Source organism: Pseudomonas sp. GW821-FHT04C07 (genome assembly GCF_059420325.1).
Genome location: NZ_JBWKTM010000005.1, coordinates 259,283 through 315,389, shown reverse-complemented (window position 1 = coordinate 315,389; position 56,107 = coordinate 259,283). Strand labels below are relative to the sequence as shown.

Here is a 56,107-nt window from a genome sequence, read left to right as displayed (position 1 = left end):
AACCCGCCGTGCTCGTCGTACAGCAGCACGAACAACGTCTTGTTCCACAGGTCTGTGTTGGCCGACAACGCGTTGAACACATCACCGACAAACTGATCGCCGAAGCGCAGATCTTCCGGTGGATGATGCGACACGTTGGGGCCGAGCTTGCCGTTGAGCAGGCCATAGCTCGGCTCGATCCAGGACAGTTCGGGGAGTTTGTTAGCGGCGATATCCGATTTGAAGTCGTCGATGCCCAGATGCTGCAAACCACCCTTGACCAATGCCGCCAGCGGGATCGCGCCGTCGGAGTAGATGCGCACATCGTGGCCCTTGTCCCGCAGCAACGAAAAAATACTGTCACCACCAAATTGCGCTATCAGGCTTTTGATACCGGCCAGCACCGTGCCCGTGGACGGCATCAGCACGCGGCCGTTGCTACTGCCAAGCATGGCGAAAAAACGGTTCGGCCAGGTCGGGCCCGGCACCGACGCAAACCAACGGTCGCACACCGTAAAATGACGCGCCAGTCCCTGGATCGCTGGCAGCGGATCGGCCGCCGGCGTGGCACCGAACGGGATGTAGTTCATCGCCCGCTGAGCCATGGATTGGGACCAGGTTTTGTAAATTTTAAGGTCGGTGCGGGCCTTGTCATAGGCGTCCTGCGCAAAGCCATTGAGCTTGGGTGCGCTCAGGCTGGTCTTGAGTGACACATCCAGTTGCTTCACTACATCGACGAACTCATGGCCAAGGTCGAAACCTTCGCTGTCTTTCGCAGGCGTTGCCGGTGGTGAAGGCGCGGGCGGTGCCCACAGGCTGAAGTAATCCGGCAATTCCGGCGTTTGAGTGATCACGATCGAACTGCCACTGGCCAACGTCAGCGGGTTGGTGCTTGGGGCGTTGCGGTCGATGCCATCGCACGCAGGATTGATGCTTTTGTAATCACCCAGTAAATGATCGAAGGAACGGTTTTCCATCATCAGCACGACGACGTGCTCAATCTCGGCGGGCCAGTTGTTCGGCATGTTGCGCTCCCTGAAATGAAGTCCCTGATTTCGATGTCTCTGGTTTCAAAGCGCTCAAGGCTTGGGCTGCGGATCGGCTTTGCTAGCTGATCGAGCGTAGCTGGCGAGTTGTCTTTCACGAGATTGCTGGCCATCTGCATGCCCGCTGCACGCAAGGTGTCATTGCGCACCAGGCCTTAGCATCCCGAGAATCGCGCCCAGCACGACCGATCCAGACACCCCCGACCTCCTTGTTGGCACGGCTAACGACGGGCAGTGCGCAACTACACACCTCATGACAAGGAAGGGAGCGCGGGCACCCGTGCACAACGCTAGTTAAGGTATTGGCCCTTGTCCATTGGCGAGTTCATCCCACTCGGCACTGGCAACGAACGTGAAAGAGTTGGTGCACCCCACAGCCCCACCCGCTATTAATAGGCCATCCCCTCTCAGGATCAGCAAGCGAATGAAATTCGACAAAGCCTACTGCCTCAGCCTCGATGAAAAGCTGTCGATCTATGACGTGCGGGATTTGAATTTCGACGAGACGATGGCATTCGATTCGGCCAGGGAAAGCTTTCAATGCCCTAACGATGCATGCCGGGCGGCGTTCGATGCACAGAATGTGTTGGGTACGTTCAATGCGAAGAACGTCAACTATATAAGGACGCCGCATTTCAAGAATGTGCCCAGCACCCGACACATTGAAGGCTGCCCTTACCTCAGTCCTAAAGCTTTGGCCTCGGGGCTGGATGCCGAGGGCGATAACGATCGGGAGGAGCATTTCCCGTCGGAGTTGCTGCTCACCCGTCGCCAATATGTGCGCAAGCCATCCAGTCCGGCGACAGATGTTGCCTCTCCACAGGATGAGCTGAAGACGCCGTCTGCGAACACCACCACGGAGCACGCGCCCCGTGAAACAGCGCCGGACAAGACCAGCGTATTTGCCCATCCGGTGGAATGCTTTGTGTCGAACATCGATGACAAGGAGCGGCTCAAAAGTATGCCGCTCAAGATCGGTGAACAGACAGCGTCCTACTGGTCGTTCTTCAAGAAGATTGAATACCTGCAAGACAACAAAGGGCTGATTTACTGGGGCAAGATCAAGGAGATCAAAGACTACAAAACCAGCTTCCGGATCGATTTCGAGAAGAAGGTCTGGGTCGAGAAGAAGCCTTACTCAGTGAACGTTTACCTGAGCAAACACCTGATTGAGAACTACCGCAAACGCAAAGCCTTCCTGGAGGAGATCAAGAACGCCATAGGCAGCGAGCGGGACCTGTATTGCTTCTTCTATGGCGTGACGCCGGAGTTGAAGCAAGTACCGAGCAAGAAAAACCCCGAGCAGACCTTCGGGGTGTTCAGTGGTGATATCGAGAACCTCGACCATTTCATCATTCGTGAGGCGCCGGGGTTGGAGGCCAAGTAGAGCCATCCAATCCCCTGCACGGGCTTTAGATGTGCACCTCAGCTCTGCGAAAGCGCCCATTCCTGATCAGAACGTTCTCTGTTCAACTGTCTACTTAGCTCTCGGGCCTCTTGGGCTCTGACCTCACTTACGCCACAGAACTTCTGTAGCCAGTGGATGAGCATTTCCTCGTCAGGGTAGAAATAGTCTTTAAGCCCTGCTCTGCTCCGAAGAAAGTGGTTGGTTCTTGTGTCATAAAAGGACGCGGCCGCTTCATCCGGTGGCAGACACCCAGCATCGGCGACATCCCCTTTGAAAATCCAGACTATTTCGTTGAGATGCCCCTGAGCACTCCGGTCGCTGCGCCGATAAAAGCTGAATTCACGATTGAAATCCGTGAAGCGCTCAAGCATGGATGGGTACTCGACCCACTCCAGCACACCACTTTGCATCGCATGATCCAGCATGTTGTTCATCCAACGCTGGGTGAAGGCTTGCACAAAGCCGTCTACATCGGCTTTTTTCATGTCGGCGAAGATCATGCAATAACGTGTTTGCAGGTGAATCGCCAACAGTACATGTTTGCGCTGGACGGTGATGGCATGCACCAGCCATTGCGAAAGCTCTGACTTAGAGTCGCCCGCGTGATCATCTACGATAGTGGCCGAAGGCGGACGTTGGACGGGCGTGATTTTTTTGCCCTTGTGAACACGACTGAAAAAATCGCTGGCTGCCTCAGTGCAGTTGAAGACCAACATCCCCTTTCCTTTTTGATAAAAGCACAGGTCTATTCTTGCGGCAATTGTTGCTTCATTCCACCCCGATGTTTTCTGATCACGTTGTAAGGCAATACCATCCAGCCCACCCCGCCGCATGGCGGGTGGCAACGAGTGGTTTGGTGATGTGCAAACACGGCTCAGATGGAAAGCTAAAAAAAAGAGAAGTCACTGCCTCCAATGCCAGTCAGTTAACGGAAATCTTTAGTCAGGTGGGCATTTGTGGCGAGGGGGCTTGCCCTAATGCCGGTAAGTTAAGCCGTTACGCGAACCGTAGCAGCTGCCGAAGGCTGCGTTCGGCTCGGTCCGCGTTCGGGCGAAGCGGTCGCAAATGGGTGATATGCGGTCTTCCTGAAAGGACGAAGTTTGCCATTTTGCGAGCGCTACGCACTCGAACGCAGCCTTCGGCAGCTGCTACGGGGAAATGCGTTGAACCAGAAATTCTTTAACTTACCGGCATTAGGGCTTGCCCCCTCGCCACAGGTCTTGTGTCTGACGCACCTTCATTCTTACAGCAGCTCAAAACTCTGCTCTTTCACATCCTGAGAATCCAGACCGATTTGCACCCGGAACTCGCCCGGCTCGGCGGCGTATTTCAACTGTGTGTTGAAGAACTTCAGATCGCTTTCATCAATGGTGAAGTGGACAGTTTTCTCCTCCCCGGCCTTCAGCATGATTTTTTGAAAGTTTTTAAGTTCTTTGACCGGACGACTGACGGATGCAACGACCTCTCGGATATACAGTTGAACGACCGTTTCGCCGTCGCGCTTGCCGATGTTTCGCACCGTGATGCTGGCATCGACGTTGTCATTGCTCTTGAGTGTTGGCGCCGACAGGGTTACTTCGGACAGGCTGAAATCGGTATAGCTCAGTCCATAGCCGAAGGGATAAAGCGGACCATAGGATTGATCGAAATATTGAGAAGTGTAGTTGCGAGGCCCACCCGGTATGTAGGGGCGACCGGTGTTCAAGTGGCTGTAGTAACTCGGGATCTGCCCCACGGAACGCGGAAAGGTGATGGGTAGCTTGCCGGACGGGTTGTAGTCACCGAACACTACATCGGCAATCGCGTTACCCCCCTCAGAGCCGCTGTACCAGGTTTCCAGAACCGCATCGGCCTGTTCCTGCTCCTTGCCGATGGACAGTGGACGGCCGTTCATCAATACCAGTATCAGCGGTTTGCCGGTAGTTTTCAGGGCGGCGATCAATTCACTCTGGCGCCCTGGCAGATCCAGGCTGGTTCGGCTTGCCGCTTCATGAGACATACTACGAGGCTCACCCACCACGGCAATCACAACATCGGCTCGCTGTGCGGCCTTGACTGCTTCATCAATCATTTCTGCTGCCGGACGAGAGTCGTTCTCGACTTCGGACACTCCCAGGTATTTAACAACCTCCTGATCCTCCGTGAGATTGGCTCCTCGGGCATAGATCAGCGAGCCCTTGTTCATCGCGCTTTTCAGCCCGTCGTAGATCGTCACGGATTGCGAGGCCATGCCGCTTGCAGACCAACTGCCCATGATGTCGACGGTACTTTTTGCCAGCGGGCCAATAAGAGCGATCGTTCCCTCTTTTTTTAGCGGCAAGAGCCCATTTTCATTCTTCAGCAGCACCAACGTCTTGCGTGCCACTTCACGGGCTTGCGTTCTGTGCAGACGGTTTTCGGCGTTGATATCAACGGGGTCGTCACTGGCAACGCCGATGCGCCGGTAAGGGTCTTCGAACAGCCCCATGTCGTACTTGGCCCCCAGGACTTCCCGCACTGCGTTATCAATATCGCTCTGAGAAATAGCGCCAGACCTAAGCAGTCCTGGTAGCTCCTGACCATAGGAGGAATCGTTCATGCTCATATCAATGCCAGCCCTGATTGCGAGCCTGGCAGCGTCGCGGTCATCCTTCGCAACACCATGCTGAACCAACTCGGTTATCGCACTATGGTCGCTGATGACCAGGCCCTTGAAACCCCAGGCTTTGCGAAGCAGGTCTTGCATCAACCATGTATTGGAAGCTGCTGGCACACCATTTATCGAGTTAAGCGCCACCATGACCGCTCCCGCGCCACCATCAATCGCCGAACGATAAGGTGGCAGGTAGTCCTGGTACATCCTGGCCAGGCCCATGTCGACGCTGTTGTAGTCGCGTCCCCCTTCGACAGCACCATACAACGCAAAATGTTTAGCGCTGGCCATGATGCTGTCGGGTGCATTCGGGCTTTTGCCCTGATAGGCCTGAACCATCACTTTGGCAATGCGGGAAACCAGATAGGTGTCTTCACCAAAGCCTTCGGATGTGCGCCCCCAACGAGGATCACGGGCGATATCTATCGTCGGTGCAAAGGTCAAATCGACACCGTCCGCACTGGCTTCTTTCGCCGCCGTGCGACCGCTCAACTCGATAGCGTCCATATCCCAGCTGGAGGCCAATGCCAGGCCAATGGGAAAAATGGTTCGATGACCGTGTATCACGTCCCAGCCGAAAAATACTGGTATTTTCAGGCGGCTACGTTGAGCCGCGTCCTGCATGGGGCGGTTTTTGTAACGGGTCACAGAACCGAACATACCACCGACTCGCCCGGCGGTGATCTCTTGGCGCATCCTTTCGGGAGTCATGATGTCATCAATAGCGATCAGCCGTAGTTGGCCGACCTTTTCTTCCAGGGTCATCTGCTCTATCAGGTTAGCCACGAAGGCATCCTTGTTTGACGATGCCATATCGGCCAGAACCGGCAAACTGATAAAACCGATCAGGGTACACAGCAGACGTAATCTCTTCATGATGCCATTCCCTGGAAAAAACGTTGTGGTGCACACCGCCTGCTTGCCTTTAAAACGCAACCTTTGCGCGTATTGAAATCAGGAAGCTGACGTCCAATTGTTGCTTTTATTGTTAAACGTCAATTGAGCTTTTAGGGTCTTACATAAAATATCGTAGTCGACTGTCAGCTCTTACGACGAGGCAGCGCTGAAAATTGGCGAAGCAGATGTAACCGGGCGAATTTTCCGACCTCAGATGCCCAATCAAACTCACTTCACCCACAGACCGACCATCACCACCAGCAAACCGATGTAAACCCTGCCTGAGCGAGAAAAATAGAATCGATCAAAAAATGAGTTTGATCCGGGCATAAAACAACTGTACAAAAACACAGTATTTTATTGAATCGCCACTCTCGAACCCCGGAGAAAACCATGGCCTCTCTTGCGATGAAAATCACCCTCGAACGTATCGCCCTTCATCAATTCACCCCCGAACACTGCGCACAGGCCCGCGAGCTATTGGGCTGGAGCCTGGAGCAGTTATCTCAGGAATCAGGGGTTTCAATAGCCGCCATCCAGCGGTTTGAAGCCCAAGGGGAGTTGCTGGACGTCACTCGTCTGGCCCTGGCCTATCGGCTGGAAGCGCAAGGCCTGGTGTTTTTCCCGGGCTTTGCACCGGGCAGAGGCATGAACATCAAAGGCACGACACCTGATCCGGTCGGGCGGGCTGATTACGCGATGATTGAGTGAACACCGATACGAACAGAAGCCGGCTCCTCGGTTGGCGGCAGGCTTCGATCGACGAACTATTGCTGCCTGAAGGCCGGGGCCTGCCATGCCAGAGAGGCTTGCTCATAGCTATAGGCAAGTGCCAGGAGCCTGGCGTCGCTCCAGTGCTCACCATAAAAGAAAACCGAGGTTGGCAAACCGTCAGCGTCTATGCCTGAGGGCCCCGTGATGCCCGGGTAACCGGACAAGGGCGCGACGAAAATCGCAGGTGATGCAACATCAGCAATCAATGCGTCCAGGTAACGCATTTAGCGCAGTCATCCGGATGAGTGCGGTGAAGTGATATTTCAGAGTTCCATTCATGAATAGACGTCCCGTAAATACTGAAGGATGAGTGATTATTTCACTCTCTCGGTCAGCCTAGGGCAGGGCTCGGGATAGCCCCCCCGAGCCCCTTTCCTCTTCACGTGTATGACTATTCAACCAGACGCGCAGCCTGTCAGGTCAGCGCGTTGTGCTCCGAGCACGGCACACTCTCCACCTCAAGCCACCACGCCCGTCCACGCTGGGGTTGTGTCAGGTTGAACGCTTCACCCATTTGCGGTGTGGTGATGGAGATATTTCGCTCCCAGGCCAGGGCCAGGATGCGGTCGAAGGGTTCATGCCAGGCGTGCATCGACAGATCGAACGTGCCGTTGTGGATCGGCAGTAACCAGCGACCTTTGAGGTCGATATGCGCCTGGAGGGTTTGCTCTGGCTGCATATGAATATGCGGCCATTCGACGTTGTAGGCGCCGGTTTCCATCAGCGTCAAATCAAACGGGCCGTACTGCTCGCCGATGCGTTTTAAGCCATCGAAATAGCCGGTGTCGCCGCTGAAGAAGATCCGTGTGTCGCCATCGATCATGACCCAGGACGCCCACAGCGTGCTGTTGCCATCGAACAGGCCGCGTCCGGAAAAATGCTGGGATGGTGTGGCGATGAAGCGAATGCCATCCACTTCAGTGCCCTGCCACCAATCCAGTTGGCGCACCTTGCTGGCGTCGATCCCCCATTTGATCAAGGTATCGCCCACACCCAGCGGCGCGAGGAAGTATCTGGTTTTGTCGGCCAGTTTGAGAATGGACTGATGATCGAGGTGGTCGTAATGATCGTGGGACAGGATCACCGCCTCAATCGGTGGCAGTTCTTCCAGGCTGATGGGTGGCTGATGGAAGCGCCGTGGGCCGGCCCACTGCACCGGCGATGCGCGCTCGGCGAAGACCGGGTCGGTCAGCCAGAATTTGTCGTGCAATTTGAGCAGTACGGTCGAATGGCCGAGACGGAACACGCTGTGATTTGGCGCAGCCAACAGTGCTTCGCGGGTCAAGGCTTGTACAGGGATAACCCCGGCCGGGCGAGTGTTGCGCGGTTTGTGGAACAGCATGTTCCAGAAAATCCGCAAGGTTTTGCGAAAGCCTTCGCGCGGCACTGCTACAGGGTTGCGGTAATGACCTTCGTCCCGCAAAGAGCCTTTGAGGCTGGGGGCGCTGTCAGCGCGAGATGAGAGAGTGGCCATGATTGAGGTGACTCCAAGGAAACCGGTGAGGTTCCGGTGCTCCGTTGTTGGACGATAACTGGCCAATGCATGCACGCATTAGCCGCAAACTCTATTTTTTACCGCGCAATTACACTGCACAGTGTAGTTTCAAGATTGCAACAAACGAGAGAATAAGTAAACTGCGAAGTGTAATTTTCATTTCACCCGCCGAAGCCTATTTATGACAGCTGCACTGCGCCTCACCGACCGAAAACGCGAAGCCATCGTCCAGGCGGCCATTGTCGAATTCCGGACCAACGGTTTCGACATCACCAGCATGGACAAGATAGCCGCCACGGCCGGCGTTTCGAAGCGCACGGTGTACAACCACTTCCCCAGCAAGGAAGAGCTGTTCGCCGAGATCCTGAATAAATTATGGACCAGCATCAGCACCCAGCAGGACACGATCTACCGCAGTGATCTGCCGCTACGCGAGCAGCTGGAAGTGTTGTTGCGGGCCAAACTGCACATGCTGGCGGACAACAACCTCCTCGACCTCGCACGTGTGGCAATTGCCGCCACGATCCACTCCCCCGAACGGGCCCAGGATATGGTCGCCAGGCTGGGAGAGCGTGAAGAGAGCCTCACCGTGTGGATTCGCGCGGCCCAGGCCGACGGCAGGTTGAAACCCGTCGACCCGTGTTTCGCCGCGCAGCAGGTGCAGGGGCTGATCAAGGCATTCGCCTTCTGGCCACAAATCTCCATGAACCAGCCAGTGCTGTCACCCGAGATGCAGACCACCGTTGTAGCGTCTGCAATGGATATGTTCCTGGCCTGCTATCAGCTGTAGTCCCGTCCACTCGGGGAGGATTCCCTAGGGCCCTTCCTCGCCTGCTCTGCTGGGGGCGGCCTTCGCCCACCAGTACGCTTCAGGTCTATCTGACGCTCTACCCGCTGGCGGTAGGCACGGTGTGTTACCAGCTGGCAATCAAGTCAGTTAAGCGAACGCTGCCCCTTGTAGGAGCGAGCTTGCTCGCGATGACGTTAACGATAACGCGTGTTTGCTGGATAAACGCGTCGCCCTCAGGTCCATCGTCGGAGCGCCGCCCGGAGCAATCGAGCGTCGACCGGCTGCTCCTACATTTTGCCGGACATGCCTCTGGAGCAAGCCAGGGAGTTCATGGAACGCTTGCGTGAAGTCTTCAGCAACTGCCGCAGCCAGGAGATCCCTGAGCTTGAGGTGAGCTTGAGCATTGGTCTTGCCGCTTACCAGTTACAGTTCGAGGATGCCGCGATATGGCTCAACGAGGCGGACAAAGCGCTGTACGCCGCGAAAAACACCGAGCGCAACAAAATCAACGTTGCCACGAGCGACCCGGTCAGAGAACCCGCGATTGCCCGTCTGACACAAGCCCACTGGATGCCCTTAGAGGATTTCCTCAATCGTGGGTACTCGGGGCTATAGTAGACCCCAGTCCCACGGCATTGCAGAGAGCACTATGAACTCAGTCAAACCCGAAGCAGAGCCTGGCTCTGAAGTCGATCACCTGCGCTTTCACCGCCCTCACGCCCATCTGGCGCCGACCTTCGGCACTGACAGTTTTGCCTTGAAGGCTGAAGCCTTTGCCCGTTTTTTCGGGACGCCGACCTTCCTCGGTGCGCAAACACTGATTGTCGCACTCTGGATTGGCGTCAACCTGGCTGGACTGACGAATTTCGATGTCTATCCGTTCATCCTGCTGAACCTGGCTTTCAGCCTCCAGGCAGCCTATGCCGCGCCGCTGATTCTGCTCGCTCAAACTCGCCAGGCGGCACGGGACAAAGCCCATTCCGATGCGGATGCCCTGCACCGTGAAACCCTTGCCCTTGCCAACGCCGAACGGCAGGTACAAGCCGCCCAGACCACAGCACAACTACTGGAATTACTTGAGCAAAACACCCGTTTGACCGAGATGACCAAGACCCTGACAGAGCGCATCGAAAACCTGACCTCCGAAATGCATCAGCATTTTGTGCGCAAGGATGAGCCCAAGGTTTGAACCCATCGCGCCGGAGGAACAGAACTAAGGCAAACGGACGCTGCGCGCCAGTTCATCGAACAGCGTCACCACCGAGCGCAAGGTACGGCAGTCCGGGCGGGTCAGCAGCCATAGACTGGTGTCGTAACCGTGCAGGGGCTCACTCAAGGCTTGCAGTCCCGATTCACCGATCAGGAAGTCCGGCAGCGCCGCGACGCCCAACCCGGCACGCACCAGTTCGGTGACCGACAGCATGCTGTTGCAGCGGTAATTGGGCAGCACGCCGGGCAACTGCTGACGACGCCAGGCCACGGTTGGATGATCCGGCAGGAAGTCATCCGGGGCGATCCAGGCAAGCCTGGCCAGGTCACTGGGGTCGACCGATTGCAGGTAAGCCGCACTGGCGCAAACCCGGTACGACACCGAGCCCAGGCACCGCCCGACCAGATGCTGCGGCGGTGTGCAGGTCAAGCGCAAAGCGATGTCGGCGTCGCGGCGACTGAGGTTGGCAAAATCGTTGGATGTACTCAATTCGATGGTCAAGGCCGGATATGCCGGCATGAACTGCGCCAGTGCCGGCAAAAGCAAACCTTGCAGGACCGAATCGGTGCAGGTCAGGCGGACCGTGCCACTGATAACTTCCCCACCTTGCTCCACACCAATGCGCGCCGCTTCCAGCGCTTGCTCGGCACGCTCAGCCTGTTCGGCCAAGGCTTGCGCCATGCTGCTCGGTAGATAGCCTGCGCGGCTTTTCTCGAACAACTCCTGACCCAAGGCGGCTTCCAGTCTGCGCACCGCACGAAATACCGTCGACACATCGACCTTCAACAGCGCTGCTGCACGGGCCAGAGAGCCGCCACGCACCAGCGCCAGGATCAGCGACAGGTCCGGGTAATCGAGTTGATAGTGCGTTGATGCATTGAGCATTTGGGTAAACGCCAATATTGATTGCGTGAGCGCCAATCTATAGTGGGCTCCAGGAATCAACAAGCCTTGGCCGCACCAGGAGAACCACATGCAAACCCCTTCAGATAAGCCCCTCATCCAGATCGCTCTGATCGGTGACTACAACCGCGATGTCATCGCTCACCAGGCGATCCCGCTGGCGCTGACCATGGCGGCCGAGAAGGCCGACATGAAGGTGCAGTTTGAGTGGCTGCCCACCGATAGCATCACATCGGCCACCCAGCTGAATGGCTTCGACGGTTTCTGGTGTGTGCCGGCCAGCCCTTACCGCGATGTGGACGGCGCACTCCTGGCCATCCGTTATGCCCGCGAACAACAACGACCCTTTCTGGGGACCTGCGGCGGTTTTCAACACGCAGTGCTTGAGTACGCGCGCAACGTGCTCGGCTGGGCCGATGCCGAGCATGGCGAGACCTCACCGGACGCCGCCCGCGCCCTGCTCACGCCGTTGAGTTGCTCGTTGGTCGAGGCCGTGGACGGTATCCGCCTGGTCGAAGGTTCGTTGATCGCCAACGCCTATGGCGCACTGCAAATCCGCGAAGGTTATCACTGCCGGTACGGCGTCAATCCCGAGTTCGAAACGCAGCTGCTGACACAAAGCCTGCACGCCACCGGACACGACTCGGCGGGTGATCTAAGGAGCGTCGAGCTGCATTGTCATCCGTTCTTCGTCGCCACGTTATTTCAGCCCGAACGCGCCGCACTGGCCGGCACGCCCCCGCCGCTGGTCAGCGCATTTCTCAACGCCTGCGCGGGGAACCCGGCATGATCGCCAAGACACCAGCGACGCCCTACTACGCGGTGATTTTCACGTCCCTGCGAACCGAGGGGGATCAAGGCTATGAGCAAGCCGCCGGGCGCATGCTCGAGCTGGCCCGCGAGCAACCGGGATTTCTCGGTGTTGAGTCAGCCCGCGGTGAAGACGGGCTCGGCATCACTGTTTCCTATTGGGCCAGTGAGGCCGCAATCCTCGCCTGGAAACATCACGCCGAACACACCGAGGTCCGCGAGCAGGGGCGCTCGACCTGGTATGAGGCTTGTCATACACGGGTGTGCAAGGTTGAGCGCGCTTATCGGTTTGAGAAATAGTCGAGCGTCGGGGGGCGTTAACTGCCGGGCCGACGAGTACTGCACAGAGCCGCACAAAAGCACTGAAATACCGGCTCTGACACACGTAATGTCGGTATGGCGATAGCACAAGTGGCGTTCAGTTGTTAAAAGGTAATCCTTGGACATCGCTCTCTACGAAAGGACTTCGAATATGCCCGTCACCTTCCGCAAAAGTGCCCTGTTGCTGAGCCTGATGCTCGGCCTTGGCCAGGCACAGGCCACCAGCCAGCCGAGCCCGACCGCTCTGACCAGCGCCATAGGTGTTCCACACCCGGCGGTCATTGCCCACCGTGGCGCATCCTTCGATGCACCGGAATCCACCGCGGCCTCCTACAAACTGGCGCGTGACCTGGGTGCCGACTATCTGGAAATGGACCTGCAACGCAGCAAAGACGGTGTGCTGTTTGCTCTGCATGACAACAACCTGCAACGCACCACTGACGTTGCCAGTAAATTTCCCGAGCGCAAGGACAGTCCCGCCAACGAGTTCACCCTGGCCGAACTGAAAACCCTGGATGCCGGCAGTTGGTTCAACAAGGCGTACCCGGACCGTGCGCGCCCCTCGTATGTGGGCCTGAAGATCCTGACCCTCGACGAAATCATCGATATCGCGCAAGGCAACCCGCAGCACAAACCCGGGCTGTACATCGAAACCAAAGAGCCAAAGCAGTTTCCGGGTATCGAACGTGACCTGAAAGATAAATTGCAGGACCGTGGCTGGCTGAGCCCGACTGGCTCGAAACTGGCGAAAAGCGATTTGGCGGTCGGCCAGGGCAAAGGCAAGGTCGTGCTGCAAACCTTCGAGAAGAGCAGCCTGGAACTGCTGCAAAAGGAAATGCCGCAGGTACCGAAAATCCTTCTGCTGTGGGTCGGTGAAGGCAGTATCGAACCCAAATCCAATGTCAGCTTCGCCGCCAGCGGTGAAAAGGACAAGGCCGCCTGGTACGCCAGACAGGAACCCAGGGACAAAGCCGAATTCGAGAAATGGGTCAACTACGCCAAGGCTCAAGGCGCCATCGGTACAGGACCTTCGGCAGCCCTGACCACAGGTGGCGATCAAAGCTATTCGGACCTGGTGCAGCCGTGGATGAACACCTTCACTCACGACAAAGGTCTGTTGGTGCATGCCTACACCATCGACGAACCGGTGGATTACAAGAAGGTGATGGACGCCGGCGTTGATGGCATCTTCACCAACCGCGCCAGCGAGCTGCTCAAGTACTTCAAACGCCCGGCGCCGGCCAGCGTCGCGCAGTTGCTTGAGGCTAACGGCTATTAAATGATCAATCGGCCGTGAGCCGGGGCGTATAGCGCCCCATGCAGGAATGGTCGAACGGAACCGTCAGCGCTGAGGTGCAATTAAGGGTGAATTAAGTTCGGCGGACTACGCTGGTCCCACTTAAACAGTTCACCCCAAGGAAAGAACTCATGAAAACGTTGACTGCCCTGTTCGCCGTTGCTGCCTTGACCCTGACCGCCGGGCTGGCCCGGGCTGACGTGCGCCCGGATCTGATTCCGGGTCTGCTCAAAGACGGCAGCATCATGGACCTGGAAAAACTCAACCAGGCCGCCCTCGCCCAGCATCCAGGAGCTACGGCAGCCAACATCACCGACACCGGGCTTGAGAAAAAAGACGCGGATTACGTCTATCAGGTCGAAATACGCGACGCCAAAGGTGTTGAGTGGGACGTGCACCTGGACGCCAGGACCGGTCAGGTGCTGAGCAACAAACAAGACAAGTAACGGGAACACTGTAAAAGCCGCGCGACCTTTGGGTCGCGTGGTTTTTTTTGCGTTTTAGCGCAGAACACAAAGCCCGCGTTCGCGCTCGATCACCGCAGGCTCCCGACATTATGCCGAGGTACTGACCAACGAGCCCGAGGTGCTGCTGCTCGAGCTCTGCAAGGCTTGCAACAGCGCGGCAGTAGCGGTCTGCAAGGAGCCTGAGGTGGTCGCGATCTGCGATTGCGCGGCGGCCACTTCGGCGGCTTTTGCGTCTGCACTTTTCTGACTCGCTTGAGCCGCTTGCAGTTGCTTGTGTTGTTCCTGCAATTGCTTTTGCAGTTCAGCAATCTGCTTGCGCAGGGCTTTCACCGCATCCGACTCGCTACTGCTGCTCGTACTGCTGCCGCTGGACGCCGGTGCACCGCCTGCTGCGACCTTCGAAGTGTCGGTTGCGGCTGAGATGGCTGAGCTACCTGCTGCCGTTGACGAGGTGCTGTCGGTCTTGCTGGTGTCGGCACTGTCAGTGATCGTGGTTTTGCTGGACGTTGTAGAAAGGCTCTGATTGATCGAAACGGAAGTGATGCTGACCATGGGTGGTTGATCCATGTGAGTCTAGGGATATCCTCCTCATCGACGTAAGCGGTACAAGCTTGAGATTTATCGTGTACCGGCCCGGATACCGAGCCGATACACAATCACGCCTGGAGGTGCCCGGTCATGCACTCAGACGTGCAGTCACCTCGTTCAGTTGCCCCGACAACCCGTGCAGATTCTGGCTCGCGGCTTCGGTGCGCTGCACGTTATCCAGGTTGGTACTGGCGATGCAGGTGATCTCGGTGAGGTTGCGCGAAATATCTTCGGCGACCGAGGTCTGCTGTTCGGCGGCGGTGGCGATTTGGCGGTTCATGTCGCGAATCGCTTCCACCGCCACAGTGATGCGCTCCAGCATCGCACCGGCCTGAGTGACCTGCTCGACGCTTTCTTCACTGCGCGACTGGCCACTCTCTATCGCCTGGGCCGCATCCACTGCGCCGGTTTGAACGGTCTGGATGATTTGATTGATCTCGATGATCGACGCCGCAGTGCGCTGAGCCAGGCTGCGCACTTCATCCGCGACCACGGCAAACCCACGCCCGGCCTCACCGGCACGGGCCGCTTCGATGGCCGCGTTGAGCGCCAGCAGGTTGGTCTGTTCGGCGATCCCGCGAATCACTTCCAGCACCTTGCCGATGCGCCCGCTGTCGGCCTCCAGACGCCGGATAACCGTAGCGGTATTGGCGATTTCACCGCGCATTTGAGTGATGGTGTGAATCGTCCCCTGCATGACCTTTTCGCCCTGCCGAGCAGAGTGATCGGCATCATCGGCAGCCCGCGCCGCGTCGGCGGCGTGGCGGGCGACTTCCTGAGCGGTGGCGGACATTTCGTTCATCGCCGTGGCGACTTGATCGGTGCGGTTGAATTGCTCGTTGGTGCCGTGGGTCATGAGGCTTGCAATGGAATTCAGCTCACCGCTGGCACTGTCCAGATCCGAGGCACTGCGCTGCAAATGGCTGAAGGTTTCTGCGAGAAAATCCCTTAGTGTATTGGCGGCAACGGCCAGCTTGCCCAACTCATCCTGACGATTGCTCGCCACCCGCTCGGCAAAGCGACCCTGACTGAGTTGCGCCACATACTCGATCAGCTTGCGGATCGGCTCCACCAGATGGCGGTTGACCAGCCACAGGCTGAACAGACCGATCAACAGGCCCGAAGCAAGCATCACCACAATTCCCAGCAGCACAGTGTGATCGGCGCTGGCGCTGATCAATGTCGATTGCTCGGTGCCTTGCTTGCGTAACTCGTTGACCAGCTCGCTCATTTGTTCACTGGCGGCGCGGTCCACGCCTTTGACCGCAGCGTCTCCGGCTGTTGGATCAGCACCTGCCGCCAGATAAGCGTCGCGGCCCTTCTGATAGGCCGTACCCAAGACCCGGTGCTCCTCACGCAGTCGCTCGATGCGTGTCTTGAGCTGTGCATCGATTCCCGGTTGGCTGGCCAGTTGGCCAAGAATGTCCTGAACATCGCGTTGGCGATCTTCAAACTGCTTCCAGTACTTGTCCAGATCAGCCGGCTGCTTGCCACGCAGCAGGACGTTTTTCCATTCCTGTACCTGAACTTTGAATTGCAGGTTGGCCTCATCGATCAGTTGTGAAGTATGCAGCGGGCCATCGATCAGGTTGTGATAGCTCTGAACACCGCTGGAGAGAAAGTGAAAGCACGCCAGAGCAATCAACAGCATCGCAATCAAGCTGCCGCTCAGCATTGCCAGAATTTGAGCTCTCAGGGATTTTTGCAAAAACATCGAGTGGGATCTCATGACAGGGATAAAGCAGGCCATCTAGGGGCATGCATGACGTCTAGACATCCCTGTCACCAACAACCAGGCCTATGGCCAAAACACGAAAGATTACGTGAGCGTGATCGGCGCGCTGTTCGCATTCTTTAAAGGGTTCCGACCACTGGTCGTCGCTCACTCGCCCGCGTCGCCAAACTGTCACAAAACCGTCAAACAGCCTTGCCATGATGCGGTTCAAGTGAGCCTGTGAAACGTCCTACAGGCACCTCCCGCCAGCGAGACTCCATGAACCACAGTATCGACCAACGCCATCGCGACTCTGATCTGTTCGGCCTGCTCTACGGTTTCAGTTTTCGCCCCGGCGAACGCGGCCGTGAAATCGATTCGGCCAAGGCTCTGGAATGCTTGAAACAACCCGCTGACACAGACGAGTTTCTCTGGTTGCACCTCAACCTGGCCCACGCCGCCTGCGAGCGCTGGATGAAAACCCATCTGGATTTGCCAGAAGAATTCTTCGAAGCGCTGCATGAAGGTTCACGTTCTACACGCATCGAACACGTCGATACGGCGCTGCTGGCAGTGGTCAACGATGTGGTGTTCAACCTGAGCAGCATGGTGTCTTCGGACATCTCGACCCTGTGGGTCTGCGCCCGCAGCCGCCTGATCATCAGCGCCCGCCTGCAACCCTTGCACTCAGTGGACAAGCTGCGTTCCTCGGTCAAGGCCGGTGAACGCTTTCGCTCGCCACTGGAACTGCTGGTACATCTGCTGCGTGATCAGGGCGAAGTGCTGACCCAGATCGTGCGCAAAACCAGCATCAGCGTCGACCAGATCGAAGACCAGCTATTGTCCTCGCGCCTGTCCACCAACCGCGCCGAACTGGGTACTAACCGCCGGGTGCTGGTGCGCCTGCAACGCTTGTTGGCGCTTGAACCGGGGTCGTTGCTGCGGCTGCTCAACCGCCCACCGCAGTGGCTACAGAAGGAGGACGTCAAGGAGCTGCGCAAGTCCACGGAGGAGTTTGCGCTGATCATCAACGACCTCACGGCCCTGGGCGAACGCATCAAACTGCTGCAAGAAGAAATCGCCGCCAACCTCAACGAACAAAGCAACCGCACCCTGTTCACCCTGACCGTGGTCACTGTGCTGGCGCTGCCGATCAACATCATTGCCGGCTTCTTTGGCATGAACGTCGGTGGCATCCCGCTCTCGGGCGACCCCGAGGGCTTCTGGATTCTGGTGGCACTGGTGGCGACCTTTACCGTGCTGGCCGGGCGTTGGGCATTTCGCAAGCGCCAGGATTATTGAGTCAAGCGGGCTTGCACAATCCCTGTAGCAGCTGCCGCCAGGCTGCGTTCGGTCTGGACTGCATTCGGACGAAGCGGTCGTAAATCCTGCCTCCACGGTTAACCTGAAAAACCGCGGTGCCTGACTTTACGACCACTCTGTCCGAATGCGGCCCAGACCGAACGCAGCCTCGCTCAGCTCGTCAGCTGCTACGGATCGCGTTGCGGCTGGGGCTATTGGGCAGTTTGTATTGGCTGTTTACGCAGTTGTTCCAAGCCTCGCTCAACAACTGAAAAAATCCCGGACGGGGTAATCGGTTCGGGATTTTTTTATCCAGCGAATCAGACTCAGGCAAGCGCAACACGCATTTCGTCGAAAAATCAGCGTATTAACGAGCTTTTGCTCCAGCATCCGCTGGATTGCACTTCAGTTTGTTACCTTTGTGCCGACTCTTTAGAGACCCAACGTATTCAGGAGGGGGAAACCGTGAATTTGTATATTAATCAGCTTCAGAACAAAGCTGACTTCAAAAGCGCCATCTACGCTGGCGATATCTTCCTGAACACCCAGCTCAACGCAGCCAAAGAACTGTGCGCATTCGCCCGGCAAAGCATCACCGCGGCGTTTGACGGCGAGACTGATCACCAGTCCCTGCACACGCTGATGCCGGTCGAAGAATTCGTCATCCAGGTAACCCGGCTCAAGGGCCAGTTCACCAACAGTCTGCAGGTCAAGGAGCTGATTCGCGCCTTCACCCTGGAAATTGGCGCCGACCCCAAGGACTACATTTTCGATGTGCCGCGCATCCGCGTGGTGCCGAACTACGACTACCTGCACGCCGGCATCAGTTATGCCTACAAACCGCACCGGGACACCTGGTACGGCGGCGTGGACTGCCAGATCAACACCTGGATGCCGGTTTACACCATCGCCCCGGACCAGACCATGATGATCAATCCGGGCTACTTCGATGTGCCGGTGAAGAACACCTCGGCGCAGTGGAGTTTGTCCGACTGGATCAACGTACAGCGTGAGCGAGCCAAGGACAACGTCAAAGAAGAAGTCCGCGTTCACCCGGTGCCGCTGGAAGAGATCAACACCTCATCGGAAATCCGCGTCGCCGGTAACACTGCCGAGATGCTGATTTTCTCTGGCTCGCACCTGCATGGCACCGTCCCCAACTACACCGAACAGACCCGCTTCAGCGTGGACTTCCGGCTGATGCACCTCGATGACCTCAAGCACAAACGCGGCGCAATCAATGTCGACAGCGCGTGCCCGGATGTCGGGGCCGGCTTCAAAGACTATTTGCACGTCCACGATTTCTCGAATTTCCTAGGAGCCAAATAATGACCAAGCGTCGCCTTACGCCTGCCGAGACCGAATACAACGAAACCCGTGCCAACGTCCTGAAACGGGTCGACGCCGAGTATGTGGCCGATGCGCCATACGTGTTCGCCAACCGCATTGGCGTGACCGCAGCATTGTCGCGCATGGAGTTGTTCAAGAAAGTCGCCGAGATACCGGGCGCGATCATTGAGTGCGGCGTGTACAAGGGCAACTCGCTGATGCTCTACATGCACTTGTCGATGATTCTGGAACCCTACGCGATCAACCGTTCGATCGTCGGTTTCGACACCTTTGAAGGTTTCACCAGCATCAACAAGGACGAAGACCCGACGGACATCAACGAGAACATGTTCTCCGACACCGACCAGTCGCTGATCCAGGACATGATCGACGCCAACGACTTGCTGCGTCCGGTCAACCGCATCCCGCGTTGCGAGCTGGTCAAGGGTGACATCTGCAAAACCGCGCCGGAGTACGTCAAGTCCCGGCCGGACCTGGTCGTGGCCATGCTGATCCTCGACACCGACCTTTACGAACCGACCAAAGTCGCGCTGGAAACCTTCCTGCCGTACATGCCAAAAGGCGCCATCGTGGTGCTGGACGAAGTCGCCTATCGCAACTTCCCGGGCGAAACCAAAGCCCTGCGTGAAGTGTTCGACATGAACAAGATCGAACTCAAACGCCTGCCGTTCGATTCCTGCGTGGGTTACTTCCACATCTGATCGCCCTTTTCTGGCTCGGCACAACCCCTGTAGCAGCTGGCGCAGGCTGCTACGGATCGCGTAGCGGCTTGACTGACTCGCCGCGAAGGCGTCATCCGCGAGATGGCTCTCGGCGTAACATCACCCTCTCGCGCACCACGTCATACGCCCAGTGGTAGACGTAGGTGTACGGCAGGAAAAACAGCAACACGCCGATGTCCAGAATCAGTGCCTGCAACAGGCTGATGCTCAGCCACCAGGCCACCAGCGGCACGCTGACGACCACCAGACCGCCCTCGAACAGTAACGCATGCAACATGCGGGTCCAGCCATTCTGGACCATGGCGAAACGCTCGCGCATGCGGTCGAACATGCCATTGAAGAGCACATTCCAGCCCAGCGCGATAAAGCAGTTGGCGACGGTCACCACGCCCATGTCGAACAATGGCTTATCCATCAACCAGGCGAACAGTGGGGTGCACATCAGCACCGCGAAGACTTCAAAGCCAATGGCCTGGAAAACCCGTTCAGTCAGGGATTTTTGGGTACTCATGATCAGACTCTCTGGGTAACGATGGTTGCCATCATTGCCCACCAGCCCGATACTTCATAACCAATAACCATCGATCAAGGCGATAGTTCATGGCATCTCATGAAGTGCTGCTGGCCTTTGTCCAGGCCGCGACCCAAGGCTCGTTCTCTGCGGCCGCACGCAAACTGGGCAAGAGCCAGTCGACCATCAGCGCGGCCGTCGCCAGCCTGGAAATCGACCTGGACGTGATTCTGTTCGATCGCAGCAGCCGCAAACCCGGCCTGACACCCGCCGGGCATGTGATGCTGCAACGTGCCGAAGACATCCTGGCTGCGACCAGTCGGCTGGAAATGGCCGCCAGCCAGCTGTCACAAGGCTTCGAACCGAAGCTGACCGTGGCCATTTCCGACACCTGGCAGTCCGACCGTTTCGAGGCGTGCTTGAGCGAGTTCGAGCAGCGTTACCCGGACCTGGAACTCGAATGCCTGATCGCCGAATGCGACGATCTGGTGGCGCTGGTCCAGCGTGGCCGGGCGCAGATTGCCTTCGCCGAGATGCAGCCGAGCTACCCGGCGGACCTTGCCAGTTCGACAGTCGACGAACGCACGGAAATCGCCTTGTTTGTCTCTCGTGAGCATCCACTGGCCGCGCTGCAAAGAGTCGACAAGGACACCTTGCAACAACACCGCGAGTTGCGTCTGGCGACCATCGTCAACCCGTATGAAACCCGCGCACAAGGCCGGGTCTGGTCGGCACCGAGTTATTTGATGCTGCTGGAAATGGCTCAAGGCGGTTTTGGCTGGGCACCGTTACCGCGCTGGCTGGTGGGCCGCTTTGGCGCAGGCTCGCTCCATGAACTCACCGTGCGCGGCTGGCCACGGCCGGTGGCGGTGGATGCACTGTGGTCACGCCTGCATCCGCCGGGGCCTGCAGGGAGTTGGTTGCTGGGGAAAATGCTGGAGTGAAACCGTTCGTAGAACCTGTTGTGGTCGCGCAGAGAACACCTGTAGGAGCACGACTTGCCGGCGATGGCGTCCTTGAGATCACCCGTAGGAGCACGGCTTGCCGGCGATGGCGTCCTTGAGATCACCCGTAGGAGCACGGCTTGCCGGCGATGGCGTCCTTGAGATCACCCGTAGGAGCACGGCTTGCCGGCGACGGCGTCCTTGAGATCACCCGTAGGAGCACGGCTTGCCGGCGATGGCGTCCTTGAGATCACCATCGCGAGCAAACGGAGCACCGCCCGGCTGGTTCCTACAAAAAGCCATTTATTTCATTCAATGCGCTATTTTTAGTTCTAGTAAAAGAACGGTTTCAGCGCTTCAAGCCGCCGCTCGATAAACCGCCGCTCCGGTACTTGCCGAGTCAACTCCAGGGCGCGCTGATAAGCCTCTCTGGCCTGCTCGACGCGCCCGAGCTGCCGGCAGAACTCCGCCCGGGCCGAATGTGCCAGGTGGTAATCGAGCAGCTCGCCTCGCGCCAGAATCCCCTCGATCAACTCCAGCCCCGCCAGCGGTCCATCACGCTTGGCCAGGGCCGCCGCGCGATTGAGCTCGATCACCGGCGAAGGCACCGCCCGCAGCAATACGTCATAAAGCCCGACGATCTGTACCCAGTCGGTTTCCTCCGCGGTCGGCGCTTCGGCATGTACCGCGGCGATCGCGGCTTGCAGGCAGTATGGGCCGAAGCGACGGGTGCTCAGCGCCTGCTCCACCAGAGCGCAGCCTTCGGCGATCAGCCCGGCATTCCACAGCGAGCGGTCCTGTTCATCCAGCACAATCAGTTCACCCGAGGCCGAAGTCCGGGCCGGGCGTCGCGACTCGTGCAGCAGCATCAGCGCCAGCAGCCCCATGACCTCGGGCTCCGGCAGCAACTCCATCAGCAAACGAGCAAGGCGTATGGCCTCGGCGGTCAAATCTTCACGCGTCACCTGCTCGCCCATCGAGGCCGAATAACCTTCGTTGAACACCAGATAAATCACCCGCAACACGCTGTCCAGACGCTCGGGCAGTTCGGCCATGGACGGCACTTGATAGGGGATCTTCGCGTCACGAATCTTCGCTTTGGCGCGCACGATGCGCTGGGCAATGGTGGCCGGTGCTGTGAGAAAGGCCCGAGCGATTTCCTCGGTCGTCAGGTCGCAGATTTCCCGAAGCGTCAACGGCACCTGAGCATCCGCCGCCAAGGCCGGGTGGCAGCAGGTGAAGATCAATCGCAGGCGATCGTCTTCCACGTCTTCCTCGCTCCAGTCGGTCTCTTCGAGCTCTTGCACCTGGCTGACCAACGCCGCCCGGGATGCACTGAAACGCGCCCGCCGGCGCAACCCGTCAATGGCCTTGAAGCGCCCGGTAGACACCAGCCAGGCGCGCGGATTAGCCGGCACGCCATCACGCTGCCAACGCTCGACCGCGACGAAGAAAGCTTCATGTAATGCCTCTTCGGCGAGGTCGAAATCGCCGAGCAAGCGAATCAGGGTCGCGAGTATCCGCCGTGACTCGGCGCGATAAACCGTCTCCAGCTGTGCCTTGAGCGCCCCGCTCGCCTCGCCCGGCATCAGTCAGTCATGCCTTCGGTCACCAGCCTCACCAACCGGTCCAGGCTTTGTCCCCAGCCTTCATGAAAACCCATCGCCTCATGGGCCTGGCGATCCTCTTCAGTCCAGTGCATGGCGCGCGCGGTGTAGAGGGTTTTGCCATCGACTTCCTCAAGAGTCACCTCAGCACTCATGAAGGGTTTGCCCGAAGGAATCCAGCCCGGTTTGAAGGCATCGGTGAAGACAATCCGCTGTGGCGCGACGATCTCCAGGTACACCCCCTGGGTCGGATATTCCTTGCCATCCGGCGCGCGCATCAAGGTGCGAAACAGACCACCGACCCGCAGGTCTATTTCACATTCCGGCGTGGTCATGCCATGGGGCCCCCACCACTGCACAAGCAACTGCGGTTCGGTCCAGGCACGGAAAATCCTGCTGCGGGGCGCATCAATCAAACGGCTGATGGATAACTCGAATTCAGCAGGTTGTGGTTGAGCCAATTGAGCGTTCATCAGGGTCTCCTGCTTATTATTGTTATGAGGGATTCAATTCACGTACGGGGCGCACTTCGACACTGCCGACCCGGGCCGCCGGAATGTTGCCGGCGACCTGGATAGCCTCGTTGAGGTCCTTGGCATCGATCAGATAGAAGCCGGCCAATTGCTCTTTGGTTTCAGCGAATGGCCCGTCGGTGATCGACAGCTTGCCGTTGCGCATGCGCACGGTTGTGGCGGTCTGCACTGACTCCAGCGCCTCGGCGGCGAGCATCCGGCCACTGCCCTGAACGGACTCGGCGTAGGCCATGCACTCAGCGTCTTTCGGGCTGTCGGGCAGGCTGTGCAACAGATGCTCGTCGCTGTAGACCAGGCATAGGTATTTCATGAAATTCTCCGTCATCAAGCTGATCAACTATGGCTGCTGATTCGAGGTTTGGCGAAAATCCCGACGATCAGGGTTGCAGATCGAACAAAGCCGTACCACTCATCATGTCGAACGGTGCCGACCAGTGCTCATGCACCACCAACCATTGGCCATTGATGCGTTGATAACCGGCGGTGACCCGCATCCAGCAGGCTTTGGTTTCACCTTTTTCGTCCGTCCCGCCGCAATGGGCCAGCCAATGGGCAAAAGCGATGTCGGCGGCCGGCACGACGTGCAACTGGTGAAACTCGAAAATGCCGGGACCGGGGCAGACTTTCATGCACTCTTGCCAGTGCGCACGGTAGGCCGCTTTGCCCTTGAATTGCAGCGCGGTCACGGCGTCGAACGAAGTGATGTCGTCGGAGTAATAGCTGACGATTTTGTCGATATCCTTGGCGATGACGGCTTGCTGCCAGGTCTCGATCAAGGCGCGGATTTCAATTTCGGTGTTGTGAGTGTTCACGAGGGTTCTCCTTGCGATTGGTTTGCACAGGCTCATCGGGCGGCCTGATTAGTGGCACTTAAATCGTGAAGACACCCCTAGTCGTATGGCGCACACCGAAATCGACAAGTTCGACGTGTTGCCACAAAAAATATTTTTGCCCGCCGCAAACTCGTTAGAATCCCGGGTCTCACATTTGTCGGTACCGCTCGTGACTACTCAGCTTGTGCCCTACGACAGCCTGACCCCGGTTCAGCGCCAACAAGTCGAAGCCATCGAAATCCTCCCACAGCAAAAGGAATTCTCCGGCGATATCGACGGCGCCTTGCACGCCCTGCGGTCCAACGCCAACCCCGGCGTCAAAGGCTTTGCCCTGCTTTCGCAAGAGGTTCCGGTGGCCTTCCTGCTGCTCAAACGCCCGCCGTGCCTTCCCCATTGGGCCGATGAAGACACCGCCACACTGCACGCCCTGCAAGTCGACCACCGCGCCCAGGGCAAAGGCTTCGCAAAAGCCTGCCTGCAAGCCCTGCCGCAAGTCGCTCGCCAGACCTGGCCGCACATCAATGGGTTGATGCTCTCGGTGGACACCCACAATGAAGCGGCGCTCAACCTGTACCTCAAGCAAGGTTGGGTCGATACCGGCGAAGCGTACAAGGGCCGGATCGGTTATGAACGCAGGCTGTCGCTGGCCTTCTGAACATGCGACATGTTTGATCGTTGTTTGATCGTTGTTTGATCGTTGTTTGATCGTTGTTTGATCGTTCCCACGCTCTGCGTGGGAATGCAGCCCGTGACGCTCTGCGTCACATCCAAAGCGGACGCGGAGCGTCCGGTGAGGCATTCCCACGCAGAGCGTGGGAACGATCAAATCATGCATTCACATCACAGTTTCAACACCATTTCATGCCAGGCCATCCCGCCGTGGTCAGAGGCTGAAGCCTTGAGGTAGGCGAAGCCGAAGCTGGCATAAAGCGCAATATGCCGCTCCTTGCACATCAGGTTGATGCTCGCCTTGTGCATTGCGCGCATGCGCTCGATGAATTCGCTCATCAAACGTTTCGCCAAGCCCTGCCCTTGATAATCCGGGTGCACCACCACCGACATGATCACCACATGCGGGCCGTCCGGGTCATGGCCGATCAGCTCCTTGAAGGCTTCATCGGCCATTTCCACCTGGTAGGCGGCGCCGGAGTTGATGAAGCCTGCGACCAGGCCATCGACTTCAGCCACGATAAACCCCTGCGGCCAGGTGGCAATGCGCGTGGCGATTTTCTCGCGGGTGGCCGCTTCGTCGCCTTCGTAGGCAATCGATTCGATGGCGAAACAGCGGTCCAGGTCAGCGGGCGTGACCAGGCGAACAACAGTGTTTGACGATTTCATAGGAGACAACAGCTACCTTGTAAGGTGACGACGACAGGCGCAACGGCAGGCGATTCTAACAACAGCCTTCGCTTGTGACATTGATCAGTCGGACTTGAGCGGCAGCCAGATCTCCAGAACACCTTCCCCCGTTTGCGGATTGAAGTCCGCGCTGTAACGTTCGAACTCCGGCGCATCTGCGGCTTCACTACCGGACTGCGGCAGCCAGGTATTCCAGATGTATCGAAAGGTCTGGGGCAAGGTAGCCAGTGAGCCTTTATGCTCGAACACCGCATAGTGTTGTGGTTGTACTTCGATCCAGCGGTATTGCTCAGGCAAGTCATCGAGCTTGCTGATTTCAACTCCGGCGATGTATTCAAAACCGCCCTTGCCATCCGGGTTGCAACAAATGCCGTAGGTCGCATCGTTTTTTTGGCCCGGGATTTTGCCGATATGCGGAATGAATTTTTCCCAAAGCTGTGGGATGCCTTGGGTGGTTTTGGCAGTAAACCGCCCGCCCAGTCCCGCAATCAGTAGGAAATGTCCATGTTCAAAGCGCGGTTGCGCAAGATCGGAAATTTTTTGTTCGTCCATGAAAGCGACCTCAATAGTGAAAGATGGGTTCGGCTGGGAGTATAGAAGCCAAACCCAGTCACAGGCCCGGAAGCTCAGCCACGCCCGCCGAACCGACAAACTCCCAATAGCCAGATACAATCACGTAGACCGCGAAATAGCAGAAGATCGCTGCAGATGCCATGTATGAATAGCGCAACAGTTTGTCGCCCAACAACTTGCCGCCCTGGGTTGCGGCCAGGCACAAGCCGCCACACCAGAGCAGCCCGGCAAAGAAGAATCCCGCCAGAAACAACCCTGAGCTGAGCAGGCTCCCGCCACCGGAACGGGCAATGAGCGTACCGCCCACCGCAGCGAACCAGAGGATGGCGCTCGGCGAGGACATGGCGAGGAAAATGCCGCGAAAAAACTCCCGTCGATGGGAGCCGTTGCTGACTTCGACCGCCTCGGCCAGGGTCGCCTGATGGTAGATCGCCGAATGAATCATCTTCGCCGCGAAGTACAGTAGCAGCGCCGAACCGCCGACCCACAGCACCCAGCGCACGCTCGAATACTGCAACAGCACACTCATGCCGGCCAACGCCAGCACTGCGTAGATCAAATCACCCACGCAGGTCCCGAGCCCAAGGGCAAAACCCTGAAAATAACCGCGTTGCATGGCAAGGGTGATCATCGCGATATTCGCCACGCCGATATCCAGACACAGCGAAAGGCTCAGCAAGAAGCCACTGGTAAATTCCATGTTCATTCCATCGAAAGCGCTAAGTGGTGGGCAGATATTGAACGCAGCTTTTCAACCGTTTTTTAACTCGGTTTTTCAGCCAAAAAACAGCCCGCTGTTGTATCGCAGAAAATGCCTGCGCCGCAAATGGGCCGAATGTCGCCACGAACGACCATCGAAATATTTGACTGCGCGCGCTGGACAATCCGCTGTCACTGCCCTTATCTTCCGCCACAGGCCACCGCAGTGGCCAACGTCGCTCGGACGGTTCCGGGCGCTCACGTTACCCGAGGCAACAATGGCAGACCAAGGTTCGCCGCGCCGCTTTGCGCGCATTGATCGACTCCCCCCTTACGTATTCAACATCACTGCCGAATTGAAGATGGCCGCCCGTCGTCGTGGCGAAGACATCATCGATTTGAGCATGGGCAACCCCGACGGCCCGACACCGCCGCACATTGTCGAAAAACTGGTCACCGTCGCCCAGCGCGAAGACACTCACGGTTACTCCACGTCCAAGGGCATTCCACGCCTGCGGCGGGCGATTTCCCGTTGGTACAAAGATCGCTACGAGGTCGACATCGATCCGGAAAGCGAAGCCATCGTCACTATCGGTTCCAAGGAAGGCCTCGCGCACTTGATGCTCGCCACCCTCGACCAGGGCGATACGGTGCTGGTGCCCAATCCCAGCTATCCGATCCACATCTACGGCGCGGTGATTGCCGGCGCCCAGGTGCGGTCAGTGCCGCTGGTGCCTGGCGTGGACTTCTTCGCTGAACTGGAACGGGCGATTCGCGGCTCGATCCCCAAACCGAAGATGATGATTCTCGGCTTCCCGTCCAACCCGACCGCGCAGTGCGTGGAGCTGGATTTCTTCGAGCGGGTTATCGCTCTGGCCAAGCAATACGATGTGCTGGTGGTCCACGACCTGGCCTACGCCGACATCGTCTACGACGGTTGGAAAGCCCCGTCGATCATGCAAGTGCCGGGCGCCAAGGACATCGCGGTGGAATTTTTCACCTTGTCCAAGAGCTACAACATGGCTGGTTGGCGCATTGGTTTCATGGTCGGCAACGCAGAATTGGTCAACGCCCTGGCGCGGATCAAGAGTTACCACGACTACGGCACCTTCACTCCGCTGCAAGTCGCGGCCATCGCCGCGCTGGAAGGTGATCAGCAGTGCGTCAAAGATATCGCCGAGCAATACCGGCAGCGCCGCAACGTGCTGGTCAAAGGCCTGCATGAGTTGGGCTGGATGGTCGAGAATCCGAAGGCATCGATGTACGTCTGGGCCAAGATCCCCGACGCCTATGCGCACCTTGGCTCGCTGGAATTCGCCAAGAAAATGCTGGCTGAAGCCAAGGTCTGTGTATCGCCGGGGGTTGGTTTCGGTGAATACGGTGATGACCATGTGCGCTTTGCACTGATCGAGAACCAGGATCGGATTCGCCAGGCCGTGCGCGGAATTCGCGGGATGTTCAGGGCCGATGGGCTGGTGCAGAAGACCAGCAACAGTTAAGCCGAAACACACCCGTAGGAGCTGCCGCAGGCTGCGATCTTTTAGCGATCCTGAAATCGCGAAGATCAAAAGATCGCAGCCTGCGATGGCGTTTTTGGGTCTTACAGCAGACTGATCGGGTAGCTGACGATCACTCGGTTCTCGTCGAACTCGTTGTTACTGAAATCGCGACGGATGGTCGAGTTGCGCCATTTGAGGTTAAGGCTTTTCAGGGCTCCACTTTGCACGGTATAGCCCAGTTCGGTCTCGCGACCCCATTCCTTGCCATCGGTGATGGTCCCGGTATGCACATTGTCGCCGCTGATGTAGCGGTTCATCAGGGTCAGGCCGGGCACGCCGAGGGCGGCGAAGTTGTAGTCGTGGCGCAGCTGCCAGGACTTTTCCTTGGCGTTGTCGTAGCTTGAGTTGTAGCTGTCGTTGGCCAGGGTGCCGCCGCTGGTGCCGTTGACCCGCATCCAGGCGTTGTCGCCGGTGACTTTCTGCAGGCCGACATAGAAGGTGTTGCCGCCGTACTTGGCCGAGAACAGTCCGGACCAGGTCTTGTTGTCCAGATCGCCGGCCCGGGCGCTGCCGTCCTCCTTGCCATAGAAGAAGCCCAGGTTGGCACCCAGGGTCCAGTCGCCCAAGGGCTGAGTGTGCACCAGGTTGAGGTATTGCTGGCTGTAAATATCCTTGAGTTCGGCGTTCCACAGACCGATCTGGGTGCGTTTTTCATTGAAGGCGTATTCGGCGCCCTCAAAGTTGAAGCGGTCGGAAGTGAATGCCGCTTTGCCGGTCATCGACATGTTGCTCATGCTGCTGTCGTCACGCGGACTGTTGGCGCGGAACTGGCCGCCATAGAGGGTCAGACCGTCGATTTCCTTCGAGGTGATCTGGCCACCACGGAACGTCTGGGGTAACGAACGACCATCGTCCGAACGCAGGATCGGCAAGACCGGCATCCATTCGCCGACTTTCAGTTCGGTCTGGGAAAGCTTCGCCTTGAAGGCCACGCCCAGGCGGCCAAAGTCATCGGCCGGGCGGCCATCGTGATCGAGCGGCAGCAACTGCGTACCGCCGGTGCCGCGGCCGCCGTCGAGTTTCAGCGAGTACAGGCCGAGCACGTCCATGCCGAAACCGACGGTGCCCCGGGTGAACCCGGACTTGGCATCGAGGATGAAGCTCTGAGTCCACTCTTGGGCCATGCCCTGAGTCTTGGTCGGGTTGGTGAAGTTGCGATTGATGTAGAAATTGCGCAGGTTCAGGTTGACCTTGGCGTCTTCGAGAAAGCCGGATTCCTCGGCCATGACCGGCAATGCCGCGCTCGCCAGCGCTATGGCCAGCAGAGCGTGAGGAGTGGCTGGGAGGGAGGTGAATGGCTTCATGTGATCGGGCTCTCTAATTGTTAGGGATGAAGCGGGGCGCTGCCGCAACGTCGGGTTGCGGACAAAAGTGTCGAACTGAAGGAACGAGCGGGCTGGATCAGCCGGAGTTGGCAGGGCGCTGGGTCATGGGGTCGAACCTGTTGTTATTGGTTTATGTCGGTGCGGTGGATGAAATGCCGGCAGGTGAAGGCGATGGTTCGTCGCCTGGATGACCTTCAGGAAATGCTGCAGATGGAGCGTAATCGTCTCGCCGTGTCCGACGTCGGGCCAACCATTTGACCCGAAACTTGCGCTTGCCCGGTGAGAGTTAAGACGGTATCTACGGGTGTTCGGTCAGACCACCAACGACAGCAGCATGATGAAGATCAGCGCCACGATGGACAGGATGGTCTCCATCGCCGTCCAGGTCTTGAAGGTTTCGGCGACGGTCATGTTGAAGTACTGCTTCACCAGCCAGAAACCCGCATCGTTGACGTGAGACAGAATCAACGAGCCCGCCCCCGTTGCCAGCACCAGCAATTCACGATTGACGCCCGGAATCATCCCCACCACTGGCACCACAATGCCTGCACCGGTAATGGTCGCGACGGTGGCTGAACCTGTAGCGACGCGAATCACCGCAGCCACCAGCCACGCCAGCAAAATCGGCGAGATCTGCGCATTCACCGCCATATGGCCGATCACATCGCCCACACCGCTGGTCACCAGCATCTGCTTGAAGCCACCGCCAGCACCAATGATCAGAATGATCGCTGCGGTCGGCGCGAGGCTGGCGTCGAGCAGTTTGAGTATTCTCTTCGAATCGAAACCGCGCTTGTAGCCGAAGGTATACAGCGACAGCAGCAAGGCCAGCAGCAAGGCAGCGATCGGGTGGCCGATCATGTCCATCCAGTTGCGTACGCCGTGACCTTCGGGCAGCGCCACATCGGCAAAGGTCTTGAGCAACATCAGGAACACCGGCAGCAGCACGGTGATCAGGGTGATGCCGAAGCTTGGCAGCGTGGAGGCTTCCGGCTCATGGGCCAGTTGATCCACCAGCTGCTGATTCGGGTGGCCCGGGATGTATTTGGAGATAAAGGAGCCGTACAGGGGGCCGGCAATGATGGCGGTCGGCAGAGCGACGATCAGGCCGTAGAGAATGGTTTTGCCAATGTCTGCGCCAAACACGCCGATGGCCAGCAACGGACCCGGGTGCGGCGGTACCAGACCGTGAACCACGGACAGCCCCGCCAGCAGCGGGATACCAATCTTGATCATCGACACGCCGGTACGCCGGGCAACGATGAACACCAGCGGAATCAGCAGCACAAAGCCGATTTCGAAGAACAACGGAATACCGACCAGAAAGGCCGCGCACATCATTGCCCATTGCACGCGTTCCTTGCCGAATGCCTGAATCAGAGTACGGGCGATCTGATCCGCCCCACCCGACTCGGCCATCATTTTGCCGAGCATGGTGCCCAGCGCCAGGATGATGCCGACGAAACCGAGAACGCCGCCGAAGCCGTCCTGGAATGCCTTGATGATTTTGTCCACCGGCATGCCCGAGGTCAGCCCGAGGAAGCCGGCAGCAATGATCAGCGCAATGAACGGATGCAGCTTGAACCGGGTGATCAATACGATCAGACCGATGATGGTGACCACTGCATTGAGCAGCAGATAGGTCTCGTGGGACATGCCAAACATGGGGGGTAACTCCTGTTTGTTGTTTTTATTAAAACGGTTTTTAAACGACTGCCGACTAGGACAGCGCTATCTTTTCGAGCCAGGCATCAGTCGATGGATTCCAGGCCACGCTGGAGCCACCAGGCATAGGCATGCTCGGCCAGGTAATCGACATTTTGCGTGGAGGCATCCAGGGCCAGGGTCAACGGTTCGCCGACAGGCGATTCGAGGGTGGCGAACTGGCTGTCGATCAGGGTCGAGGGCATGAAATGACCGGGGCGATGGGAGACCCGTTGCTCTGCGACCTCAGGGGTCAGCTCGAGAAAAACGAAACCCAGGCCCGGCACGGCGCTACGCAACCGTTCGCGATAACGCAATTTAAGGGCCGAGCAGGTCAGTACCGGACGCTGACCTGCAGCGACGGCGCGGCGCAGCTCATCGCACAGACTGTCGAGCCAGCCGGCACGGTCTTCGTCTGTCAGGGGAATGCCTGCGCTCATTTTTTCGATGTTGGCGGCAGGGTGGAAACTGTCGCCTTCAATGGCCGTAGCGCCGCTGAGTCGGCACAAGGCCTCGCTGACGCACGTTTTGCCGCAGCCGGCGACGCCCATGATGACCAGGGCGGTGATGGGTTGACTCATGTAACACCTCAGCGCGCAGACAGCGCTACCTTTGCAAGTAAAACTCTAGTGCAAAAATAGATTCTACCGACGCCTTCTTGTATTTTTATGGGTTGCAGCATGTGCTGTATCGACGCTGGGAGAGTGGGATCAGGCAAGCCACACTCAAGCATTTGCAGCGGCATCGAGACAGCGCTACCTTAGTGCCTTGAATTTTGTTTGGCAAGCCGTCCGATGACCTCCTCCAAAAACGATAAAAATACCCGCACCACGGGACGCCCGACCCTCAACGAAGTCGCGCGCCTGGCCGGCGTCAGTCCGATCACTGCTTCCAGAGCGTTGCGCGGCGTCAGCAGCGTGGCCACCGAACTGGTGGAAAAGGTCCAGCAGGCCGCGCTCGAGCTGAACTACGTGGTCAACCCTGCCGCCCGCGCCCTGGCCTCGGCCCAGAGCCATTCGGTGGTCGTTTTGGTGCCGTCGCTGTCCAACCTGCTGTTCATCGAAACTCTGGAAGCCATTCACACCGTCTTGCGGCCCAAAGGCTTCGAAGTGTTGATCGGCAACTATCACTACTCGCGCGACGAAGAAGAAAACCTGCTGCGCAATTACATGGCCTACCAACCGCGCGGCCTTTTGCTGACCGGGTTTGATCGCACCGAAAGCGCCCGGCGGATGATCGAGGCGAGCAACGTTCCCTGTGTCTACATGATGGACCTGGACCCCGGTGCCGGGCTCAACTGCGTCGGTTTCTCGCAACTGAGCGCCGGCGAGACCGCGGCCGAGCATTTGATTTCACGCGGTCGCAGACGGCTGGCCTACATCGGCGCGCAACTCGACCAACGCACCCTGCTGCGTGGCGAAGGCTTCCGCCGTGCGCTGCAAAAAGCCGGTTTGTATGACCCCGACCTGGAAATCCTGACCCCGCGCCCGTCGTCGGTCGGTCTGGGTGGCGAGTTATTCCTGCAATTAATGGCCAGCCATCCGCAGGTCGACGCGATCTTCTTCGGCAACGATGACCTGGCCCACGGCGCCCTGCTCGAAGCCATGCGCTGCGGCATCAAGATCCCGCAGCAAGTGGCGGTCCTGGGCTTCAACGACCTGCCCGCCTCGGCTCACATGGTGCCGCGCCTGAGCAGCATCAGCACCCCGCGAGAAGCCATCGGTCGCCGCGCCGCGGAGCAGATGCTGACCCTGATGGCCGGCAATACCGTGGCCAAACCGGTGCAGGACATGGGGTTTGAGTTGATGGTACGCGAGAGTACTTAGCGGCACGGTCGGCGACACGGTTCAAGAAATTTGCCGTGCCTGCCGTTTCAGCATCAGAACCCAGGTGAATATCTACGGTTACCCCCTTCCCGAAAACTGCTAGATTCCCTAGGCTAAATCACCACAGGCAGGGAAGCTCAATGGGAACCGCACTCAGAATTCTAGGTAAAGCCTCTTCGATCAACGTCCGAAAAGTCTTGTGGACCTGCCATGAGCTGGGCTTGACCTACGAACGCGAAGACTGGGGCAGCGGCTTTGCCTCGACCCACACGCCGGAGTTTCTCCAGCTCAATCCCAATGCCCAGGTGCCGGTCATCGTCGACGAGGCAGGCGTGCTTTGGGAGTCCAACACCATCTGCCGATACCTCGTCGGCAAACAACGGAACACCGACCTGTTGCCGATCGAACCCGCTGCGCGGGCGCGCGTCGAACAATGGATGGATTGGCAAGCCACCGAGCTCAATCCATCCTGGAGCTATGCCTTCGTCGCTCTAGTGCGACAAAACCCGGACTTCCAGGATCCGCAGCGAATCGCCGCAGGCGTTCGCGGCTGGAACAAGAAAATGGGCATTCTCGAGCAACAGCTGACCGTGACCGGCGCCTATGTGGTCGGTCCTGAGTTTACGCTGGCTGATATCGGCATCGGCCTGTCGGTCAACCGCTGGTTGATGACGCCGATGGAGCGTGCGAACTATCCGGCGGTGATCGACTACTACGAAAAACTCAGTGCGCGCTCAGGTTTCCGCGAGCACGGCCGTAATGGCCTGCCTTGAGCACAAAGCCGTTCAACCACGCCGATAACTCATACAAGGTGGCATCCATGAAAGGACTCAACGTACTGCTGACAGGCGCCTGCGGCAGGATCGGCAAGACATTTTTCGAAGCTTCGCAGGACCGTTATAACTTCACCCTCACCGATCGCGTTGACCCTGACTTCGCCATCGGCGCCCATCGCTTCCTGCGACTGGACCTGACCGACAAACAGGCCTTGAGCTCGGTCCTCGAAGGCGTCGATGTGATCGTTCACCTGGCCGGTATCCCCCACGCAACAGCCTCGTTCGATGAACTGCTGCCCAACAACATCCTGGCCACCACCTACCTGTTCGAAGCCGCGGTGGCGGCGGGCTGCAAACGGTTGATCTTCGCCAGCAGCGCGCAGACCATCGAAGGCTACCCGGTGGACCGACAGATCACGCCGGGCATGCAAGTCATGCCGGCCAACCTGTATGGCGTGAGCAAATGTTATGGCGAAGCCTTGTGCGCCTTTTACGCCGCCAAACACGACCTTTCGACCATCGCCCTGCGCATCGGTGCTTTCGAGTTCCCGGATCGCCACGAACTGACCAACGCCCGTGACCTGAGCGCCTGGCTCAGCCCAAGAGATGCCGTGCAATTGCTGCAACGCTCGGTAGACGTCGAAGGGGTGAAGCACCTGATCGCCCACGGTATTTCCAACAACCGCTTCAAGCGTCTGGACCTGAGCGAAACCACCCGGGTATTGGGCTATCTGCCGGTGGACGACGCGTTCCAGATGTTTGATTTGCCGATTGAGTATTAAATGTTCCGCCCTTAGGCCACTTTGCCGCCCGAGTTGCCAGCTCTAGTCGTCAGTCTGAAAAAGCGGTCGAAAGCGGCAAGATTTGGCCGCCCATCGGCGCTTCCTGATGAACGCGATGCTGCCATGCCCCGCAAAACCTGGGCATGCGGGTACCGGCACGCAAATTGCTCTCTACCTGCCGATAGCAATCATTCAGGTGCTCGAATCATGTTGGTCAACGCACAAAAAGCTTCGATCGTTCAGCCTACCCACCGGTCCGATATGGACCCGACCACGGCTGCCGCCAGCGCGCTCTACAGCGGTTTGATGCAGAACGCACAAAATGCCACGAACAGTCAGACGTCCAGCGCAACGCAACAAACCAGCAACACGGTGAACGACAATGTCGACGCTGCGTTCGCCAAAACCCGCGTGCTGCTGCAAAGCACTGCGCCGGCCACCAGCACACCGAATGCGACGACCGCCACGGACAGTACGGCGAGTACCGATTTCAAGAATTACATGAGCAAAACCCCTGAGCAGCAGATGCGCGACAGCATTCTGAAAGAAATGGGGATTACCGAGAACGACTTGAAAAACATGTCACCTGAAAAACAATTGGCGATCGGCAAGGAAATTGCCCAACGCGTCGAAGACAAGATGAAGGTGGCACAGGTCGAGAAAGGCAACAGCACCACGGACAAACAAGTGGCCGACACGTTTCTGGCTGCGCTTTAAGTCGTCTCGAACTGAAAAGGGTTCCCTTTCAGGCGGCGACGCCTGGAAGGGAACCCTTTTCAATGGCTGAACGGTTTAACTGATCTGCAGTGTCGAGTTGAACTGACTGATCGCATCCACCACGTGCCGCGAGCCTTGCTGGATTTCCAGAATCGCTTCGCCAGCCTCATTGGCCAGTTCCACGCCGAGCCCGGTACGGCTCAAACTCGATTGCATGCTCGAGACCGCGTTCAGTGACAGGTCATGGTTCTTGCGCACCACCTCGACGATCTCCAGGGTCGCCTGACTGGTGCGTGCAGCCAGGCTGCGCACCTCATCGGCGACCACCGCGAAACCTCGTCCATGTTCCCCTGCCCGCGCCGCCTCGATGGCCGCGTTCAGGGCCAGCAGGTTGGTCTGATCGGCAATCCCGCGAATGGTCTGGACGATGCTGCCGATGATCTCGGATTGTTTACTCACCGCGTCGATACTGAGGGCGGCTTCGTTGAGGTCCCTGGAGATTTCTTCGATGATCTGAACCGTCTGCTGCACCACCTGCGAGCCCTTCCGGGCACAGGCATCGTTCTGAACGGAGGTGCTATGAGCGGATTCGGCAGCGGTCTGCAAAGTGGTCATCTGCCCGGTAATATCACTGGCGAACTTGACCACTTTGCACAAGCGCCCCTTGGCGTCGAAAATCGGGTTGTACGAGGCTTCGAGAAATACCGTGTGGCCATACTTGTCGACCCGTTCGAAGCGATGGGAGTGATATTCGCCGCGATTGAGCGAGGCCCAGAATGCTCTGTAGTTCTGTGACTCACTTTCGGCCCGCTGACAGAAAAGACTGTGATGCTGGCCGACCACCTCGCCGAGCGAGTAGTGCATGGTTTTCAGGAAGTTCTCGTTTGCATGAATGACCCGGCCTTCCGGGGTGAATTCAATCACCGCCATGGAGCGGCCAATGGCATCGATCAGGCTCTGATTTTCGTGCTCCCTGTGGGCCCGCGCGCAAATATCCGACGCCACTTTGATCACACTTTTCACTTGCCGGTCGGGGCCCAGGATCGGCAGGTAACTGGCCTCGAGCCAGATCTCTTTACCGCTCTTGCTCAACCGTAAAAAAGTGCCAGTGATCGGCTCACCACGGCCCAGGTCGCGCCAGAGCCTGGCGTAGGCTTCGCTTCGATAGAACTCTTCTTCGCAGAAGATCCGGTGATGTTTGCCGCGAACTTCCTCGACGGTATAACCCATGACGTTACAGAAGTTTTCGTTGGCATTGAGCACGATACCGTCAGGAGCGAACTCGATCATTGCCATCGAACGACTGACCGCTGCCAACTTGGCATTCGCCTCGTTCAGCGCGCAGGTAAATCGTTCAATTTCAAGCAGGTCAGCCTTGCGATGTAAATTAAACATGGTGGTATCACCTTCAGCGCTGTCTTTTGATTGACGGAAGTTCCAAGTCTTTCACTGAACCCACTACAACTTTCCACAGAACACGCAAACGTATCCCTGAAGGAGGGATAAGTGTCAGGTGATAAATGATGTTTAATCGGAGTGTCCGTACGGCAACGCTCTTATCAAGCCATCCTTTTCTTGACGGCCCGGTGTCGGGCCCAACCTAACGTTGACAAGTAATTCCATTTAAAAAACATTCCTTTTAACAAGGGTGCCTTGAGTTGCGCACTCTTGACGCTAGATCACGGTTGCAGCCTGAGGAACCCTTCACATAGCGGTCGACATGATTTGTCACGGCTGAGCATAGACAGCTACTGAACGGATGCAAGGCCACTAATGTGCCATCATTCAAATTCTTTCCGACATCGAAGTCGCTGACTGAATTCATGACCGCTAGTGCAGCATCTCCAACAACGCTTGCACCGCCGCTGACGGTGCCCTGTCCTGCGACACCGCCAGCGCGAACTCTCGATAAACCGGTAGGGTCAACGGGACGACGCGCAGCCCCTTGCGATCATCTGGCAGGGTCATTTCCGGCACCAGCGTCACACCGACATTTTCCCGCACCAGCGTGAACGCACTGCTCCACTCGCGCACTTCAACCCGTACGTCGAGCAGCTCCAGACCGGCATCCGCCGCCAGGCTGCGAGCGTTGACCGAACAGCCACCGGTGGCGAGCACGAAGGGCTGCGCGGTCAACTCTGCCAACGATACGCCGGCCTCATGCGGGCGCCGCGCCAGGGGATGGCTGATGGGCAATACGGCAACCCAGCTATCGCGTCCCAACAACCCGGCGTTACGTTCAGCAGGCGGATTCAACACCACCCCCACGTCCACCAGCCCGGTACTGAGCAGGGCTTCGACCTCGTCATCACTGACCTCCAGCGCCACCACCTGAATACCGGGGTAAAGCTGATTGAATTGGCGCAGCAGCGGCGGCAGGAAGGTGGCCAGAACCATGGGAAAACTTGCCAGGCGGATCGTGCCGCGCTGGATGTCTTTCGCGGCATCAACAGTGGTACGAATGGTCTCCAGCGCCGAGAGCATCAACCGCGCTTGCTCGATCACTTGCAGACCAATCGCAGTCGGCCGGGCCTGGCGGTTTTCCCGGGTGAACAACTGCACCCCGAGCATGTCTTCGAGCAACGCCAGTGCCTGGCTGGCGCCGGACTGGGTCATGCCGACGCGCTCGGCGGCGCGGGTGATATTGCCGGCATCCGCCACCGCCACCAGCATGCGCCAATGCATCAGATTCATCATGGCAGTAGCTGTCCTTATGGCTGCGTTCTGAAAGAGTCATTTTACGAATGATGGCAACGACTATGACACTGATCAAAACCGTCCAGAAGAGTCCTCTCCATGAAGTTGTATTTCTCACCCCAGGCCTGCTCGTTGGCGCCACACATTGTCCTGCGTGAACTGGATCTACCGTTCGAACTGATCCGCGTCGATAACACCACCAAGAAGACCGCCGACGGTGCCGACTTTCTCGCCATCAACCCCAAAGGTTATGTCGCGGCGTTACAGCTGGATAACGCACAGGTACTGACCGAAGGCCCGGCCATCCTGCAATACCTCGCCGACCTCAAGCCACAGACCGGCCTGGCACCCGCTAACGGAACGTGGGAAAGAGTGCGCTTGCAGGAATGGTTGAACTTCGTCTCCAGCGAGATCCATGGCGGGTTGGGCCTGTTGTTCAACAGCTCGATTCCCGATCAAGTGAAGACGATCTTGCGGGAGAAACTGTTCAAGCGTTTCGCCGTGCTGACCCAAGCGCTGGCACAACAGGATTACCTGCTCGGCGAGCAGTTCAGCATCGCCGATGCGTACCTGTTCAGCGTGCTGCGCTGGACGCGGCTCTTTGCCATCGACCTGGGGCAATGGCCGGCGCTGGAGCGCTTCCAGGCGCGGATTGATTCACGTCCGACAGTTAAAGCGGCGTTGGCCGCGGAGATGGCGTAAGCCTTTAGATTGATCGCGGGCAAGCCCTAATGTTGTTCAGTTAAGCGAATGTGGTCCACTGTAGGAGCGAGCTTGCTCGCGATGGTCGTTAACGATAACGCGTGTTTACTGGCTAAACGCGGCGCACTTAAGTCCATCGCGAGCAAGCTCGCTCCTACAACTTCCTTAACTGAACAACATTAGGGCTTGCCCGCGAATGCGATGTCTCAGGCACCCTTGAAACATCAGGCAAATAATCGAATCCCTTTACAAACTCCCACTCACCCGTGTCGCCACCTCTGCAGGCACCCAGCCCTGCCAGACCTGCGGCTGATCCTTCAGAAACGCCTCGGCAACCTGGCGCGGCTGTTGGCGTTTCTCGCTCATCTGGCCGAGGGTCTGGTTCAGCAGATCGATCGGCAGGTCGACTTTCTCGAAAAACGACACCAGGTCCGGGTATTGGGCTTTGAACGGCGCGGACACACCAATGGCCAGGTTGGCGGGCATCGAGCGAGTGCCCTTGGGGTGCGGGTTGTTGGCATCGGCCAGGGTTTTCCAGGCTTGGGCATCGAACGCCGGTTCTTCGAGTTTCACCAGTTTGAAGCGACCCAGCAGCGGCGTCGGCGACCAGTAGTAGAACAATACCGGTTTGCCGCGACGGATCGATGAGGCGACCTCGGCGTCCAGCGCCGCGCCGGAGCCGGTGCGGAAGTTGACGAAGCTATCGCTCAGCTCGTAGGCCTTGAGTTTCTGGCTGTTGACGATCTCCGAGGTCCAGCCGGTCGGGCTGTTGAGGAAGCGCCCGCGGGTAGGGTCCTCGGGGTCGCGGAACACATCTTTATAGCGCGCCAGATCGGCAACGGATTTCAGCTCCGGAGCCAAAGGTTTGATTCCCCGTTCCGGGTCGCCCTTGATCACGTATTCCGGGACCCACCAGCCCTCTGTGGCACCTTTGACGGTATCACCGAGGCCGAACACCTTGCCCTCCGATTGCGCCTTGATCCAGGCCGGACTGCGCCCGGCCCATTCTTCACCGATCACCTGAATATCGTTCCTGGCCAGCGCAGCTTCCAGGCTGACGGTACTGCCCGGCAGCGTGTCGGTCGGATAACCGTAGCCCTTCTCGACGATCAAACGCAGGATCTCGGTGATCAGGCTGCCGCTTTCCCAGGTGATGTCACCGAAATGGATCGGCACGGTTTTCTCGGCGGCAGGCGCCTGTTGCGCCAGCAGGCTCAGCGCCAGCAGCGAGCTGCCAAGCAGGGTTTTGATCGATCTCATGCGGACCTCTGTAGGGATGGTTGTCGAAGTAATGGCTGGTTGGCGCTAAGGTCGTTCGCGACATCCCAAGGCGCACAGGCGGCGCTTGAGCGGGTCATGTAATCACTCACCGAACGCTGGGAAATCCCGAGTTGCGCAGCGACCTGGGGATAAGTCAGTCCATTGACCCGCGCCAGCAAGAAAGCGGCACGGACCTTGGCCGGCAAGCGCTTGAGCTGATGGTCAATGCCGTGCAAGGCTTCGAGTACCTGCGCCAGATCCTGAGGCGACACCCCTTGGGACTGTTCATCCTGCAAGGCATCGAGGTGATTGCGCTCCAGGTCGCGACGACGCCAGAACTGGTACATCAAGCGCTGGGCAATGGTGGTCAGCAGCGCCCGCGGCTGATGAATCGGGATCAGCCCCGGTGTGCTCAGGAGTTGGACGAAGGTGTCGGCGGCAATGTCTTCGGCATTGGCGCTGGAACCCAGATGGCGGCGCAATCGTGCGCACAGCCATTGGTAATGATTGCGGAACAATCCGCCCACGTATTCGCGGTGAGAAGTGTCGGTGCCGGACATGAAGGCTCCAATAGAAATGGTTGCGCTGTATGTCCGGTGTTCCGGTGACGCGATCCTATCAAGGAGTTTTATTCTTTAATAATACTTAAAAACTATTTTTATATATCTTTATGGAATTTATGAGCATGGGATGTTTATCGTCTGATCCATCGTCATCGCGGGCAAGTCGGATCGCCGCCCGCTCGCTCCTACAGGTCGATCACACCATGATGGGGATTGGCGCTGCTTTTGTAGGAGCGAGCGGGCGGCGATCCGACTTGCCCGCGAAAAATCTCAAAACAATCAACGCAGGCGAGCCAGACCAAGCTCTTCAGCCTCTTGCTGATAGTCGAGAAGAACCTGGTAGTCGCCTTCAGATGCCGGCAACACTTCCCGCAACCCAAGGGTTTCAGCCACGTCGGGCAACTCCCGCAAAGTCAGATTCATCACTTCACGAATCCGCTCGGCCTGTTCATCAGTCAGCCCTGCGACACCGATATACGGCAAGGTCGGGCTGAACGCACTGCGCGCCACCACCCGCAATCCCGAGACTTCTTCTTCGGCATAACGCGCCAGATAGGCAAAGGTGACACTGTCGATGGCCGCCAGATCAGCCTTGCGCTCACGCAACCAGCGCAGGCTCTCACGGTGGCTGCCGCTGATGGAGACACGGGAGAAAAACCGACCGTCCTGTTGCAGCGGTGCAAGCCGGTGGCGCAGCAGGTTCATGCCGCTGTTGGAGTCCTCGCCATTGATCACGCCATGACTGCCAAACAGCTCCGGCAAGGTCTGGCGCAGCTCATCGGCACGGGTCAGCAGCAGGCTGCAATGGTTGCCGTCGCAGCTGTCCGGCAGGTCAAAGCAAGGTCGGCCAATAACCCGAACCCGCCCGCGCAAAGCAGTCATCAGCGGATAACCACAGGTTTGGGTCAACAGCAATTGCGGGGCGAGCCAGAGCTGCATCAGCTCCAGACCTTCGGCACTGCGACGGGCAACGCCGAGCCGTTCCAGAATACGGGTCAGCCATTGTTCGTTGGCCTGGCGCACCTGCTCGGGTGCGACGTACATCGGTAGTTCTGCGTAGCAGGTGGGCATTGTCAGGCTCCTGTTTCCAATGCGGCACAGCATCCCGTAGCAGCTGCCGCCAGGCTGCGTCCGGCCGCGCAGCGGTCGCATATCGAACAGCTCGGTTTTTCTGAAAAATGCGATAGTCCATTTTACGACCGCTGCGCGGCCGAACGCAGGCTTCGCCAGCTGCGACGGGAGATTTGCGTCTCGCAATCAAAATCAATCAAACGGATGCTCCGGGCTGTCTACCGCCGCCAGCCCATGTCGACGAAACAGCTCACCATAACCTCGCACCAGAAATCCGCCACTGCGCGCCAACCATTGTGCGCGCCGGGCACGGTACACCCTGGGCAAGTAATACCAGGGCAACCCCGGCAGGTCGTGATGCACCAGATGCAGATTCAGATTGAGAAACAGCCAGGTCCAGGGCCACGCCGCTTCATTGATCACCGTGCGTCGCTCGGCTTGCGCATACGGACGGTGTTCATAGCAGGAACGGATCATCGCCACCGACAACGCCGGCACGCTGATCAGCAACAGGTAATGCCAGACCGGCACCACGCTGTAACGGGCGATAAAACCCAGCATCAGCAGGGTCAGCGCGCCATGGGTCAGCCACATCAGCCAAGCCTCTCGCTGGCCTCGACGCAAGCGCTGCAACTCTTCCCTCGCCAGCGCCAGCAATGCCAGCGGTGCTCCCAATAACAGACGACCAAGCACGGTCTTGTTCAGCCAGTGCAGGCTGCGCTCGAACTGCGAGCTGGCCTGCCATTGGTGTCGGCTCAGGTAACGGCTTTCCGGGTCGCGACCGGGCAACGTCAGGTCTTCGTCACGGTGGTGCAGCAAATGGCTGTCGCGGTACAGCGTGTAGGGATACCAGACCGCCAACGGCGCATAACCGAGAATTTTATTCAGCCAGGTAAAACGCGTTGGATGCCCATGCAACAGTTCGTGCTGCACTGACATCCACAGCACCACGATGGGAATCAGCAGCGCTGTGCTCAGCCACAACCCCAGCGCCGGGCTGGCCAGCAGCACGCCAAACCAGGCGCCGTAGACGCTAACCAGCAACAGCCAGGTCGGCCATTCCGTCCGCCCTGTCAGGCTAAGACGCAGGGTATCGATTTCTTTTTGTTGGGCGTGATCAAGATAATTGGACATGGCTTGGCTCAGAGCAGGGACCCAGCCAACAGACGAACGTCGGCTTCATCCCCTTCTGTGCATTAGCGCAGGGAAATCTTGTAGATCGATTGGTTATTTACTTAGAAGTGAAAGCGGAGCCCGATTGCCGGGCTCCGTTGAAGATGGCTCAGTGGCCGAACACGCCGACCTTCTTGGCTCTTTTGTCTGCGCGTTTTTCATCGGCGGTTTTTGCTGGTTTTTTCTTTGCTGCTTTCTTTGATTCCATGCCTTTGGCCATGATGCACGCTCCACTCATATGGGATGTAACATGAGGTATAACACCTATTGCGCAGCAGCGTTTTATTTCAGCGATTTATAATTTTTTACCCTTCTGCGCCCTTCATAGCTTTTCATAGACCTTATCTCAAACCATGCCAGACCTACATTTCAGCCTGCTTGCCGAGCCGCTGCGCCCTCTGCTGAACAAGTTCTATCGCACGCACAATTCGCCGATGCGCGCTGCCAGCGAAGGGCAATTATGGGTAGCCAGGCGGGGGGAAATCATCGCTGGGTTGTGCCTGACAGCGGTTGCCCAAGGGCATTGGTTGACCGGGTTGTTTGTCGATCCGGCAGGCCGGGGCCAAAGGATTGCCACGCAGTTGGTCGAACATGCCATGGCGCACGTTGATGGGCCGGTCTGGCTGTTCTGCCATCCGGATCTGCAACCGTTCTACGAGGGGCTGGGATTTTCCCTAGGTCCGCAGCTGCCGCAGTCCCTGACCGATCGTCTGGCTCGCTACGCTCGCAGCAAACCCCTGATCGCCATGGGTTGGTTCGGAGTCGGATCGACTGATGTTGTGCTTCGTCAATCCGGGGAATAGCCGAGATAAGCGTAGCGCCCATCGCGGGCAAGTCGGATCGCCGCACCGCTCGCTCCTACTCGTCCGCTGCAGGATCCATATCCGGGAACATCACCTCGATAAAACCAAACTTGCTGAAATCGCTGATCCGCGATGGGTACAACCGGCCGACCAGGTGATCGCATTCGTGTTGCACGACACGCGCATGGAAACCTGAGGCGATGCGCACGATCGGCTCACCCTTGGGGTCGAAACCTTCATAGCGAATCTGTTGATAACGTTCCACCGCACCGCGTAAACCCGGCACCGACAGACAGCCTTCGAAGCCTTCTTCGAGCATCGGACCCAAGGGTGTAATCAGCGGATTGATCAGAATGGTCTGCGGTACGGCTTCCGCCTCCGGATAGCGTTCACTGTGCTCGAAGCCGAAGATCACCAGTTGCAGGTCGACGCCAATCTGCGGCGCGGCCAGGCCAACGCCACCCACATGTTCCATGGTCTGGAACATGTCATCGATCAACTGCCAGAGTTCCGGGCTGTCGAACATCCCGGACGGCACCGGCGGGGCAATGCGCAGCAGGCGCTCATCACCCATTTTCAGAATTTCACGGATCATGTTCAGGCTTCGTCAGTGGTCGGCTTGAGCGAGTGATCCCGCCCCAATCCCGAAACGTGTTGTTTTTCGTCGTCCCCGTTGAAGTCCTTCTCGCCAGGTTGCTTGCCTTGGGTCGACATGTGATCGATCGTCGCGTTCATTTCCGCGCCGAGCAACAGCACCGCCGCAGAAATATAGAAGTACAGCAGCAACACAATGATCGCACCGATACTGCCATACATGGCGTTGTAATCGGTGAAGGTTTTCACGTAATAGCCAAAACCCAGAGAGGCGATGATCCACACCACCACCGCCAACACCGATCCCGGGGTGATCAAGCGGAATTTCTGTTTCACGTCCGGCATGGCGTAATACATCAATGCCACGGAGACCATCAGCAGCAAGACGACCAACGGCCAGCGCAGAATGGTCCAGATTGTGACGACAAAGTCCTCCATGCCGATTTGCCCCGCCAGCCAGCCCATCACTTTCGGGCCCATGACCATCAACGCGGCGGCGACCAGGAGCATCCCGGCGATGCCGATGGTGTAGAAAATCGACAGCGGGAAGCGCTTCCAAATCGGGCGCCCTTCGACCACGTCGTAAGCGGCGTTCATGGCGCTCATCATCAGCCGCACGCCGGCGGACGCAGTCCACAGCGCGATCACGATACCCACCGAGAGCAGCCCGCCCTTGGATTGCTGGAGCTGGTCGATCACCGGGTTCACTTGTTCAAGGGCCTGGGGCGGCAGCACCAGTTCCGATTGCAGACGCAGCCAGGAGAAGAAGTCCGGCAGGTGCAGGAAACCGATCAGGGCAATGAGAAACAGCAGGAAGGGAAACATCGAGAACAGCATCTGATAGGCAAGTGCCGAAGCATAAGTCGACATCTCGTCGTTAATGAACTCCGTCACCGTGCGCATCATCACGCGATGCAGGGGCAAGCCTTTCAAATCCGGAAAAATCATAGCGTCTCCTTTCGCCGCATAAGGGTTGAAGTCGGTGGCGACTCAGAGGCCATTTTCTACATCAAAGTAGCTCAGTTGACCGCTTTGAAACAAATTCGTTGTTTGACCGCCAATGCCCGACACAAACATCGCCGGCGCTACTCAAGGTGTTTCTACCATTGGAAACAGAGACCAAGCGTCATGGCGTAAAGATTGACCCGCAGCCATTGCGCAGAGTTTCATCTGTTTTCATTACGTCATTTCATCGCCGCGCGCAGGTTTGGCTTTATGTTTACCCCTCAACCCCCGAGAATGCGCAACGTATTCAGGCCGTGGCGCTGAAGATCCAACCCGTAGGAATGTTATGAAACTCAATAAAGCGCAGGCCATTGCCCGCAGAAACCAGGAACTCGGCGGTGCCGTGCTGGGCGTCAATAACTGCCACTTCACCGAACTGAACCGCAACAAGAACATCTGGTGGTTCGATATTCCCCTCAGCCGCCTGGCCATCGGTCAGTACGAGTGGATTCATTTGTTGCTGCACACCCCGAGCACCGATCAGTTGCTGCACTTGAAAGTGCCGACGGTGTTCCTGCGCGAGAAAATGGAAGGCCTGGTGGTGCGCAACCAGGGCAAACGCAAATCTACCGTGAGCCTGGAGTTGAGCGCCGACAAGGACGCCTTCCTTGAAGACGTGCGCCCGGCCGGTACAGGCGTGAATTTCGCGAAGTTTTTGCTGTAACCGCCAAAGTTTCCAACGCCATACAAGCCACCGAAAAATCCGGAATCCGCCAAAGATTCCGGATTTTTTTATGCCTGTCACACAGGATCCGGATACTGCGGTAAACGGGATCAAGTGCAAGACCGGTATAAAAACCCTCGATTGAAGTTTGCTTTCCCGCTTTTTTGCCGATTTTCGGTGAATACGGCACACTACCGGCCCCGAGCACCTGCTCGGTTTTTTTAACTCATGCAGAAGCCGTATGACCCGCTCCCCGTTCCGCCGTCTTGTGTTTGGCGCCTTGCGCCGACTGTTGTACCTCTGGGTTCGCTCGGAGACGATCAATCAGTCGTCCTTCACCCTCAAACTCGACCGCAGTCGTCCGGTGTTCTACGTCCTGCAAAACCCATCGCTGACCGATCTGGCCGTGCTCGACACTGAATGCGGCAAGGCCGGTCTGCCGCGCCCGGTGTTGCCGGCATCGGTGGGCAATCTGCTGGAACCTGCCGCATTCTTCTACCTGACGCCGGAACCCGACTGGCTTGGCCGCCAGGACAAGCGCGGCGCGCCGCCGGTACTGACCCGACTGGTCAGCGCCTTGAGCCAGAACGCCGCACAAGACGCGCAAATCATCCCGGTCAGCGTATTCTGGGGCCAATCCCCGGACAGCGAATCGAGCCCCTGGAAGCTGCTGTTCGCCGACAGCTGGGCCGTCACCGGGCGTCTGCGCCGCCTGTTGAGCATCATGATTCTGGGACGCAAGACCCGCGTGCAGTTCTCCGCGCCCATCCATCTGCGCGAACTGATCGAACACAATAAAGGCCACGAGCGCACCGTGCGCATGGCCCAGCGCATCCTGCGGGTGCACTTTCGCAACCTGAAAGCGGCGGTGATCGGCCCGGACATTTCCCACCGGCGCAATCTGGTCAAAGGCCTGCTGAATCAGCCGTTGGTCAAGCAGGCGATCCTCGAAGAAGCCGAACGCGAGAACATCTCCCCGGAGAAAGCCAAGGCTCAAGCGCTGCACTATGGCAATGAAATCGCTTCGGACTACACCTTTACCGCGATCCGCTTTCTCGAAGTAGTGCTGAGCTGGTTCTGGAACAAGATCTACGACGGCATCAAGGTCAACCACATCGAAGGCGTGCAAGCCGTCGCCCAGGGTCACGAAGTGATCTATGTGCCGTGCCACCGCAGCCATATCGACTATCTGCTGCTGTCCTATCTGCTGTTTCGCAACGGCCTGACCCCGCCGCACGTCGCCGCCGGGATCAACCTGAACATGCCGGTGATCGGCGGCCTGCTGCGCCGTGGCGGGGCGTTTTTCATGCGCCGCACCTTCAAGGGCAACCCGCTCTACACCTCAGTGTTCAACGAATACCTGCACACCCTCTTCACCAAAGGTTTTCCGGTGGAGTACTTCGTCGAAGGCGGGCGTTCGCGTACCGGGCGCATGCTGCAACCCAAGACCGGGATGCTCGCCATCACCCTGCGCAGCTTTCTGCGTTCGTCGCGGATGCCGATTGTCTTCATCCCGGTGTACATCGGTTACGAGCGGGTTCTCGAAGGCCGGACCTACCTCGGTGAGTTGCGCGGAGCGACCAAGAAAAAAGAATCGATCTTCGACATCTTCAAGGTCATCGGCGCGCTCAAGCAGCGATTCGGCCAGGTTGCGGTCAACTTTGGCGAACCGATCAAACTGGCGGAGTTCCTCGATCAGGAACAACCGGACTGGCGCTCCCAGGAGTTGGGTCCGCAGTTCCGTCCGGCCTGGCTGAACGAAACCACCAACCGTCTTGGCGAGCGTGTGGCCCGGCATTTGAACGAAGCGGCAGCGATCAACCCGGTCAATCTGGTGGCGTTGGCGCTGCTTTCCACCAGCCGGCTGGCCCTCGACGACCGCGCTATGGCCCGGGTTCTCGACCTCTATCTGGCGCTGCTGCGTCGCGTGCCGTATTCACCGCATACCACGTTGCCGCAAGGCGATGGCCGGGCGCTGATCAGGCATGTGAAAGACATGGACCTGCTTTCCGAGCAGAGCGACGCCTTGGGCAAGATCCTTTATCTGGACGAGCAGAATGCCGTCCTGATGACCTACTACCGCAACAACGTGCTGCATATCTTCGCCCTGCCGGCGCTGCTGGCGAGCTTCTTCCAGAGCAGCTCGCGCATGAGTCGCGAGCAGATCCTGCGCTACACCCGCGCGCTGTATCCGTACCTGCAATCGGAGCTGTTCATCCGCTGGTCGCTGGAAGAGCTGGACGCAGTGATCGATCAGTGGCTGGAAGCGTTCGTCGAGCAAGGTCTGTTGCGCTTCGAGAAAGAGCTGTATCTGCGCCCGGCACCGAGTTCGCGACATTTTGTGCTGCTGACCTTGTTGTCCAGGAGCATCGCCCAGACCCTGCAACGCTTCTATATGGCCATCTCGCTGCTGCTCAACAGCGGCCAGAACAGCATCAGCGCCGAAGAACTGGAAGACCTGTGCACCGTCATGGCCCAGCGCCTGTCGATCCTGCATGGCCTGAATGCGCCGGAATTCTTCGACAAGAGCCTGTTCCGTCACTTCATTCAAACGCTGCTGGATCTCGACGTACTACGTCGCGATGAGGCCGGCAAACTGAGCTATCACGAACTGCTCGGCGAACTGGCCGAAGGCGCGGCCAAGCGTGTATTGCCGGCGGAGATTCGCTTGTCGATTCGTCAGGTAGCGTTGCATCGCAGTGAAGATGCGGCCGATCAGGTCGATGCCCCGCAGCAAACCGACTAGATTGTTTCAGGCGCCAGTCTTCTTCTGGCGCCATCGATATGGAGATCCCGATGAAAAAATTCTCTTTACTTGCCATCACTGCCCTGCTCGGAGCCTGCCAGCCCCTGCATCCGTCCCCCAAAGCCAGCCTCGACGGCGAAGTGTTCTACCTGCAACGCATCGCCCTGCCGCCAACGGCGATCCTGAGCGTCAGCCTGCAGGATGTTTCCCTCGCCGACGCACCTGCCGTTGTAGTGGACGAACAGCGTGGCCCGATCAAAGGCCAGGTGCCTCTGCCCTTCCACCTCAGCTATGACCCGGTGCAAGTCAAACCCGGTCATCGCTACTCGGTCAGTGCGCGCATTGAAGTGGATGGCAAGCTAAGGTTCATTACAACCGAACACCACAGCGTGCAACTCAATGGCAAAGATCTACAGCCGTTGAAAATTCGCGTCGACGCAGTACGTTAATTCCCTCTCTTGATTAAGGAAGCTGCCATGCTCCGTCCTTCCCTTCGCTTCGCCGGCCTGTGTGCGGGCTTGTTGATTTCCGCCAGTGCGCTGGCCTTGTCTCTGAGTGATCTTTCGCAAAAAGACGCCACCGGTGGGCTCAAGGATGTATTAACCCAAGGCGCACAGATCGCCGTCAAACAACTGGGCACTCCGGGCGGTTTCAGCAACAACCCGGACGTGAAGATCGAGTTGCCGGGCAACCTGGGCAAGGTTGCCAAGAAAATGAAGCAGTTCGGCATGGGTGCCCAGGTCGACGAACTGGAAGCCAGCATGAACAAAGCGGCTGAAGCTGCGGTACCGCAAGCCCAGGCGTTGCTGGTCGATGCCGTGAAGAAGATGAGCGTTGACGATGCCAAAAGCATTCTCAGCGGCGGCAAGGATTCGGCGACCCAATACCTGAGCAAAACCAGCCGCGAGCAAATTCGCCTCAAGTTCCTGCCAATCGTCAAGCATGCAACCGATCAGGTCGGCCTGGCCAAACAATACAACTCCTTCGCCGGCCAAGCCGCGACCCTCGGTGTGCTCGACGCGAAAAATGCCAATATCGAAGGTTATGTAACGGAGCAGGCACTCAATGGCCTGTTCGAAATGATCGGCAAGCAAGAAGCCGCCATCCGCCAGAACCCGGCGGCAGCGGCCACCAGTCTGGCGAAGAAGGTGTTTGGTTCGTTGTAAAACGCGAAGAGCGATTACGCGGTCCGTAGGTGCTGGCGCGGCCTGCAATCTTTTGATCTTCAAACCTCGAAAAGATCGCAACCTTCGCCAGCGCCTACGCCCAAGCCTTTTTGATGTCCTGCGTGTCACGCAGAAAGAAAGCCCACTCTCGCCCCCGCTTCTTTTTCTCGAAAATCTTCAGTTCTACCAATCCATTCAGCGTGGCTGAAGCCGTGTTGTACGAGCAATCCAGATTTTCCTTCACATTCACTGCCGTGAACTCCTTGGCCATACCGCTTTTGGCCACCTGAAACACAGTCCGTTGTTTTTCGCTCAATTGCTTGAAAAGCCCGGACTCCTCCAGCCATCGATCAAACCCTTCGGCATACGCCAGACTCTTCTGATAAGCCGATGTGAATCCGGTCACTGCACGGACAATCACCGAGCACTGGTAGTCGATGAAATAGGTCAGATCCAGATCATCCGTTTCGGTATGCAAATAAGACCGGCCATATTTCACCGGCGCATTACGTAACAGAATGCTGATGGAGATGTAGCGGAATGCCGAGAAGTCATTCTTGAACATGAACCAATAAAACAACGCCCGCGCCACACGGCCATTGCCATCACGAAAAGGGTGTTCGTAACCGAGGGCAAAATGCAGGGCAATCCCCTTGATCAGCGGATGAAGGTAATCGTTGCGCGTGGGGTCATTGTGGGATTGATTGATCCAATTCGACAATGTGTGGAGCCTGGCCTGAATACCCGCTGCCGGTGGCGGTGTATGGACCGTATTGCCTTCGCCGTCCTGAACGACAACCTCGTCATTGACCCTGAATGCGCCCGGTGAGTATTGTCCGTCGTCGATGCCCTCGACACCGACCCGGTGCAGCTGCGCGATCAGCTCGACACTCAGCGGCTCATGACGTTTGTCCCAGGCAAAGATCATCATCTTGTAGTTGCCGATAACCATCCGCTCATCCGGGGTACGCGGCAGTCGGTTGCGCTTGAGCATATCTTTGGCAACCAACGTAGTAGTCGCCGCGCCTTCCAGCTGGCTGCTGCTGATGGCTTCGTCTTCGATTAAATCATTGAGCAGATAGTTGAAATGCGCTCGCTCACCGATCCTGCTGGTCATGTACTCCAGAGCAGCGGTGCTCGCCTGGCGGTCGACAGTCGAAAGAGTCTTGTGCGCTAGCGGCGTCAGAATGAACTTGCCCCATTGGGTGGGTTCACCCAACGGCAGAAGGCTGGAATATTGAGCAGAGCGGGCTTTCTTGACAAGTGCCCAGCACAACGTTGCATCAAGGCCTGGCGCCCAGCGATAACGCAGCTCGTCAAACGGCAGGTATCGCCCCTGATCATCCAGCGGCTTGAGCAATGCCAGATAGTCAGGCAGTTTTTCTTTGTAGGGCGAGGTCCCCAACAGATCGAAAACGCTGTCCGGGTTTGCGGGAGGACTTTTGACCATTACTGTCTCAAAAACACCAAAAACCGAGTTCTGAGTACAGCACAAACACAACACTGTCTCAATATTTATAAAAATTGAGACAATGAAAACACAGAATCAAGCATTGATCGTTCCCACTCCCGCGCGGGAGCGTGGGAACGATCACAATGTGTGCCGCTTGATCAGACCTGCTCTTTCTTCACCCTGAACCACGCCGCATACAGCGCCGGCAAAAACAGCAGCGTCAGCGCTGTGGCCACAATCAGCCCGCCCATGATCGCCACCGCCATCGGTCCGAAGAACACGCTGCGTGACAGCGGGATCATCGCCAATACGGCGGCCAGTGCAGTCAGTACGATTGGCCGGAAGCGTCGCACTGTGGCCTCGATGATCGCTTGCCATGGCCGCAGTCCGGCAGCGATGTCCTGTTCGATCTGGTCCACCAGAATGACCGAGTTACGCATGATCATCCCGGACAGCGCGATAGTGCCGAGCATCGCCACGAAACCGAACGGCTGGCGGAACACCAACAGAAACAACGTGACGCCAATCAACCCCAGCGGTGCGGTGAGAAACACCATCGCGGTGCGGGAGAAACTGCGCAGTTGCACCATCAGCAAGGTCAGCACTACGACGATGAACAACGGTACGCCGGCCTTGACCGAGTTCTGCCCACGGGCCGAGTCTTCGACCGTTCCGCCGACATCCAGCAAGTAACCGTCCGGCAGTTGCGCCCGAATCGGTTCCAGGGTCGGCAGGATTTGCTGGACCAGGCTCGCTGGCTGCTCCTGCCCGTAGATGTCGGCACGCACCGTCACGTTCGGCAAGCGGTTGCGGTGCCAGATAATGCCTTCTTCGAAGCCATATTCCAGCGTCGCGATCTGCGACAGGGCCACGCTTTTACCGTTATCGGTCGGCACCGCGAGACTTGGTAGCAAGGTCAGTTCGGTGCGTTCACGCGGCGTGCCGCGCAACAGAATCTCGATCAACTCGTTGTCTTCGCGGTACTGGCTGACGCTTACACCTGTGAGCGAGCTTTGCAGAAACTTCGACAGGTTCGCCGTGCTAACGCCCAACGCCCGTGCGCGCTCCTGATCGATGTTCAAGTAGATGACCTTGCTCGGCTCTTCCCAGTCCAGATGCACGTTGACCACATGGGGATTCTCACGCACCTTGGCCGCGACTTTGCGCGCCAGCGCACGGACTTCTTCGATGTGCTCGCCAGTGACCCGGAACTGCACCGGGTAACCAACCGGAGGACCGTTCTCCAGTCGCGTGACCCGTGAACGCAGGGCCGGGAATTTTTCGTTGAGGGTTTCAATCAGCCAACTGCGCAGGCTTTCGCGATCCTCAATGGACTTGGCCAGCACGACAAATTGCGCAAAGCTCGCCGCCGGCAGTTGCTGATCCAGCGGCAGATAGAAACGCGGCGAACCGGTGCCGACATAGGCCACATAGTTGTCGATGCCGGCGCGGTCCTTGAGCAGGCCTTCCAGACGCTTGACCTGATCGGCGGTGTTGCTCAGCGAGGCACCTTCGGCCAGCTTCAGGTCGACCATCAACTCCAGTCGCCCGGACGCCGGAAAGAACTGTTGCGGCACGAAGCGAAACAGCACCACCGATGCCACGAACAGCACGATGGTCAGGCCAATGACGGTTTTGCGCCGACGCACGCACCATTCCACCAGCCGCCGTACCCGTTGATAGAACGGCGTGCCATAAGGGTCTGGATGAGCGTCGCCCGTACCGTGTTTGGCGGCATGAATCTTCGCAAGGTCCGGCAGCAGTTTTTCGCCGAGATAAGGTACGAACACCACGGCGGCAATCCACGACGCCAGCAATGCGATGGTCACTACCTGGAAGATCGAACGGGTGTATTCGCCAGTGCCCGACTGTGCAGTGGCAATCGGCAGAAACCCGGCGGCGGTGATCAACGTACCAGTGAGCATCGGGAACGCGGTGCTGGTCCAGGCATAGCTGGCGGCCTTGAGCCGGTCGTAGCCCTGTTCCATTTTGATCGCCATCATTTCCACGGCGATGATCGCGTCGTCCACCAGCAAGCCCAACGCCAGTACCAGCGCACCAAGGGAAATCTTGTGCAGGCCGATCCCCAGGTAATACATGGTGGCGAAGGTCATCGCCAGCACCAGCGGAATCGCCAGGGCGACCACCATGCCGGTGCGCACACCGAGGGAGAAGAAGCTCACCAGCAACACAATAGCCAGCGCTTCGATCAACACCTGAACGAATTCGCCGACGCTGGTTTTCACCGCGGCCGGCTGATCGGAAACTTTACGCAACTCCATTCCGGCCGGGAGATTCTTCTGGATGCGGGCAAACTCGACTTCCAGCGCCTTGCCCAACACCAGAATGTCACCGCCGTCCTTCATCGCTACAGCAAGGCCGATGGCGTCGTCGCCCATAAAGCGCATACGCGGCGCCGCAGGCTCGTTGAAGCCACGGTGAACATCGGCGACGTCGGAGATATGGAATGTGCGATCGCCGACCCGGATCGGGAAGTTCTTGATTTCTTGTACTGTCTGAAAACTCCCCGAGACCCGCAATTGCAAGCGTTCGCTTGAGGTCTCGAAGAAGCCTGCGGTGGACACCGCGTTCTGTTCTTCCAGGGCTTGCTGTACGGCGGCCAATGGCAGCCCGAGGGTGGCCAGCTTGACGTTGGACAGCTCGATCCAGATCTTCTCGTCCTGGCGCCCCAACAGATCGACCTTGCCGACATCCTTGACCCGTTGCAGCTGGATCTGGACGCGATCGGCGTAGTCCTTGAGCACCGCGTAGTCGAAACCGTTGCCGGTCAAGGCGTAGATATTGCCGAAGGTGGTGCCGAATTCATCGTTGAAAAACGGCCCCTGAACACCCGGCGGCAAGGTCTGGCGGATATCGCTGATTTTCTTGCGGACCTGGTACCACAGCTCGGGGATCTGCGCGGAGTGCATCGAGTCCCGGGCCATGAAGGTCACCTGGGATTCACCTGGGCGGGAGAACGAGACAATCCGTTCGTACTCACCGGTTTCCATCAGCTTCTTTTCAATGCGCTCGGTGACTTGCCGCGACACTTCCTGAGCCGTAGCACCCGGCCAGTTGGTGCGAATCACCATGGCCTTGAAGGTGAACGGCGGGTCTTCGCTCTGGCCCAGCTTGGTGTAGGACAACGCGCCGACGACTGCCAGCAACAGCATCAGGAACAGCACGATCTGGCGATTGCGCAGCGCCCATTCGGAAAGATTGAAACCCATCGGGGACTACTCCTTGACCGCCAGATTGACCACGCGATTGGAGCGATCCACCGGACGCACTTGCTGGCCCTCGTGAAGCACGTGCACACCCGCCGCCACCACCCAATCATTGGCGTTCAGGCCTTCAAGGACCGGCACGGTTTTTTCGCCGAATGCACCGACCCGTACCGGAGCACGCTTGAGGGTATTGTTGGCGCCGACGACCCAGACGTAGGTCGCGCCGTTCTCTGCGGTGAGTGCCGAGAGCGGCACCGACAGCGGCACGATACCCGGGGTCTGAATGAATACCCGGGCACTCTGGCCGAGTTCGGCCGCAACTTTACCGGCGGTGAAGGTGATGCGGGCGGCAAAGGTCCGTGACTTTGGATCGGCGGCCGGTGACAGTTCGCGAATACGCCCGGCGAATTGCTGACCCGGTTGCGTCCACAGCTCCACCGAAACGTCCTGACCGACCTTGAAGCGGCCAACGTTCTGTTCCGGCAGGCTGATCAGCACTTCCCGCTCGCCATCGGCGGCCAGGGTGAAGACCGTCTGCCCGGCCGACACCACTTGCCCGACCTCGACCGCGCGCCTGGCGACCACGCCATCCTGTGGTGCACGCAGTACGGCGTAGCTGGCCTGATTGTTGGAAACATCAAACTCGGCCCTGACCTGCTTGAGCCGTGCAACGCCAGCGCGGTACAGGTTTTCTGAATTGTCGTACTGCGAGCGGCTGACCATCTGCCGGTCCATCAAGGTCTTGTAACGATCACGTTCGGCGTGCACCAGGTTCAGATTGGCCTCGGCTGCTGCGAGTTGCGCACGAGTCGCTTCCAGTTGCAGGCGCACGTCCTGGGGATCGAGCTCTGCCAATGGCTGGTTGGCCTTGACCCGCTCACCCTCTTCGACCAGTCGTCGGCTGACTTTGCCGCCGATACGGAACGCCAGATCCGGCTCGTAACGCGCGCGGACTTCACCGGGATAACTGTCCATTGCCTGGGCCGAAGGCTCTGGCTGAACCACCATGGCCGGACGCACGGTGATTTGCGCTGGCTCTTCATGACCGCACGCAGACAACAAAAAAGCCAGACTGACTGGCAACGCGAGGGACAAGGCATGGCGGAACATGGTGAAGGACCTTTCGCTAATGGTGCTCGGAATAATTATACTGACCAGTATGTTATTAATAGCAAACTCACCAGTCCAGTATTAAAAGCGAAGAATGTCTAACACTCTTGCTGCACCCAGCGGTCCCGGCCGCCCTAAAGACCTGGCAAAGCGCCAGGCCATCCTCGATGCGGCGAAAAATCTGTTTCTGAGCAATGGCTATGCGAACACCAGCATGGATGCGGTCGCGGCAGCGGCCGGTGTATCGAAACTCACGGTCTACAGCCACTTCAACGACAAGGAAACGCTGTTCTCCGCAGCCGTGGTGGCCAAGTGCGAGGAGCAACTGCCGACGCTGTTCTTCGAGCTGCCGGACGGCATGCCAATCGAAAATGTGCTGCTGAACATCGCGCGCCGCTTTCACTTGCTGATCAACAGCGA

General features: G+C 58.1%; 53 protein-coding genes and 4 pseudogenes (2 of these 57 cut by a window edge). 26 read left to right on the top strand and 31 right to left on the bottom strand.

The genetic code is table 11. The features are described 5' to 3' along the window. Window positions 1-1,004 carry the start of an alkaline phosphatase family protein gene (locus tag AC07UI_RS12245; protein ID WP_494992718.1) on the bottom strand. Its footprint begins 2,515 nt before the window's first position, so only the first 1,004 of its 3,519 coding nucleotides appear in the window; it begins with the start codon at window positions 1,002-1,004; its stop codon lies beyond the left edge, outside the window. A gap of 445 nt (window positions 1,005-1,449) precedes the next feature. Between AC07UI_RS12245 and AC07UI_RS12240 the strand changes: the two genes are divergently transcribed. Further along, window positions 1,450-2,412, top strand: a complete 963-nt coding sequence (locus AC07UI_RS12240) for a hypothetical protein (RefSeq protein WP_494992717.1) — start codon at window positions 1,450-1,452, stop codon at window positions 2,410-2,412. Between the two features lie 38 nt (window positions 2,413-2,450). Here the strand turns inward: AC07UI_RS12240 and AC07UI_RS12235 are convergent, their stop codons facing one another. Together AC07UI_RS12235 and bglX are read right to left on the bottom strand one after the other, a co-directional pair. After that, the gene (locus tag AC07UI_RS12235) at window positions 2,451-3,149 is read right to left on the bottom strand and encodes a DUF6933 domain-containing protein (RefSeq protein WP_494992716.1); all 699 of its coding nucleotides are present in this window, start codon (window positions 3,147-3,149) and stop codon (window positions 2,451-2,453) included. 527 nt (window positions 3,150-3,676) lie between these two features. Then, complete coding sequence (gene bglX, locus AC07UI_RS12230; RefSeq protein ID WP_494992781.1) at window positions 3,677-5,941, bottom strand: beta-glucosidase BglX; 2,265 nt, start codon at window positions 5,939-5,941, stop codon at window positions 3,677-3,679. A gap of 414 nt (window positions 5,942-6,355) precedes the next feature. Here bglX and AC07UI_RS12225 point away from each other — a divergent pair, with 414 nt between their 5' ends. Continuing rightward, window positions 6,356-6,673, top strand: a complete 318-nt coding sequence (locus AC07UI_RS12225) for a helix-turn-helix domain-containing protein (protein WP_494992715.1) — start codon at window positions 6,356-6,358, stop codon at window positions 6,671-6,673. Window positions 6,674-7,151: 478 nt separating this feature from the next. Here AC07UI_RS12225 and AC07UI_RS12220 read toward each other — a convergent pair whose 3' ends face one another. Then, window positions 7,152-8,210: an MBL fold metallo-hydrolase gene (locus tag AC07UI_RS12220; protein WP_494992714.1), complete on the bottom strand. Its 1,059-nt coding sequence runs from the start codon at window positions 8,208-8,210 to the stop codon at window positions 7,152-7,154. 202 nt (window positions 8,211-8,412) lie between these two features. Between AC07UI_RS12220 and AC07UI_RS12215 the strand changes: the two genes are divergently transcribed. The 3 genes and pseudogenes from AC07UI_RS12215 to AC07UI_RS12205 all read left to right on the top strand — a co-directional run bounded on the left by AC07UI_RS12215 (window position 8,413) and on the right by AC07UI_RS12205 (window position 10,210). Next, window positions 8,413-9,021: a TetR/AcrR family transcriptional regulator gene (locus AC07UI_RS12215; protein WP_494992713.1), complete on the top strand. Its 609-nt coding sequence runs from the start codon at window positions 8,413-8,415 to the stop codon at window positions 9,019-9,021. A 291-nt stretch (window positions 9,022-9,312) separates the two neighbouring features. Beyond that, window positions 9,313-9,636 (top strand): annotated as a pseudogene (locus AC07UI_RS12210) (diguanylate cyclase); the annotation flags it as partial. Between the two features lie 34 nt (window positions 9,637-9,670). Further along, a complete protein-coding gene (locus tag AC07UI_RS12205; protein ID WP_494992712.1) occupies window positions 9,671-10,210 on the top strand; it encodes a DUF1003 domain-containing protein in 540 nt (179 codons plus the stop codon). 24 nt (window positions 10,211-10,234) lie between these two features. Here AC07UI_RS12205 and AC07UI_RS12200 read toward each other — a convergent pair whose 3' ends face one another. Then, window positions 10,235-11,179, bottom strand: a complete 945-nt coding sequence (locus tag AC07UI_RS12200; RefSeq protein ID WP_494992780.1) for a LysR family transcriptional regulator — start codon at window positions 11,177-11,179, stop codon at window positions 10,235-10,237. A 25-nt stretch (window positions 11,180-11,204) separates the two neighbouring features. Between AC07UI_RS12200 and AC07UI_RS12195 the strand changes: the two genes are divergently transcribed. The 4 genes from AC07UI_RS12195 to AC07UI_RS12180 all read left to right on the top strand — a co-directional run bounded on the left by AC07UI_RS12195 (window position 11,205) and on the right by AC07UI_RS12180 (window position 14,008). Next, window positions 11,205-11,924, top strand: coding sequence for a CTP synthase C-terminal region-related (seleno)protein (locus tag AC07UI_RS12195; RefSeq protein WP_494992711.1), 720 nt, complete (start codon window positions 11,205-11,207; stop codon window positions 11,922-11,924). Then, entirely contained in the window at window positions 11,921-12,244 is a 324-nt protein-coding gene (locus AC07UI_RS12190) for an antibiotic biosynthesis monooxygenase family protein (RefSeq protein ID WP_494992710.1), read from the top strand. Before AC07UI_RS12195 ends, AC07UI_RS12190 begins: the two co-directional genes overlap by 4 nt. Before the next feature lie 172 nt (window positions 12,245-12,416). Next, window positions 12,417-13,544: a glycerophosphodiester phosphodiesterase gene (locus tag AC07UI_RS12185; RefSeq protein ID WP_494992709.1), complete on the top strand. Its 1,128-nt coding sequence runs from the start codon at window positions 12,417-12,419 to the stop codon at window positions 13,542-13,544. A gap of 149 nt (window positions 13,545-13,693) precedes the next feature. Next, a complete protein-coding gene (locus tag AC07UI_RS12180) occupies window positions 13,694-14,008 on the top strand; it encodes a PepSY domain-containing protein (RefSeq protein ID WP_494992708.1) in 315 nt (104 codons plus the stop codon). Window positions 14,009-14,116: 108 nt separating this feature from the next. Here AC07UI_RS12180 and AC07UI_RS12175 read toward each other — a convergent pair whose 3' ends face one another. The 3 genes and pseudogenes from AC07UI_RS12175 to AC07UI_RS12165 form a co-directional block, all read right to left on the bottom strand. Beyond that, a complete protein-coding gene (locus AC07UI_RS12175) occupies window positions 14,117-14,581 on the bottom strand; it encodes a hypothetical protein (RefSeq protein WP_494992779.1) in 465 nt (154 codons plus the stop codon). 124 nt (window positions 14,582-14,705) lie between these two features. Continuing rightward, entirely contained in the window at window positions 14,706-15,410 is a 705-nt protein-coding gene (locus AC07UI_RS12170; protein WP_494992778.1) for a methyl-accepting chemotaxis protein, read from the bottom strand. Window positions 15,411-15,638: 228 nt separating this feature from the next. Next, window positions 15,639-15,749, bottom strand: a pseudogene (locus AC07UI_RS12165) (hypothetical protein); the annotation flags it as partial. Window positions 15,750-16,610: 861 nt separating this feature from the next. Between AC07UI_RS12165 and AC07UI_RS12160 the strand changes: the two are divergent. The 3 genes from AC07UI_RS12160 (at window position 16,611) to AC07UI_RS12150 (ending at window position 19,684) form a co-directional block, all read left to right on the top strand. After that, on the top strand, window positions 16,611-17,633 hold the full coding sequence (locus AC07UI_RS12160) for a transporter (RefSeq protein WP_494992707.1): 1,023 nt from the start codon (window positions 16,611-16,613) through the stop codon (window positions 17,631-17,633). A 465-nt stretch (window positions 17,634-18,098) separates the two neighbouring features. After that, complete coding sequence (locus AC07UI_RS12155) at window positions 18,099-18,962, top strand: 2OG-Fe(II) oxygenase family protein (protein ID WP_494992706.1); 864 nt, start codon at window positions 18,099-18,101, stop codon at window positions 18,960-18,962. Further along, entirely contained in the window at window positions 18,962-19,684 is a 723-nt protein-coding gene (locus AC07UI_RS12150; RefSeq protein ID WP_494992705.1) for a TylF/MycF/NovP-related O-methyltransferase, read from the top strand. The genes AC07UI_RS12155 and AC07UI_RS12150 overlap by 1 nt, the downstream gene beginning before the upstream one ends. Window positions 19,685-19,775: 91 nt before the next feature. On the opposite strand, the gene AC07UI_RS12145 is transcribed toward AC07UI_RS12150, so the two are convergent. Next, window positions 19,776-20,216 carry a multidrug/biocide efflux PACE transporter gene (locus tag AC07UI_RS12145; protein WP_494992704.1) on the bottom strand — a complete coding sequence of 147 codons (441 nt, stop codon included), beginning with the start codon at window positions 20,214-20,216 and terminating at the stop codon, window positions 19,776-19,778. Window positions 20,217-20,305: 89 nt separating this feature from the next. Between AC07UI_RS12145 and AC07UI_RS12140 the strand changes: the two genes are divergently transcribed. Then, on the top strand, window positions 20,306-21,160 hold the full coding sequence (locus AC07UI_RS12140; protein WP_494992703.1) for a LysR family transcriptional regulator: 855 nt from the start codon (window positions 20,306-20,308) through the stop codon (window positions 21,158-21,160). A gap of 332 nt (window positions 21,161-21,492) precedes the next feature. On the opposite strand, the gene AC07UI_RS12135 is transcribed toward AC07UI_RS12140, so the two are convergent. The 4 genes from AC07UI_RS12135 to AC07UI_RS12120 all read right to left on the bottom strand — a co-directional run bounded on the left by AC07UI_RS12135 (window position 21,493) and on the right by AC07UI_RS12120 (window position 24,112). Continuing rightward, window positions 21,493-22,749 (bottom strand): RNA polymerase sigma factor, encoded by a 1,257-nt coding sequence (locus AC07UI_RS12135; protein ID WP_494992702.1) that lies wholly within the window; start codon window positions 22,747-22,749, stop codon window positions 21,493-21,495. Further along, window positions 22,749-23,240 (bottom strand): SRPBCC family protein, encoded by a 492-nt coding sequence (locus tag AC07UI_RS12130; protein ID WP_494992701.1) that lies wholly within the window; start codon window positions 23,238-23,240, stop codon window positions 22,749-22,751. The genes AC07UI_RS12135 and AC07UI_RS12130 overlap by 1 nt, the downstream gene beginning before the upstream one ends. 22 nt (window positions 23,241-23,262) lie before the next feature. Further along, complete coding sequence (locus tag AC07UI_RS12125; protein WP_494992700.1) at window positions 23,263-23,610, bottom strand: YciI family protein; 348 nt, start codon at window positions 23,608-23,610, stop codon at window positions 23,263-23,265. Between the two features lie 67 nt (window positions 23,611-23,677). Continuing rightward, window positions 23,678-24,112 (bottom strand): YybH family protein, encoded by a 435-nt coding sequence (locus AC07UI_RS12120; RefSeq protein WP_494992699.1) that lies wholly within the window; start codon window positions 24,110-24,112, stop codon window positions 23,678-23,680. 190 nt (window positions 24,113-24,302) lie between these two features. Here AC07UI_RS12120 and AC07UI_RS12115 point away from each other — a divergent pair, with 190 nt between their 5' ends. Next, window positions 24,303-24,788 (top strand): GNAT family N-acetyltransferase, encoded by a 486-nt coding sequence (locus tag AC07UI_RS12115; RefSeq protein WP_494992698.1) that lies wholly within the window; start codon window positions 24,303-24,305, stop codon window positions 24,786-24,788. A gap of 185 nt (window positions 24,789-24,973) precedes the next feature. On the opposite strand, the gene AC07UI_RS12110 is transcribed toward AC07UI_RS12115, so the two are convergent. From AC07UI_RS12110 to AC07UI_RS12100, 3 genes are all read right to left on the bottom strand, one after another. Beyond that, the gene (locus tag AC07UI_RS12110; RefSeq protein ID WP_494992697.1) at window positions 24,974-25,471 is read right to left on the bottom strand and encodes a GNAT family N-acetyltransferase; all 498 of its coding nucleotides are present in this window, start codon (window positions 25,469-25,471) and stop codon (window positions 24,974-24,976) included. Between the two features lie 84 nt (window positions 25,472-25,555). Continuing rightward, complete coding sequence (locus tag AC07UI_RS12105) at window positions 25,556-26,044, bottom strand: GyrI-like domain-containing protein (RefSeq protein WP_494992696.1); 489 nt, start codon at window positions 26,042-26,044, stop codon at window positions 25,556-25,558. A gap of 58 nt (window positions 26,045-26,102) precedes the next feature. Continuing rightward, window positions 26,103-26,765, bottom strand: coding sequence for a LysE family translocator (locus tag AC07UI_RS12100; RefSeq protein WP_494992695.1), 663 nt, complete (start codon window positions 26,763-26,765; stop codon window positions 26,103-26,105). A gap of 277 nt (window positions 26,766-27,042) precedes the next feature. On the opposite strand from AC07UI_RS12100, the gene alaC reads away from it, so the two are divergent. Next, window positions 27,043-28,263, top strand: coding sequence for an alanine transaminase (gene alaC / locus AC07UI_RS12095; protein ID WP_494992694.1), 1,221 nt, complete (start codon window positions 27,043-27,045; stop codon window positions 28,261-28,263). 101 nt (window positions 28,264-28,364) lie between these two features. Here alaC and AC07UI_RS12090 read toward each other — a convergent pair whose 3' ends face one another. From AC07UI_RS12090 to AC07UI_RS12080, 3 genes are all read right to left on the bottom strand, one after another. Further along, window positions 28,365-29,627 carry an OprD family porin gene (locus tag AC07UI_RS12090; RefSeq protein WP_494992661.1) on the bottom strand — a complete coding sequence of 421 codons (1,263 nt, stop codon included), beginning with the start codon at window positions 29,625-29,627 and terminating at the stop codon, window positions 28,365-28,367. A 333-nt stretch (window positions 29,628-29,960) separates the two neighbouring features. Next, on the bottom strand, window positions 29,961-31,313 hold the full coding sequence (locus AC07UI_RS12085; RefSeq protein ID WP_494992693.1) for a GntP family permease: 1,353 nt from the start codon (window positions 31,311-31,313) through the stop codon (window positions 29,961-29,963). An 86-nt stretch (window positions 31,314-31,399) separates the two neighbouring features. Continuing rightward, window positions 31,400-31,933 carry a gluconokinase gene (locus AC07UI_RS12080; RefSeq protein ID WP_494992692.1) on the bottom strand — a complete coding sequence of 178 codons (534 nt, stop codon included), beginning with the start codon at window positions 31,931-31,933 and terminating at the stop codon, window positions 31,400-31,402. A 213-nt stretch (window positions 31,934-32,146) separates the two neighbouring features. Between AC07UI_RS12080 and gntR the strand changes: the two genes are divergently transcribed. The 4 genes from gntR to AC07UI_RS12060 all read left to right on the top strand — a co-directional run bounded on the left by gntR (window position 32,147) and on the right by AC07UI_RS12060 (window position 35,453). Next, window positions 32,147-33,178 carry an HTH-type transcriptional regulator GntR gene (gene gntR, locus AC07UI_RS12075; RefSeq protein WP_494992691.1) on the top strand — a complete coding sequence of 344 codons (1,032 nt, stop codon included), beginning with the start codon at window positions 32,147-32,149 and terminating at the stop codon, window positions 33,176-33,178. Window positions 33,179-33,318: 140 nt separating this feature from the next. Beyond that, entirely contained in the window at window positions 33,319-33,951 is a 633-nt protein-coding gene (locus AC07UI_RS12070) for a glutathione S-transferase family protein (RefSeq protein WP_494992690.1), read from the top strand. A gap of 47 nt (window positions 33,952-33,998) precedes the next feature. Then, window positions 33,999-34,736 (top strand): NAD-dependent epimerase/dehydratase family protein, encoded by a 738-nt coding sequence (locus tag AC07UI_RS12065; RefSeq protein ID WP_494992689.1) that lies wholly within the window; start codon window positions 33,999-34,001, stop codon window positions 34,734-34,736. Between the two features lie 207 nt (window positions 34,737-34,943). Beyond that, a complete protein-coding gene (locus AC07UI_RS12060; protein ID WP_494992688.1) occupies window positions 34,944-35,453 on the top strand; it encodes a hypothetical protein in 510 nt (169 codons plus the stop codon). Between the two features lie 75 nt (window positions 35,454-35,528). On the opposite strand, the pseudogene AC07UI_RS12055 reads toward AC07UI_RS12060, so the two are convergent. The 3 genes and pseudogenes from AC07UI_RS12055 to AC07UI_RS12045 form a co-directional block, all read right to left on the bottom strand. Continuing rightward, window positions 35,529-35,957 (bottom strand): annotated as a pseudogene (locus AC07UI_RS12055) (methyl-accepting chemotaxis protein); the annotation flags it as partial. Between the two features lie 123 nt (window positions 35,958-36,080). Further along, window positions 36,081-36,743: pseudogene (locus AC07UI_RS12050) on the bottom strand (PAS domain-containing protein); the annotation flags it as partial. 540 nt (window positions 36,744-37,283) lie between these two features. Continuing rightward, a complete protein-coding gene (locus AC07UI_RS12045) occupies window positions 37,284-38,150 on the bottom strand; it encodes a LysR family transcriptional regulator (RefSeq protein WP_494992687.1) in 867 nt (288 codons plus the stop codon). Between the two features lie 99 nt (window positions 38,151-38,249). Between AC07UI_RS12045 and gstA the strand changes: the two genes are divergently transcribed. After that, window positions 38,250-38,852: a glutathione transferase GstA gene (gene gstA / locus AC07UI_RS12040; protein ID WP_494992686.1), complete on the top strand. Its 603-nt coding sequence runs from the start codon at window positions 38,250-38,252 to the stop codon at window positions 38,850-38,852. 246 nt (window positions 38,853-39,098) lie between these two features. Here the strand turns inward: gstA and AC07UI_RS12035 are convergent, their stop codons facing one another. The 4 genes from AC07UI_RS12035 to AC07UI_RS12020 form a co-directional block, all read right to left on the bottom strand. Beyond that, window positions 39,099-40,112 (bottom strand): ABC transporter substrate-binding protein, encoded by a 1,014-nt coding sequence (locus AC07UI_RS12035; RefSeq protein ID WP_494992685.1) that lies wholly within the window; start codon window positions 40,110-40,112, stop codon window positions 39,099-39,101. Further along, the gene (locus AC07UI_RS12030) at window positions 40,109-40,672 is read right to left on the bottom strand and encodes a sigma-70 family RNA polymerase sigma factor (protein WP_494992684.1); all 564 of its coding nucleotides are present in this window, start codon (window positions 40,670-40,672) and stop codon (window positions 40,109-40,111) included. The genes AC07UI_RS12035 and AC07UI_RS12030 overlap by 4 nt, the downstream gene beginning before the upstream one ends. Window positions 40,673-40,954: 282 nt before the next feature. Further along, a complete protein-coding gene (locus AC07UI_RS12025; protein ID WP_494992683.1) occupies window positions 40,955-41,746 on the bottom strand; it encodes a phosphate/phosphite/phosphonate ABC transporter substrate-binding protein in 792 nt (263 codons plus the stop codon). A 192-nt stretch (window positions 41,747-41,938) separates the two neighbouring features. Beyond that, window positions 41,939-42,880, bottom strand: a complete 942-nt coding sequence (locus AC07UI_RS12020) for a fatty acid desaturase (RefSeq protein WP_494992682.1) — start codon at window positions 42,878-42,880, stop codon at window positions 41,939-41,941. A 392-nt stretch (window positions 42,881-43,272) separates the two neighbouring features. On the opposite strand from AC07UI_RS12020, the gene AC07UI_RS12015 reads away from it, so the two are divergent. After that, entirely contained in the window at window positions 43,273-43,722 is a 450-nt protein-coding gene (locus AC07UI_RS12015; RefSeq protein WP_494992681.1) for a GNAT family N-acetyltransferase, read from the top strand. A 55-nt stretch (window positions 43,723-43,777) separates the two neighbouring features. Here the strand turns inward: AC07UI_RS12015 and def are convergent, their stop codons facing one another. Beyond that, entirely contained in the window at window positions 43,778-44,317 is a 540-nt protein-coding gene (def, locus tag AC07UI_RS12010; RefSeq protein WP_494992680.1) for a peptide deformylase, read from the bottom strand. A gap of 2 nt (window positions 44,318-44,319) precedes the next feature. After that, the gene (locus tag AC07UI_RS12005; RefSeq protein WP_494992679.1) at window positions 44,320-45,264 is read right to left on the bottom strand and encodes a YihY/virulence factor BrkB family protein; all 945 of its coding nucleotides are present in this window, start codon (window positions 45,262-45,264) and stop codon (window positions 44,320-44,322) included. 343 nt (window positions 45,265-45,607) lie between these two features. On the opposite strand from AC07UI_RS12005, the gene AC07UI_RS12000 reads away from it, so the two are divergent. The 4 genes from AC07UI_RS12000 to AC07UI_RS11985 all read left to right on the top strand — a co-directional run bounded on the left by AC07UI_RS12000 (window position 45,608) and on the right by AC07UI_RS11985 (window position 49,897). Further along, window positions 45,608-45,985: a hypothetical protein gene (locus AC07UI_RS12000; RefSeq protein WP_494992678.1), complete on the top strand. Its 378-nt coding sequence runs from the start codon at window positions 45,608-45,610 to the stop codon at window positions 45,983-45,985. Between the two features lie 241 nt (window positions 45,986-46,226). Beyond that, a complete protein-coding gene (gene plsB / locus AC07UI_RS11995; protein ID WP_494992677.1) occupies window positions 46,227-48,731 on the top strand; it encodes a glycerol-3-phosphate 1-O-acyltransferase PlsB in 2,505 nt (834 codons plus the stop codon). A 50-nt stretch (window positions 48,732-48,781) separates the two neighbouring features. Then, complete coding sequence (locus AC07UI_RS11990; protein WP_494992676.1) at window positions 48,782-49,180, top strand: YbaY family lipoprotein; 399 nt, start codon at window positions 48,782-48,784, stop codon at window positions 49,178-49,180. Between the two features lie 27 nt (window positions 49,181-49,207). Further along, on the top strand, window positions 49,208-49,897 hold the full coding sequence (locus tag AC07UI_RS11985) for a DUF4197 domain-containing protein (protein ID WP_494992675.1): 690 nt from the start codon (window positions 49,208-49,210) through the stop codon (window positions 49,895-49,897). 94 nt (window positions 49,898-49,991) lie between these two features. On the opposite strand, the gene AC07UI_RS11980 is transcribed toward AC07UI_RS11985, so the two are convergent. From AC07UI_RS11980 to AC07UI_RS11970, 3 genes are all read right to left on the bottom strand, one after another. Next, window positions 49,992-51,347, bottom strand: coding sequence for a Fic family protein (locus AC07UI_RS11980; RefSeq protein ID WP_494992674.1), 1,356 nt, complete (start codon window positions 51,345-51,347; stop codon window positions 49,992-49,994). A gap of 161 nt (window positions 51,348-51,508) precedes the next feature. Next, complete coding sequence (locus AC07UI_RS11975; RefSeq protein WP_494992673.1) at window positions 51,509-54,580, bottom strand: efflux RND transporter permease subunit; 3,072 nt, start codon at window positions 54,578-54,580, stop codon at window positions 51,509-51,511. Between the two features lie 6 nt (window positions 54,581-54,586). Beyond that, on the bottom strand, window positions 54,587-55,687 hold the full coding sequence (locus AC07UI_RS11970) for an efflux RND transporter periplasmic adaptor subunit (RefSeq protein ID WP_494992672.1): 1,101 nt from the start codon (window positions 55,685-55,687) through the stop codon (window positions 54,587-54,589). Between the two features lie 94 nt (window positions 55,688-55,781). Between AC07UI_RS11970 and AC07UI_RS11965 the strand changes: the two genes are divergently transcribed. Continuing rightward, window positions 55,782-56,107: the 5' portion of a TetR/AcrR family transcriptional regulator gene (locus AC07UI_RS11965; protein ID WP_494992671.1), read on the top strand. It continues 310 nt past the right edge of the window; the window shows 326 of its 636 coding nt (coding positions 1-326); its start codon is at window positions 55,782-55,784; its stop codon lies off the right edge, out of view.

Bases quoted from the DNA above. Each gene is read 5' to 3' on its own strand.
- AC07UI_RS12005 (WP_494992679.1), bottom strand. From the start codon at position 45,264: ATGATTTTTCCGGATTTGAAAGGCTTGCCCCTGCATCGCGTGATGATG.
- AC07UI_RS12000 (WP_494992678.1), top strand. From the start codon at position 45,608: ATGAAACTCAATAAAGCGCAGGCCATTGCCCGCAGAAACCAGGAACTC.
- AC07UI_RS12180 (WP_494992708.1), top strand. From the start codon at position 13,694: ATGAAAACGTTGACTGCCCTGTTCGCCGTTGCTGCCTTGACCCTGACC.
- AC07UI_RS12215 (WP_494992713.1), top strand. From the start codon at position 8,413: ATGACAGCTGCACTGCGCCTCACCGACCGAAAACGCGAAGCCATCGTC.
- AC07UI_RS12195 (WP_494992711.1), top strand. From the start codon at position 11,205: ATGCAAACCCCTTCAGATAAGCCCCTCATCCAGATCGCTCTGATCGGT.
- def (WP_494992680.1), bottom strand. From the start codon at position 44,317: ATGATCCGTGAAATTCTGAAAATGGGTGATGAGCGCCTGCTGCGCATT.
- alaC (WP_494992694.1), top strand. From the start codon at position 27,043: ATGGCAGACCAAGGTTCGCCGCGCCGCTTTGCGCGCATTGATCGACTC.
- AC07UI_RS12175 (WP_494992779.1), bottom strand. From the start codon at position 14,581: ATGGTCAGCATCACTTCCGTTTCGATCAATCAGAGCCTTTCTACAACG.
- AC07UI_RS12025 (WP_494992683.1), bottom strand. From the start codon at position 41,746: ATGCCCACCTGCTACGCAGAACTACCGATGTACGTCGCACCCGAGCAG.
- AC07UI_RS12035 (WP_494992685.1), bottom strand. From the start codon at position 40,112: ATGAGATCGATCAAAACCCTGCTTGGCAGCTCGCTGCTGGCGCTGAGC.
- AC07UI_RS12020 (WP_494992682.1), bottom strand. From the start codon at position 42,880: ATGTCCAATTATCTTGATCACGCCCAACAAAAAGAAATCGATACCCTG.
- AC07UI_RS12085 (WP_494992693.1), bottom strand. From the start codon at position 31,313: ATGTTTGGCATGTCCCACGAGACCTATCTGCTGCTCAATGCAGTGGTC.
- AC07UI_RS12150 (WP_494992705.1), top strand. From the start codon at position 18,962: ATGACCAAGCGTCGCCTTACGCCTGCCGAGACCGAATACAACGAAACC.
- AC07UI_RS12030 (WP_494992684.1), bottom strand. From the start codon at position 40,672: ATGTCCGGCACCGACACTTCTCACCGCGAATACGTGGGCGGATTGTTC.
- AC07UI_RS12080 (WP_494992692.1), bottom strand. From the start codon at position 31,933: ATGAGTCAACCCATCACCGCCCTGGTCATCATGGGCGTCGCCGGCTGC.
- AC07UI_RS12170 (WP_494992778.1), bottom strand. From the start codon at position 15,410: ATGTCCGCCACCGCTCAGGAAGTCGCCCGCCACGCCGCCGACGCGGCG.
- AC07UI_RS12015 (WP_494992681.1), top strand. From the start codon at position 43,273: ATGCCAGACCTACATTTCAGCCTGCTTGCCGAGCCGCTGCGCCCTCTG.
- AC07UI_RS12100 (WP_494992695.1), bottom strand. From the start codon at position 26,765: ATGGAATTTACCAGTGGCTTCTTGCTGAGCCTTTCGCTGTGTCTGGAT.
- AC07UI_RS12235 (WP_494992716.1), bottom strand. From the start codon at position 3,149: ATGTTGGTCTTCAACTGCACTGAGGCAGCCAGCGATTTTTTCAGTCGT.
- AC07UI_RS12045 (WP_494992687.1), bottom strand. From the start codon at position 38,150: ATGATGAATCTGATGCATTGGCGCATGCTGGTGGCGGTGGCGGATGCC.
- AC07UI_RS12065 (WP_494992689.1), top strand. From the start codon at position 33,999: ATGAAAGGACTCAACGTACTGCTGACAGGCGCCTGCGGCAGGATCGGC.
- AC07UI_RS12110 (WP_494992697.1), bottom strand. From the start codon at position 25,471: ATGAAATCGTCAAACACTGTTGTTCGCCTGGTCACGCCCGCTGACCTG.
- AC07UI_RS12125 (WP_494992700.1), bottom strand. From the start codon at position 23,610: ATGAAATACCTATGCCTGGTCTACAGCGACGAGCATCTGTTGCACAGC.
- AC07UI_RS11970 (WP_494992672.1), bottom strand. From the start codon at position 55,687: ATGTTCCGCCATGCCTTGTCCCTCGCGTTGCCAGTCAGTCTGGCTTTT.
- AC07UI_RS12220 (WP_494992714.1), bottom strand. From the start codon at position 8,210: ATGGCCACTCTCTCATCTCGCGCTGACAGCGCCCCCAGCCTCAAAGGC.
- AC07UI_RS11990 (WP_494992676.1), top strand. From the start codon at position 48,782: ATGAAAAAATTCTCTTTACTTGCCATCACTGCCCTGCTCGGAGCCTGC.
- AC07UI_RS11980 (WP_494992674.1), bottom strand. From the start codon at position 51,347: ATGGTCAAAAGTCCTCCCGCAAACCCGGACAGCGTTTTCGATCTGTTG.
- AC07UI_RS12145 (WP_494992704.1), bottom strand. From the start codon at position 20,216: ATGAGTACCCAAAAATCCCTGACTGAACGGGTTTTCCAGGCCATTGGC.
- AC07UI_RS12190 (WP_494992710.1), top strand. From the start codon at position 11,921: ATGATCGCCAAGACACCAGCGACGCCCTACTACGCGGTGATTTTCACG.
- AC07UI_RS12140 (WP_494992703.1), top strand. From the start codon at position 20,306: ATGGCATCTCATGAAGTGCTGCTGGCCTTTGTCCAGGCCGCGACCCAA.
- AC07UI_RS12105 (WP_494992696.1), bottom strand. From the start codon at position 26,044: ATGGACGAACAAAAAATTTCCGATCTTGCGCAACCGCGCTTTGAACAT.
- plsB (WP_494992677.1), top strand. From the start codon at position 46,227: ATGACCCGCTCCCCGTTCCGCCGTCTTGTGTTTGGCGCCTTGCGCCGA.
- AC07UI_RS11985 (WP_494992675.1), top strand. From the start codon at position 49,208: ATGCTCCGTCCTTCCCTTCGCTTCGCCGGCCTGTGTGCGGGCTTGTTG.
- AC07UI_RS11975 (WP_494992673.1), bottom strand. From the start codon at position 54,580: ATGGGTTTCAATCTTTCCGAATGGGCGCTGCGCAATCGCCAGATCGTG.
- AC07UI_RS12160 (WP_494992707.1), top strand. From the start codon at position 16,611: ATGAACCACAGTATCGACCAACGCCATCGCGACTCTGATCTGTTCGGC.
- AC07UI_RS12185 (WP_494992709.1), top strand. From the start codon at position 12,417: ATGCCCGTCACCTTCCGCAAAAGTGCCCTGTTGCTGAGCCTGATGCTC.
- gstA (WP_494992686.1), top strand. From the start codon at position 38,250: ATGAAGTTGTATTTCTCACCCCAGGCCTGCTCGTTGGCGCCACACATT.
- bglX (WP_494992781.1), bottom strand. From the start codon at position 5,941: ATGAAGAGATTACGTCTGCTGTGTACCCTGATCGGTTTTATCAGTTTG.
- AC07UI_RS12070 (WP_494992690.1), top strand. From the start codon at position 33,319: ATGGGAACCGCACTCAGAATTCTAGGTAAAGCCTCTTCGATCAACGTC.
- gntR (WP_494992691.1), top strand. From the start codon at position 32,147: ATGACCTCCTCCAAAAACGATAAAAATACCCGCACCACGGGACGCCCG.
- AC07UI_RS12240 (WP_494992717.1), top strand. From the start codon at position 1,450: ATGAAATTCGACAAAGCCTACTGCCTCAGCCTCGATGAAAAGCTGTCG.
- AC07UI_RS12130 (WP_494992701.1), bottom strand. From the start codon at position 23,240: ATGAACGCTCAATTGGCTCAACCACAACCTGCTGAATTCGAGTTATCC.
- AC07UI_RS12225 (WP_494992715.1), top strand. From the start codon at position 6,356: ATGGCCTCTCTTGCGATGAAAATCACCCTCGAACGTATCGCCCTTCAT.
- AC07UI_RS12060 (WP_494992688.1), top strand. From the start codon at position 34,944: ATGTTGGTCAACGCACAAAAAGCTTCGATCGTTCAGCCTACCCACCGG.
- AC07UI_RS12135 (WP_494992702.1), bottom strand. From the start codon at position 22,749: ATGCCGGGCGAGGCGAGCGGGGCGCTCAAGGCACAGCTGGAGACGGTT.
- AC07UI_RS12090 (WP_494992661.1), bottom strand. From the start codon at position 29,627: ATGAAGCCATTCACCTCCCTCCCAGCCACTCCTCACGCTCTGCTGGCC.
- AC07UI_RS12205 (WP_494992712.1), top strand. From the start codon at position 9,671: ATGAACTCAGTCAAACCCGAAGCAGAGCCTGGCTCTGAAGTCGATCAC.